Source organism: Curvibacter sp. GW821-FHT01G03 (assembly GCF_059422285.1).
This window is the reverse complement of the sequence record NZ_JBWKWP010000018.1, coordinates 1-54,802: the sequence shown is the minus strand read 5'-3', so window position 1 is coordinate 54,802 and position 54,802 is coordinate 1. Positions and strand designations below refer to the sequence as shown.

Genomic DNA, 54,802 nt, shown 5'->3' with positions numbered 1-54,802 from the left:
AACAGGACGCGCTCGTGGCCTATCTGCAATCCTTGGGTCGTGCCCTCAAGTAAGGAGTCGTGATGGACATCACCACCCTTCGCATTGCAGCCACGCTGGCCTGCTTCGTGACCTTTGTCGGCATCATGGTGTGGGCCTTCTCGCGCCGCAATGCCGCAGGTTTCCAGGAGGCTGCACAGCTTCCCTTTGATCAAGACTGAACACAGAACGAGAGAGCACCATGAGTGACTTCACAAGCAACTTCTGGTCGGTGTACGTGTCGGCAGTGACACTGGGGGGCATTCTTGCCTGCCTGTTGCTGCTGTGGATCGCGTCCCGCAAGAAAGTGGCCGCCACGGCGGACAACACCACTGGCCACATCTGGGATGAGGACCTGCGTGAAATGAACAACCCACTGCCCCTGTGGTGGGTGGGCCTGTTCATCATCACCGTGGTCTTTGGCCTGGGCTACCTCACGTTCTACCCGGGCCTGGGTGACTTTGCCGGCAAGCTCGGCTGGTCGACCGCCAATGAGTACGAGAAGGAAGTGGCCAAGGCCAACAAAGAGCTCGAGCCCCTGTACGCACGCTTCACCAGCATGTCTGTGGAAGATGTGGCCAAGGACCCGCAGGCTGTGGCGATTGGCGAGCGTCTGTTCATGAACAACTGCGCTCAGTGCCACGGCTCTGACGCCCGCGGCAGCAAGGGCTTCCCGAACCTGACCGACGGCGATTGGTTGCATGGCGGCACGCCCGAAAAGATCACCGAGACCATCACCGGTGGCCGCATCGGCAACATGCCTCCCATGGCCGCTGCCGTGGGCACGGCTGATGACGTGAAGAACGTGGCCAACTACGTTCTGAGCCTCTCGGGCAGCCCCCATGACTCGCTGCGTGCATCGCTGGGCAAGGCCAAGTTTGGTGCCTGCGCTGCCTGCCACGGCGCTGACGGCAAGGGTAACCAGGCGCTGGGTTCAGCCAACCTGACCGACGACATCTGGCTGCATGGCTACGGTGAAGCCGCGATCATCAGCATGATCAACAACGGCAAGACCAACCAGATGCCGGCCCAGGCCGAGAAGCTCACAGCGGCTCAGATCCATGTGTTGGCGTCCTATGTGTGGGGCATGTCCAACCTGGCTCCCGCCAAGGCTGCCAAGTAAGGCTTGACCCTTGCGCCCGCCCGGACGCTGATTGACGTCCGGGCGGGTTTTCCTTTTCAATCGTGATGAGGCCCTGATGGGCCTGATCGGGGACTGTAGTTTGGAACCCACCTCAGGCGATCGTCGCAAAATCATTCCCATCGTTGCTGCCCCCGACGACAGCGCCGAGTTGGTGTCTCTGTACGCTGCCCAGCAGAAGATCCATCCCCGCTCTGTCAGCGGCTTTTTCAGTCAGTGGCGTTGGGCGCTGGTGATCTTCACGCAACTGGTTTTCTATGGGCTGCCCTGGCTGGAGTGGGGGCAACGCCAAGCCGTGCTCTTTGACTTGGGTGCGCGCCGCTTTTTCATTTTTGGCCTGGTTCTTTACCCCCAGGACTTCATCTATCTGACAGGCTTGCTGGTCATCTCGGCCTTGGCACTGTTCCTGTTCACGGCCGTCGCCGGCCGACTCTGGTGTGGCTATGCCTGCCCGCAAACTGTCTACACCGAGATCTTTCTGTGGATCGAGCACCACATTGAAGGGGATCGCCAGGCCCGCATCCGCCTCGATGACGCGCCGCTGAGCCTCGAAAAGATCGTCAAGCGCAGCTTCAAGCACATCGTCTGGCTGACCTTGTCGGTCTGGACGGGTTACACCTTTGTGGGCTATTTTTCGCCGATCCGGGATCTGGGCATGGCCTTTCTGACCACTCAGATGGGGGGCTGGGAGATCTTCTGGGTGCTGTTCTATGGCTTTGCCACCTATGGCAATGCCGGCTTCATGCGCGAGCAGGTGTGCAAATACATGTGCCCCTATGCCCGCTTCCAGAGCGCCATGTTCGACAAGGACACCCTGATCGTCACCTACGACGAGGCCCGCGGTGACCCTCGTGGCTCGCGTTCACGCAAGGCCGATCCTGCGGCGCTGGGCCTGGGGTCCTGTGTGGATTGCAGTCTGTGTGTGCAGGTCTGTCCGACGGGCATCGATATCCGCAAGGGGCTGCAATACGAATGCATTGGTTGCGGTGCCTGCGTGGACGTGTGCGACACCGTGATGGACAAGATGAACTACCCGCGTGGGCTCATCCGTTACTCCACTCAGAACGCAGTCTCCAACCAATGGGGGCGGCCCGAGATCATGCAGCGGGTGTTCCGGCCGCGGACCATTCTGTATGGCGTGGTGTTGCTGGCCCTTACCGTGGGGTTGCTGGCCAGTCTGGTGCTCAGAACCCCGCTCAAGGTCGACATCGTGCGTGACCGGGCAGCGCTTTCGCGCATTGTGTCCGGTGGGAAGCTTGAGAACGTCTACCGCCTGCAGATCATGAATGCGACCGAGAAAGAGCAGACCTATGTGATCAAGGCAACGGGCCTGGATGGCCTGGAGGTGGCCTCCGAGCAACAGGTGGTCATCGAGCCGGCCCAGTCGCGTTGGGTGCCGGTGCGCCTGCAGATACCTTATGGTGCGGTTCCTCCAGGGTCTCACACGGTCTACTTCGCTGTCGGCGAAGCAGCCGGTGGTGCCCATGTGTCTGAAAAATCTGTTTTCCTGGTGCCTCGCTGAGGTCAATGCCCTATGAACTCTTCCATCCCCTCCAAGTCTTCTGCCGCTGAGCCGACACCGCGTCCCTGGTGGACCCATGGCCATGTCTGGATGATCATTTCCGGTCCTGCCATTGTGGTGGTGGCGGGCTTTGTCACTTTGTGGCTCGCCATTCGCACGCCCGACCCGGTCATTGAGGCCGATTACTACAAGCGCGGTATCGAGATCAACCGGACCTTGCCCGATGTGGATCCCAAAGCCATGATGCCGGCCCTGCAGGGCCGCAACCACGCGGTCACGCCGACTCAGGATATTCCCGAGCCCAAGCGTTAAGCCTCTTACCGATTGGGCAGATGAGGGCTAGGATGGTTCAAACAACCGGAGAGCCTCATGCTGAATCAGCGCTTGATGTGGATCGCCTGGCCGGCCTTTTTGGTGGCAGGCGTGCTTGAAATACTGGTTTTTGCCGTCGTCGACCCCAATGATCTGTCATGGTTCGGCCAACCTGTGGAGTTGTCTCGCCAGGGGGTTTACACCATCGCCTTCTTTGCGTTCTGGGTGTGTGCGATCGTATCCAGCGGCTTGACCACGTTGCTGGCTCAGTCGCCGTTCGAGGTCAATCGCTGTCCGCTGCCGGGTTCCGACCGACCCGATGGCTGTCCCAAGCAAGAGGCTTCCTGCGTCTGACGCCTTGTGGGTCTGTTGCTTGGTGCGGCCAGACACGAGCCTATTTGTGCCTGCTTTCGTGCCTGCTTTCGTGCCCGCTTCCGCGGCCTGCTTCCAACTGGGTTGGCCCTCAACTTCAGATGTGAAAACACCCGGGTGGCCGGGTGCTTTTGTTTGTTTTTCTGTTTGTATGCCCAGCGGCAAAGCCTGTCGGTGATGTATCACCGGCCAGTGGGGTAGGCCCCCGGATCTTATTGGCAGGTCTGGGAATTCACGATGCGCTTGAGGGCATCGGTATCCAGAATGCGCACATGGCGCTGCTTGACCTCGACGATGTTCTCTTCCACAAATTTGGAGAACGTGCGGCTCACGGTTTCAAGCTTCAGGCCCAGATAGCTGCCGATTTCTTCACGCGTCATGCGCAGCACCAGCTCAGACTGGGAGAAGCCCCGCGCGTGCAGGCGCTGGACCAGGTTCAGCAAGAAGGCGGCCAGGCGTTCTTCGGCACGCATGCTGCCCAACAACAGCATCACGCCGTGCTCGCGAACGATCTCGCGGCTCATGATCTTGTGCACATGGTGCTGCAGTGCCGTCACTTCGCGCGACAGCTCTTCGATGCGGTCAAACGGCATCACGCACACCTCAGCATCTTCGAGTGCCACGGCGTCGCAGGTATGGTGGTCTTGAACAATGCCATCCAGGCCAATGATTTCACCTGCCATCTGGAAGCCTGTGACCTGATCGCGCCCATCTTCGGTCGCCACGCAGGTTTTGAAGAAACCCGTGCGGATCGCATACAGCGAAGTGAATTTTTCGCCATTGCGAAACAGTGTCGTGCCGCGCTTGACCTTGCGCCGGATCGCCACCACCTCATCAATGCGTTCAAGTTCTTCGGGCTTCAGGCCCATGGGCATGCACAACTCGCGCAGATTGCAGTTGGAGCAGGCAACTTTGATGGTTTGTGGGTTCATTCGCCTAGTAGAAGAGTCAGCGCTTGAGCTTAACGGTTTTGTAAGCTCGTTGGTTACAGGTGTGTCAAACATGGCTCCTCCTGATATGCCTCAAATTGTGACTTTGGGTGCGCGTTGCTCGCTTGATCCACATCAAGGCCTCATTCCTTGGCTGATGCACATTATGGTGTCCAGAAGGAAAAATGCCAGATGAATGTCGTTTCGCCAGAGCTGTTGCGTCGGTTTGATGTGCCGGGGCCCAGGTACACCTCCTATCCTACGGCCGACCGCTTTGTTGAGGCTTACACCGAAGCAGATTACCGGCAAGCTCTGGATCAGCGTCGCGGTGGAGGGGCTGCAACGTTGGCTCTGCCTCTTTCCCTGTACATCCACATTCCCTTTTGCGAGTCGCTTTGCTACTACTGCGCCTGCAACAAGATCATCACCAAGCACCCTGAGCGGGCCGATGAGTACTTGCGCTACCTGGGGCGCGAGGTCGATCTGCATGTGCAGCAGATCGGTACGGGTCAGGCGGTCAGTCAGCTGCATCTGGGCGGGGGCAGCCCCACCTTTCTCAGCGATGAGCGCTTGAGCGAACTCATGGCCATGTTGCGGCGCAATTTTTCGCTGGCACCCGGTGGCGAGTATTCCATCGAGGTCGATCCACGCACCGTTACCCGGGATCGCCTGGCTCACCTGGCTCGCCTGGGCTTCAACCGGCTGAGCTTCGGGGTGCAGGATTTCGATCCCGCCGTTCAAAAGGCGGTGCACCGCATTCAACCCGCAGAACAGGTGTTCGATCTGGTGGCGGAAGCCCGTCGCCTTGGTTTCGAGTCGATCAACGTCGATCTGATCTATGGCCTGCCGCGGCAGACCCCCGAATCGTTTGATCGCACCCTGGCCCAGGTGACCGAATTGCGGCCTGACCGCATTGCCCTGTATGCCTATGCGCACCTGCCTGAGCGTTTCAAGCCGCAGCGCCGCATTGTTTCAGCTGAGTTGCCGGGGGGGCCGGCCAAGGTGTCGATGTTGTCACGTTCGCTGTCGGCCTTCATCGAGGCCGGTTATGTCTATGTGGGCATGGATCACTTTGCCTTGCCCAATGACGCACTGGCCGTGGCCAAGCGCCAAGGGCGTCTGCATCGCAACTTCCAGGGTTACAGCACCCAACCCGATTGCGATCTGATCGGTCTGGGGGTATCGGCCATCGGGCGAGTCGGGGCGACTTACAGCCAGAACGCCAAGACCCTGGAAGACTATTACGACTACCTCAACCAGGGGCGCCTGCCCGTCGTTCGGGGTTTGGCCTTGTCGCGCGACGATCTGGTCCGGCGCGCCGTCATCATGGCGTTGATGTGCCAAGGGCGACTGGTGTACGAGTCGATCGATCTGGCTTGGTTGATCGACTGCCGCAGCTATTTCGCGACCGAAATGGGTCTGTTGCAGGATCTGGCCAAGGATGGCCTGCTCACCATGGATGACTCTGGCATCGAGGTCACGCCGAACGGTTGGTTCTTCATCCGTGCCATCGCCATGGTCTTTGACCGCTATTTGCAGGCCGACCGCAACCGTGCCCGTTTCTCACGCATCATCTGAGCCTCGCTGTCACTCGGTCCGGTGGATCCGGGTTGGCGCTTGTCTGCAAGGAGGCGGATGGTGTTGAGCTCTCTGGCATGGACGGCCTTGTTGATGGGGTTGGCAGGTGGTCCCCATTGCGTTGCCATGTGCGGTGCCGCCTGCACGGCCCTGGGGCGTTCCTCGGGTGGGACTGAGCAGCCGATTCAATGGTTGCCTGCGGATCCGGCGGGCGCCGTTGCCCGTTCGCGCTTGAACAGTTTGCCCACCGGGCGCGAATGCCTGTTTCAGGTTGGGCGGCTGATCGGTTATGCCGGCGCCGGCGCCCTGGCCGCGGTGGCCGTGGGGGCGTTGGCGTGGCTCAGTGGCAAGACGGCTGTCTTGCGACCTGTGTGGAGCCTGTTTCATGTCGCAGTTCTTGCCTGGGGGCTTTGGCTGGTGATCCAGGCCGAGCAGCCGGCCTGGGTGCAGGGCGCCGCCCGCTCGGTCTGGCAGCGGGTACAACCCTTGACGGCGCGTGGGAGTGGCGTTTTTGCGACAGGTGTGGCCTGGGCCTTCATGCCTTGTGGCCTGCTTTATTCGGCCCTGCTGGTGGCCGGTTTGGCGGGCGGGCCGGCCGAAGGTGCTCTGGTCATGGCCTTGTTCGCCCTTGGCGGCAGTGTGTCTTTGTTGGCGGGACCTTGGCTCTGGCGCTCGCTCCAGCAGCGGGTCAACGGTTGGCGGCAGGATTGGGGCACGCGGATGGCGGGCTTGTTTCTTTGCGCTTTGGCCGGTTGGTCCCTGTGGTTGGACGTCGCCCATCGCGTGGCTGAGTGGTGCCAGTAACAGGTCTGGGACGCGTTCACTGAGTCTCATCGGAATCAGGTTTGTCGCGCGTCACTTGCTAGAGGTAAAAGTTGTCTCAAAATCCCGCCATAATGGTTTCGTAAGACTGACTCTCTGGTCAGCTATTTTCGAATCCATGGAAGACAGCAAGAGCAAGCTCATCGACATTCAGCGGTTGCGCAAAGGCATGTTTGTGCAGCTTGAGCTCGGCTGGATGGATCATCCCTTTCCGATGGGCAGTTTCAAGATCTCCTCCGACGAGCAGATCCAGACCCTGCGCTCGCTGGGGCTCAGCCAGATCCGGTACGTGCCCGCGCGAAGCGACGTGCAAGTCGATGAGTCCCCCTCTCAAGCGGTGCCGGCCGTGGGCGATGCGTCTTCGCCGGAACCCCAAGAACCTGACCAGGCACCGGCGTTGCCGCAGGGCTCGGGCGCAGACCGGGCACGCCAGGCGCGTCTGGCTGCACGCCTGGCGCAAGAGCGTTGCCTGGAGGTCTGCGAGCGTCGCTTCTTTGATGCCACCCGCCAGTACAAGAAGGTGGGTGAGCAACTGCGGCTGAGCCCTCAGGACGCCAAGCGTCAGAGCGAGGAACTGGTGGGCTCTTGTGTGTCCGAGCTGCTGGCCAATGGCGAATCGGTCATCCGCCTGCTGACCGAGGTGTCGGGCGATCGAAGCGCCACCCATCCCATCAATGTGATGGTGATCTCGCTGCTGTTGGGCAAGGCCCTGGGCCTGGAAGAGGCTGCCCTGAAGGATTTGGGCTTGGTGGCCATGTTGCACGACATCGGCAAGCTTGAGTTGCCTGACCGCGTGCGTTCATTCGATGACCAGTTCACTACCGCCGAGTACCGCATGTACCAGGAGCACGTCGAACAGGGCGTGATTCTGGCGCAGCGCATGGGGCTTGCGCCGGGTGTGATCAAGGGCATTTCGCAGCACCACGAGATGGCCGATGGCAGTGGCTTTCCGATGCGGCACAAGGTTGATCGCCTGGAGACACTGGGCAAGATCGTGGCGTTGGTCAATCGCTATGACAACCTCTGCAACCCCTCGCGTCTGGCCATCGCGCTGACCCCGCACGAAGCGCTGTCGGTGATTTTTGCGCAGATGAAAGCCCGCTTCGACACTACGGTGCTGGGTGCCTTCATCCGCATGATGGGCGTGTACCCACCGGGTTCGGTGGTCCAGTTGGTGAACGACCGGTTTGCCCTGGTGGTGTCGGTCAATTCGTCCCGCCCGTTGCGGCCCCGGGTGCTGGTGCATGATCCGATGGTGCCTCGCTCCGAGGCGCTGATCCTGGACCTGGAGCAGGTCCCTGAGCTGGGCATCAAGCGCAGCCTCAAGGCCTCGCAACTGCCCAAGGCGGCACTGGACTATCTGTCGCCACGCCAACGCATCTGCTACTTCTTTGAACGGGCCGTGGAGGCGCCTTCTCCGGCTGGAGCCGAACAGTGACCGACGCCCAGGCCGGGCCCAGCCTGGAGGGTCTGCTGGAATCGGTCTGGTTGGTGGAGACGGCGGGGCTCACTGTGTGCTGGGTCAACCGGGCGGCCTGTGCGCTCTTGGGACATGTCGCGCCTGAGGCCGTGTTGGGGCGGCCGGTGACCGATCTGGCGGTCTCGCCCGAAGACATGGTCTTCTGGGCCACGGTCCAGCCGGATGGGGATCCGGGGCTGTGGTCAGAAACCGTGCTGCGCCGCTTGGATGGTTCCGTGCTTCCCGTCGAGCGGCGCGTCACCCTCACACGACTTCCCGATGGTGCACCCGCATACCAGGTGGTGATGCTGGACCGGAGTCGGGAGCAGCACGCAACGAATGAATTCGAGCAGTTGGTGGCTGAGTTGCGCGCCACCCTGGATTCGACGGCCGATGGCATGCTGGTGTGCAGCCTGCGTGGCGAGGTGAGGGCGTTCAACCGCCGCTTCAGTCAAATCTGGTCGATCCCCGAAGCGCTGCACACCCAGCGTGATGATGGCGCGCTCCACGCCCATCTGATGGCTTCCGTGCTGGACCCTGAGCTTTACCAGCAGCGGCTTGCCGAATTGGCCGCCAGCCCCGACCTGCAGGTGAGCGACACCTTGTTGTTGAAGGATGGCCGGGTGCTTGAACGCGCCTGCGTGACGCAGATCAGCCGGGGGCGAGCGGTGGGCCGGGTCTACTCGTTTCGCGACATCACGGACCAGGTGGCTGCTCAGGCCGAGCTTCGGCGCGCCGCCAAGGTGTTTGAATGCAGCCTCGACGCCGTTTTCATCGCCACCGCCGAGGAGGTCCTGATGGCGGTCAATCCCGCGTTTTTGCGTCTGGCTCAGGCCGATGCCGACACGTTTGTCGGCACTGCGCCCTGGCTGGGGCGTGCGGCGGGGGCTTTGTTTGCCGACCCGGCTGACCCTGCGTTGATGGATCACATCCGGCAGCGGCGTGAGCAGCAGGGTTTCTGGGAGGGCGAGGTCTGGTTGTGCCGTGATGACGGCAGTCGTTGCCCGGTGCAATTGTCCTGGGTCCAACTCCATGATGAGCGGGCCGGCCTGGGTCAGAGCATCGGCTTCTTCCGAGACCTGACCGCGCAGCAGGCAGCTCAACGCCGCATTGAGCAACTCGCCTACAGCGATGCCCTCACCGGCCTGCCCAACCGCCTTCTGCTGTCGCAACGAGTGGATTTCGCGCTGAACATGGCGCGGCGCCATGCCGTCAGCTTTGCCGTGTTGTTCCTGGACCTCGATCGATTCAAGAACATCAACGACTCACTGGGCCATCAGTTCGGCGACCGGGTGCTGATCCAGGTGGCCGAACGCATCCGATTGTGTCTGCGCGACGTGGACACCCTGTGCCGCCTCGGAGGGGATGAATTTGTCCTGTACCTGCATGACGTGGAGGTGGCCGGGGCAGAGCGCGTTGCCTCGCGTGTGCTGGAGGCGCTGTCCCGTCCCTTTTTGCAGGACGACATGAACTTCAGCATCGGCTGCAGCATCGGCGTGGCCATGTACCCGGGCGACGGCGACACCCTTGACGAGCTGATCAAGCACGCCGACACCGCCATGTACGAGGTCAAGGGGGCAGGGCGGGGGCATATTCGCTTCTATCGCCCGCAGATGAATGTGGACATGCTCTCCCGCATGAAGCTGGAGACGGCGCTGCGCCAGGCCATCGAGCGGCAGGCCTTTCACTTGCACTACCAGCCTCAGCTTCATCTGACCTCGGGCCGTCTCATCGGCGCCGAAGCCTTGATCCGATGGTCGGATCCCGAGCGGGGCGCGGTCTCACCCGGACAGTTCATCCCGCTGGCAGAAGAGTCGGGACTGATCGTGCAGATCGGTGCCTGGGTGCTGGCCGAGGCCGTCGGCCAGGCCACCGCCTGGTGGCGTGCCGGCACCCCGCTTCAGGTGTCGATCAACGTGTCGGCGCTGCAGTTCAGGCAGCCGGACTTCGTGGAGCGCGTGGCGCAAGTGCTGGGTCAGCTTGGCTTGCCGCCCGCGTTGCTGGAGCTAGAACTCACAGAATCCATCCTGGTGCAGGATGCGGATGAGGTCTTGCAGCGGCTGCGCGCACTGGCGGCCCTGGGCGTGCATCTGGCGATTGATGATTTCGGGACCGGCTACTCCAGCCTGGCCTACCTGAAGAAGTTCCCCATCAGCAAACTGAAAATCGACCAGTCCTTTGTGCGCGGCCTGCCGGGGGATGACAGTGACGTGGCCATCGTCGCTGCCATGATTGGCCTGGCACGGGCCATGGGCTTGTCCGTCATTGCCGAGGGGGTTGAAACGGAAGATCAGCGCGCAGCGCTGCTGCGGCTGGGCTGCGATGAATACCAGGGCTTTTTGTTTTCACCCGGCGTGTCTGCGGCGAAATTTGCCGGTTTTCTGCAGGGGCCTGCTCGGGTCGCCTGAGGTTCCTGATGTGCCTCGGCGTTGCAGCAGAGGCCGGTTCAGCCGCTCAGGCCCTTCCACGCCATGTAGGCAGCCAGCAGGTACAGCAGGCTGGCAAACACCCGTTTGAGCTTTTTCACCGGCAATTGGTGGGCCGCCTTGGCGCCCAGTGGGGCGGTCAACACACTGCAGGCTGCGATCACGCCCAGCGCAGGCAGCCAGATGTAGCCAAACGAGGCAGGGGGCAGTTGGGTCAGTGACTGCCCGGCAATCACATAGCCCACCACATTGGCCACCGCAATCGGAAACCCAAGGGCCGCCGAGGTGGCCACGGCATTGTGGATGGGCACATTGCACCAGGTCATGAAGGGCACGCTCACAAAGCCGCCACCCGCACCCACCAGGCCCGACAGAAAACCGATCACGCCGCCGCCGGCCAGCTGGCCGGCCATGCCGGGCATCTGGCGCGCTGGGGCGGGCTTCTTGTCGAGGAACATCTGGGTGGCCGAAAAGCCCACGAACAGCGCAAAGAAAATCGCCAGGGCACTGCCCTTGAGCAAGGCAAAAACACCCATGCTGGCCACCGCACCGCCGAGCACGATGCCGGGGGCCAGCCCACGCACCAGATCCCATCGCACGGCACCGCGTTTGTGGTGTGCTCGCACGCTGGAGATGGACGTGAACATGATGGTGGCCATGGACGTGGCAATCGCCATTTTCACGGCCAGATCGGCTGCCACACCCTGGCGGCCCAGGATGGCTGTGATGAAGGGCACCATCAGCATGCCGCCACCAATGCCCAGCAGCCCCGCCAGGAAGCCCGAGAAAATGCCCAGCAGGGCCAGTTCAAGAATCAGGATCGGCTCAAGCAGCATGGTGGTGGCACCTGGATGCGACGGCAGACAAAAACAAGCCGGCGCGAGGCCGGCTTGTTCGGGAAGAAGGTGTCTGCGAGTGCCACCGGACCGGCATCCTGAACCGGGGGTTCAGGTGGGCAAGGGCAGACTGGCGTTGGGTTCATCTGACGCGAGACGATCACGCTCACCAGCCGATGTACCAAGCCCGGGCTCAGAGAGCATTGGTTCAAGGAAATATAAAGCCCGGCATGCACTGCAGACGGTTGCCATTGTAGGCCCGCCGAAGGGGGGCTGGCGGCAATCTGGCCCAGATCTGCACCTGTGAGGGGGCTTTGCTTGACAGCGCCCGGTCGATGGGGGCTGGAGCCTGGTAACAGGCCCTAGATCAGGTGGCCGTCGCCGCCCAGAGCGTTGTCGAGTTGGCGAATCAATTGGTTCAGACGCTCGGCATCGTGTGCGCTGAGCGCACCGGTCGGCAGGCTGGCCGCGGGCGAGGGGTGTGGGGTGGGGGCCTGCCGGGCCTGGGCCTGGGCTTGCAGATCGGCGTTTTCGCGATCGGCCAGCTCAAAAGCAAAGTTCAGGGCGGCCAGCACGGCAATGCGGTCGCGTGCACGCACCTTGCCCGCGTCGCGGATCTTGCACATCGCCGTGTCCAGGCGCTCCACGGCGTCCAGCAGGCGCGACTCTCGGCCATCAGGGCAGGCCAGCAGATAGCTCTGCTGCATGATCTGGACTTCGACTTGCTTCATGCGGCCTTGTCCTCGGAGGGTTCGGTGGGCAGCGGTGGCAGGCGCTCCAGCAGGGCCTCGACACGGGAGCGCGCGGCATTCAGCCGCGACTTCAGGCTGTCACGTTCGCGCCCCAGGGCCGCCACCTGCTCGGTGAGCAAGGCGTTGGTGCGTTGCAGCTCTTCGTGGCGCACCAGAAGCCGCTCAACGCGATCGGCGATCTGGTCAATGGGGTGCAGGTCGGAGGGTGCCATACAGCCGGCTATTGTAGGACGGGCGTCAGTGAATGGTTCTAAAATCCGGATTGTTGGTGCTCGCGGTGTGGTTCACACACCGCAGTTCAACGGGAAGCAGGAACGGGCAGGCGTCACGCGCCCCGCCTCCAACCTGCGCTGCCCCCGCAACGGTCAAGCAGACGAGCCTTTTTCAGGCTCCGCCTTTCTCCAACAAGCCACTGGATGTTCTGAACACGCATCTGGGAAGGCGAGGAGGGTTGTCTCTGCCAGCCCGGATACCGGCCAACAAGGTGAATGCCAAGGCCTGCCCGTTCAGGCCCTGGTGTTCGTGACGTCCAAGTGCCGGCGGGGAAGCCGGCGCGGACCTATTTTGCTGACCTGTCCCCGTCCCATGAAGAACCCTTCCGTTCAATCCTCCGTCCGTGTGTCCGTCCGTGCGCGCGCTCGCCATGGCCTGAGCCCTCTCGCCCTGGCCGCCGGCCTGTGTGTCCTGCAGGTGGCCGCGCAGGCCGCCGAGCTGCCTGTCCTGGTCGCAGGCTTGAACCCGCTCAAGGAAACCGTGGTCACTGCCACGCGCACCGAGCAGCCCCTGGCCGACCTGGTGGCTGATGTCACCTTGATCGATCGTGAAACCATCGAAAACAGTGGTGCCACCGCGCTGGCCGACGTGCTGGCCCGTGTGCCCGGCATTGAAATTTCCCGCAATGGTGGCCCCGGCACGACCACCAGCTTGTTCATGCGTGGGGCCGAGACCCGTTTCACCGCTGTGTTCATTGACGGCATCCGGGTGGATTCACAGTCCACCGGCGGCGCCGCCTGGGAGGCCATCCCCCTGGGCCTGATCGACCGCATCGAAGTGCTGCGTGGCCCGGCGGGGGCCGTCTACGGCTCGGACGCCATCGGCGGCGTGGTGCAGATCTTCACCAAGAAGGGCGAGGGCGCACTCAAGCCTTATGTCGGCATGGGCATCGGCAGCCTTCGCAGCACCCACCTGGAAGCCGCCCTCAGCGGTGCCGACGGGGCCATCGACTACGCGCTGGGGGTGCAGAACGAGACCAGCCTGGGCTTCAATGCCCGCCCCATCGCCACGGCCAACCCCGACCGTGACGGCTACCGCAGCAACTCGGGCTATGCCCGCCTCGGCGCCCAGCTCAACCGCGACCAGCGCCTGGAAGCGACCCTGCTCGGCAGCAACATGAACTCGGGCTATGACGCCAGCCTGAGCAAGGACGACCGCAACATGCACCGTCTTTACGCCGCCGGCCTGAACTGGTCGGCGCGCTGGAACGAGGGCTACAGCACCCGCGTCAGCGTCACCGAATCGTCCGACCACTACACCACCCAGCCCAGCCCCTACCAGACCAACACGCGGGTGCGCGGCTACCTGTTCCAGAACGAATGGAAGCGTGGCGCGGCCAATTGGACCGTGGCGCTCGAACGCCGGGAAGACCAGCTGCAGAACGCCCCCATCGACCGCAGCCGCTCGCAGGATGCGGTGGCCCTGGGCTATGGCCTGCGTTGGCAGGCCCACACCGTGCAGCTCAACCTGCGCCATGATCGCGACAGCGAATTCGGCAGCCACAACACGGGCAGTGCGGCCTATGGCTACGCCATCACGCCCGCCTGGCGTGCCACGGTGTCGGCCGGCACCGCCTTCCGTGCCCCCACGCTGTACCAGCGCTTCAGCGAGTACGGCCTGGCCTCGTTGCAACCCGAGACCAGCCGCAACCTCGAGGCCGGCCTGCGTTACCAGCAGGGCAGCAGCCTGTTCAGTGTGGTGGCCTACCGCAACACGGTGGACAACCTGATCAACTTCGGTGGCGCCGGTGCCTGCTCGTCGCCTTACGGCTGCTATGCCAACACCGGTCGCGCCCGCTATGAAGGCCTGACCTTCACGGGCGAGCAGCGTGTCGAGACCGTGCTGCTGCGCGGCTCGCTCGATGTGCAAGACCCGAAGGACCTGATCACCGGCAAGCAATTGGCCCGCCGCTCGCGCGAGCACGGTACCTTCAGTGCCGAGACCCGCCTGGCGCAATGGAACCTGGCTGCCGAGGCGCAATGGTCGGGTCGCCGTTTCGACAACGCCGCCAACACCGTGACACTGGGGGGCTACACCCTGTTCAACCTGCGTGCCAGCACCGACATCGCGCCGGATTGGAAGCTTCTGGCCCGCCTCAACAACCTGGCCGACAAGTCCTACCAACTGGCCAACACCTACGCCACCCCGGGCCGCAGCGTGTACTTGGGCCTGATCTGGGCCCCGCGCTGATGGCCGCGCTGGCGCCAGTGGTGCTGGTGGCCGCACCCGCTTCTGGCCAGGGCAAGACCACGGTCGCTTCGGCCCTGGCCCGCTTGCACAGCCGGGCCGGGCGGCGGGTGCGGACCTTCAAGTGCGGGCCCGATTTTCTCGACCCCTGCTGGCTGGCCTTGGCCAGCGGCGGCCCCGTGCACTCGCTGGACCTGTGGATGAACGGTGAGGCCGACTGTGCGGCCCGCCTGCAACAGGCTGCCGCCGACAGCGATCTGGTGATCGTCGAAGGCGTGATGGGCCTGTTCGATGGCCAGCCCAGCGCAGGCGATCTGGCGCGCCGCTTCGGCTTGCTGGTGTTGGCCGTGATCGACGGCTCGGCCATGGCCGGTACCTTCGGCGCCTTGGCCTATGGCCTGCAGCATTACCAGCCGGGGCTGCCCTGGCTGGGCGTGCTGGCCAACCGGGTGGGCAGCGAGCGCCACGCCTACATGCTGCGTGACGGCCTGCGCGACCCCGCCACCTGGCTGGGGGCCTTGCCCCGCAGTGCCGATTGGGCCCTGCCCGAGCGGCACCTGGGCCTGGTGCAGGCGGGTGAATTGCCCGATGCCCTGGCCCGCCTCGATGCGGCGGCCGACGCCTTGGCCAACACCCCCATCGGCCAGCGTGCGCTGGCCGACTGGCCGGCCTGGCAGCCTCCGGTCGACCTGCCCGCGGCCCCGGCGCCGGTGTCGACTTTGCTGGCCGGCCGGCGGGTGGCCGTGGCCCGTGATGCCGCCTTCTGTTTCATCTACCCGGCCAACCTGGACTGCCTGCGCGCCCTGGGCGCCGAGGTGGTGTTTTTCTCGCCCTTGACCGATGCGGCCTTGCCCGACTGTGACGCCTTGTGGCTGCCCGGTGGCTACCCCGAGCTGCACGGCCCGGCCCTGGCCGGCAACCCCACGATGCGCCTGAGCCTGCAGGCCCACGTGGCCGCTGGCCGCCGGGTCTGGGCCGAGTGCGGCGGCATGATGGCCTTGTTCGACAGCCTGGTCACCCGTGAGGGCGAGCGGTACGCCGGCTTCGGCCTGCTGCCGGGTCAGGTGCTGATGCAAAAGCGCCTGGTGGCCCTGGGGCCGCAGCAATGGACGCCCGAGCCCGGCGGCGGCACTTTGCGTGGCCACACCTTTCACCATTCGCTTTGCGAGACCGCATTGCAGCCCGTGGGCCGCAGCGTGCGTCCGGGCGTGTCGCCCCATGGCAGCGAAGGCGAGGCCGTGTATGGCCTGGGTCCGGTGCGGGCCAGCTACTTCCATGCCTGGTTCCCCTCGGCCCCCGAGGCGGTGGCTGCCTTGTTCCTGCCGGAGGCGCGACCATGAGCCACGCCTACCGTGAACTGATCCTGGGCGGCCAGAAGAGTGGCAAATCGGCGCGGGCCGAGCACCAGGCGGCCCAATGGTTGGCCCAGCCGCAGCGACAGGCGGTGTTGATCGCCACGGCCCAACCCTGGGACCCTGAGATGGCTGCACGCATCGAGCGCCACCAGAGCGACCGTGCCCAGCGTGTGCCGGGCCTGAAGACCGTCGAGTCGCCACTGGACTGGCCTGCTGAACTGCAGCGCCTGAGCCGGCACGACACCCTGGTGGTGGTCGATTGCCTGACCCTGTGGCTGACCAATCTGATCATGCCCATCGACCCGTCAGCCGCGGTGGGCGTTGATGGACTGGCCCGGCGCATCAGCGAGGCGGCCGAGGCCCTGGCCCGTGCTTCGGGTCCGGTGCTGCTGGTCAGTAACGAGATCGGCCTGGGGGTCATCCCGATGGGGCGCGAGGTCCGGGCCTTTGTCGATGCGCTGGGCCAGCTCAACCAGCGCCTGGCCCAGGTCTGCGACCGCGTCACCTTGATGGCCGCTGGCCTGCCCCTGACTCTGAAGGCCCCCGCTTGAAATCCTGCACCTTCCTCCGATTCCCGCTGGCGTGGCTGTTGCTCGCGATGCTGAGCAGCCTGTGCCAGGCCGCGGCCCCCATCGAACTGCAGGATGACCGCGGCGTCAGCGTGCAACTGGCCCAGCCGCCGCAGCGCATCATCAGCCTGCTGCCCTCGCTGACGGAGTCCATCTGCGCCATGGGTGGCTGTGCCCGCCTCGTGGGGGTGGACCGTTACTCCACCTGGCCTGCGTCGGTGCAGGCCCTGCCGCACCTGGGGGGGCTGGACGACGCCAACATCGAGGGCATCGTGGCCTTGCGGCCCGATGTGGTCTTGCTGGCCAAGTCGGCCCGTGCCACGCCCCGGCTGGAGCAGCTCGGCCTCAAGGTGGTGGCCCTGGAGCCGCGCAGTTACGCCGATGTGCAACGCGTGCTGGGCAAGATCGGCGTGGTCCTGCAGGTGCCCGATGCGCAGGGCGCGGCGCGCATCTGGCGCCAGATCGATGCCGAGGTCTCGGCCGCCGCCCAGTCGCTGCCGCCGAAGGTGCGCAACACCCGGGTGTATTACGAAGTCAACCGAGCGCCCTATGCGGCCAGCGAATCGTCCTTCATCGGCGAGACCCTGAGCCGGCTGGGCGCGCGCAATGTGGTGCCCGCCTCGCTGGGCCCCTTTCCCAAGCTCAACCCCGAGTATGTGGTGCGCGCCAACCCTGACCTGATCATGATTGGGGACCGCAACTTCGAAGGCCTGATGCAGCGCCCGGGTTGGGATCGCATCCGCGCCGTGCGCGAGGACCGCATCTGTCGCTTCAGCGCTGCCGAATCCGATGTGATGGTGCGCCCCGGCCCCCGCATGGGCGAGGCCGCACGCCTGATGGCGCGTTGCCTGCAGGAGCGCTCGCCATGAGCCCACGCGCCTGGCGGCCGGCCGCCGTGCTCTTCGTGCTGGTGCTGCTGGTGGCCGGTCTGCTGGCGCTCAGCCTGGGCGTGGGCAGCACCGGTTTCCAGCGGGTGACCCAGTTGTTCGACGACCCCCTGGCCGCCCAGATCGTGCTCGACATCCGCCTGCCCCGCTCGCTCGGGGCCCTGGCCGCCGGGGCTTTGCTTGGGCTGGCCGGCTCCGTGGCGCAGGGCTTGTTCCGCAACCCGCTGGCCGACCCCTACCTGCTGGGCAGTGCCTCAGGGGCTTCGCTGGGCGTGGCTTTTGCCCTGGTGTGGCTGGGGCAAAGGCCCTTGAACCTGCTCTTGTCATCCGACTGGCTGATGCGCCTCGGCCTCACCGGCGCCGCCTTTGTCGGTGCCGTGGGCGCCGTGTTGCTCACCCTGGCGCTGGCGCGAGGCGTGCAGCAGACCCTGCGCCTGTTGCTGGCCGGGGTCATCGTGGGCGTGGTGTTGGGCGCCATCACCTCTTTGCTGCTGCTGCGCGTGCCCGAGATCATGCAACCCATGCAAGCCTTCATGCTGGGCAACACCGGCTTTGTCGGCTGGACCTCGGCCCTGCTGATGGGCGCGGTGTGGTGCGTGTGCGCCCTGGTGGCGCTGGGGGCGGCCCGGGGCCTGGACGGACTGTCGCTCGGTGAATCGACGGCCCTCAGCCTGGGCCTGCCACTCGGCGTTTTACGCGCGGTGCTGGTGGCCGTGCTGGCGTTGGCCACCGGCACGGCCGTGGCCCAGACCGGCTTGATTGCCTTTGTCGGCCTGGCGGCGCCGCACCTGGTACGCGGGCTGGTCAAGACGGGCCATGCCTGGCAGCAGCTGCTGGCCAGCCTGACCGGCGGCTGCCTGCTGATGCTGGCCGACGTGCTGGCGCGTGGCCTCACGGCACCACAGGAGTTGCCCGTGGGTGCCTTGACGGCGGTCCTGGGCGGCAGCTACCTGCTGTGGCTCATGCACCGACGCGACAGCCTGGGGGGCGGCGCATGAGCGCCGTGGTCGCCTCCTCCACGCTGGCCCTGCAGGCCCGGGGCGTGAGCGCCCGGCTCGGTGAGCGACCGGTGCTGCACGCCATCGACCTGGGCTTGCGCCAGGGGGCCTGGACCAGCATCGTGGGCCCCAACGGGGCCGGCAAATCGACCTTGCTGCGGGCGCTGGCGGGCCTGCTGCCCTGCGCTGGCGAGATCACCCTGCTGCAGCGCCCCTTGCGCCAATGGCCCGCGCGCGAGCGGGGGCGCACCGTGGCCTGGCTGGGGCAGGGTGAACAGGCGGCCCACGACCTGCGGGTGCTTGACGTGGTGATGCTGGGGCGCCTGCCCCACCGCGGCTGGCTGGCCGCGCCCGGCGCCGCCGACCACGCGGCCGTGGAGCAGGCCTTGCGCAGCACCCAGGCCTGGGAATGGCGCGAGCGCAGTCTGGGCCAGCTGTCGGGCGGCGAGCGCCAGCGCGTGTTGCTGGCCCGCGCCCTGGCCGTGCAGGCCCCGGTGCTGTTGATGGACGAGCCCCTGGCCAACCTGGATCCACCGCACCAGTCCGACTGGCTGGACACCGTGCGCCAACTGGTGGGGCAGGGCCGGACCGTGGTCAGCGTGCTGCATGAACTCGGCATGGCTTTGCAGGCCGAAGAGCTGGTGGTGATGGCGCAAGGCCGCATCTGCCACCACGGCAGCACCGAGGCCCCGGCCACGCACCGCGCGCTGGAGCAGGTGTTTGACCAGCGCCTGAAGATCCACCCGGTCCAGGGGCAATGGGTGCCCCTGCCCGTGGCCCGGGCCGAACCCACGTCAGAACCCACATCCCACCCCCACACTTCCTGAAGACCTCCCATGCAGATCGAAACCCCCCCCACCGAAAAGCCTTATGACAAAGCCGAGGGCGAGCGCCGTGGCCTGATCATCGTCAACACCGGCGATGGCAAGGGCAAGAGCACCGCGGCCTTCGGCCTGGCCCTGCGGGCGCATGGCCGCGGCAAGGCCGTGAAGATCTACCAGTTCATGAAGGTGCCCAGCGCCCGCTTTGGCGAACACCGCATGTTCGAGCAACTGGGCATCCCGGTGGAAGGCCTGGGCGACGGCTTCAGTTGGAAGAGCAAGGACCTCGATCACTCTGCCCAGTTGGCCCGCGATGGCTGGGCCCGGGCGCGGGACGTGATCCTGGCCGGCGAGCATTTTCTGGTGGTGCTCGACGAGATCACTTACCCCCTGATCTATGGCTGGCTGCCCTTGGGCGAGGTGCTGACCACCCTGCGCGACCGCCCGCGCCAGGTGCACGTGGTGCTCACCGGGCGCCGCTGCCCCGAAGAGATCGTGACGATGGCCGACACCGTGACCGAGATGAAGCTGATCAAGCACGCCTTCCAGGCCGGCATCCCGGCCCAACGGGGCATCGAGGATTGAGCATGGCCAGCGACCTTCCGCCCCGGCAGGGCGATCCCCAATCAGCCCGTCCAGGCGCCGACACCTCGCCTGCCGCCCAGGCCTTTGCGCCTGCCGAGCGCGAGGCCGTGTACCGGGCCATCCATCAGCGCCGCGACATGCGCCACTTCAGCGGCGGGCAGGTGGCCCCTGAGCTGCTGCGCCGCTTGCTCGATGCCGCCCACCACGCCCCCAGCGTGGGCTTCATGCAACCCTGGCGCTTCATCCGCATCAGCCAGCCCGACACCCGGGCCCGCCTGCACGCCCTGGTCGAGGTCGAGCGCGTGCGGACCGCCCAGGCCCTGGGGGTGAGGCAGGAGGAATTCTTGCGCCTCAAGGTGCAGGGCGTGCTTGAATGCGCCGAACTGCTGGCCGTGGCGTTGAGCGACGGGCGTGAGCGCCACGTCTTCGGGCGTCGCACGCTGCCCCAGATGGACCTGGCCTCCGCCAGTTGCGCCATCCAGAACCTGTGGCTGGCGGCCCGTGCCGAGGGCCTGGGCATGGGCTGGGTTTCGATCTTCGATCCGCTGGAGGTTGCCCGCGTGCTGGGCTTGCCCGAAGGGGCCGAGGTGATCGCGCTGCTGTGCCTGGGGCCGGTCACGGCCTTCTACGAACAGCCCATGCTGGAGCAAGAGCGTTGGGCGCGCCGCGCCGCTTTGGGTGAACTGGTGTTCGACGAGCAATGGGGACGGCCCAGTGCCTTGTTTGCGGAGGGGCCTGGCCTTGAGTCTGATTGAACCCTGGGTCGGCCTGGCGCTGGCCGCGGCGGTGCCCCTGGCCCTGGGGGTGGATCGCCTGTGGGGCGAGCCGCCCACCGCCGTGCACCCGGTGGTCTGGATGGGGCGTTACCTGGGCTGGGTCGGGCATCGGCTGGCACCCCGTGAGGGTGTGGGCCCCGACCCCGAGGGCCGGCGGGACCTGCCGCGCCTGCTCGGCGGGGCCTTGCTGTGGTGCCTGGGCGCGGGGGCGTGTGTGGCTCTGGCCGGCGGCCTGCAAGCCTGGGCCCTGCAGCAGCCGGCCTGGTTGACGGCCGGGGTGCTGGGGCTGGCACTCAAGCCGCTGCTGGCCTGGCGTCTGCTGGGTGAAGAGGTGCAGGCCGTGGAGGATGCCCTGGCCGTGTCGCTGCCCGCCGGTCGTGCCCGACTGGCCTGGCTGGTGAGCCGGGATGTCAGCCAGCTGGGGCCGCATCAGGTGCGTGAGAGCGCGATCGAGTCCCTGGCCGAGAACCTCAACGACTCGGTGGTGGCGCCCTTGTTCTGGTTTGCCGTGGCCGGTTTGCCGGGGGCCGCGCTGTACCGCTTTGCCAACACCGCGGATGCGATGTGGGGCTATCCGGGCTGGCGCGGCGGCAGCGCTGGGCGCCACTATTGGGCCTGGGCCGGCAAATGGGCCGCCCGCGCGGACGATGTTCTGTCCTGGTGCCCGGCGCGGCTCACGGCACTGTTGCTGGCCTGGCCCGGGCGCTTGCGTTGGCATGGCGTGCGCAGTGAGGCGGCCAAGACCCCTTCGCCCAACAGCGGTTGGCCCATGGCGGCCATGGCCTTGCGCCTGGGCGTGCGCCTGGGCAAGCCGGGAGCCTATGTGCTGAATCCGCTCGCGCCGACACCTTTGCCGGTCCACACGCAGCGGGCCTTGTCCTGGGCCGGTACGGCGGTGGTGTGGGCGGTGGCCTGGGCGGGGGCGCTCAGTGGGGGCAGCCTGGCCCTGGCCTCGGCCTGGTCCCGCTGCCTGGGTGGGGTTGCATGAGTGCGCTGCCGCGCGTGCATGGCGGCCCCGATGCGCAGGGGGTGCCGCAGCACGACTTTTCCACCAACAGCAATGCGTGTGGCCCGTGCCCGACTGCCTGGCAGCAGGTGAAGGCGGCTGATGCCGCCCATTACCCCGACGCGGCGTATCAAGCACTGCGCGAGCGGCTGGCCATGCACCATGGGGTGGCCATTGATCGGGTGCTGCTGGCGGCCAGTGCCAGTGAGTTCATCTTCCGCTTCACCGCCTGGGCCTGGCGCGAAGGCCTGCGACACGTGCGCCTGCCTCGGCATGCCTATGGTGACTATGCCCAGGCGGCCCGGGCCTGGGGTCTGGCGCTGACGACGCATGAAGACATTGCCGGCCCCGTGGCAGACGCTTCTCCGCGGCCCTGTCTGGCCTGGGCCTGTGAACCCGCCAGCCCTCTGGGCGCTGACCTGCCCGGGGACGCGGTGTTCGACGGCGCTGCCCTGGCGGTGCTGGACCGCGCCTACGAGCCCCTGCGCCTCAGCGGTGCCAGCGGGCTCTCTGCAGCCTGTCTGGCCCAGGCTTGGCAGCTCTACAGCCCCAACAAGGCCCTGGGCCTGACGGGGGTGCGCGGGGCCTATGCACTGGCCCCTGTCGGAGCCGAGGCGGCGGTGCCCGCCCTGCAGGCCTTGTGTCCGTCGTGGCCGCTGGGCGCCCATGGCGTGGCCCTGCTGCAGGCCTGGTGCGAGCCGGCCGTGCAGGATTGGCTGGCCGAATGCAGGCCTCGATTGCGCGCCTGGAAAGACCAGCAGCAGGCACTGTGTCACCATCTCGGTTGGCAGGTCCGGCCCAGTCAGGCCAACTTCTTTTGTGTGCAGCCCACGCCCGCCCACGCGGCCCGCCTGCCGGCCTTGCGCCAGCAGGGCATCAAGCTGCGCGATGCCACCTCCTTCGAGCTGCCGGGGTGGTGGCGCATGGGCGTGTTGCCCCCCGCATCCCAGCAGGCGCTGGCCCAGGCCCTGTCTTGACATCGGAACCGACATGACCCTTCAGAAAACAACCCCCGGCCCGGCGCATTGCGTCATGGTGCTGGGCACCACCAGCGGTGCCGGCAAAAGCTGGCTGACCACGGCCCTGTGCCGTTGGTATGCGCGCCAGGGCTTCAAGGTGGCGCCCTTCAAGGCGCAGAACATGAGCAACAACGCCCGTGTGGTGGCGGGGCCGGGCGGCCAGTCCGGTGAGATCGGCAGCGCCCAGTACTTTCAGGCCCTGGCCGCCGGGGCTGAGCCCGAGGTGCGCATGAACCCCTTGCTGCTCAAGCCCGAGGCTGACACGCGCAGCCAGGTGGTGCTGCTGGGCCAGGTCGACACCGCCTTGACCGAGATGCCCTGGCGTGGCCGCAGCGAGAAGGTGTGGCCCGCCATCGCCCGGACCCTGGACGACCTGCGCGCCGACCACGATGTGGTGGTGATCGAAGGCGCTGGTTCGCCGGCAGAGATCAATCTGCATGCCAGTGACATCGTCAACCTGCGTGTGGCGCGCCATGCCCAGGCCGAATGCCTGTTGGTGACCGACATCGATCGCGGCGGTGCTTTTGCCCACCTCTACGGCACCTGGGCCCTGCTGCCCGAGGACGAACGCCCCTTCATCCAGGGTTTCGTGCTGAACAAGTTTCGCGGCGATGCCAGCCTGCTGGCCCCCGGGCCCGAGATGCTGGAGCAGCTCACCGGCGTGCCCACCGTGGCCGTGGTGCCGATGAAGTGGCAGCACGGTCTGCCCGAGGAGGACGGCGTGTTCGACGACCGCAGCGCCGGTGTGAGCGGCGCGGTGCACACCCGCATCGCGATGGTGGCTTACCCCCGCATCAGCAACCTCGATGAGTTTCAGCCGCTCAAGAATGTGCCCGGTGTGCGCCTGAACTGGGCGCGCAGCCCGGCCGATCTGGACGGTGCCGACTGGGTGATCCTGCCCGGCAGCAAGGCCACGGCAGCCGATCTGGCCTGGCTGCGCTCACAAGGCCTGGACCAGGCCGTGGCCCGCCATGCCGAACGCGGTGGCCGGGTGCTGGGCGTGTGCGGCGGCCTGCAGATGCTGGGCGAGGCCCTGATCGACACCCAGGGCATCGATGGCAACGCCCCCGGACTGGGCCTGCTGCCCCTGGTGACCACATTCGAAGCCGAAAAAACCGTGCGCCACACCGAGGCACGCTTTGCCGACGTGGCCGCGCCCTGGGCCGCCCTGTCACAGGTGGCCCTGCAAGGCTATGAGATTCACCACGGCCAGACGGCTCCGCACCCGGCCATGGCCGCGGCCGGTGATGTGGCGCGTGAGCTGATCCCCGGTTTGGCCTGGCAGAGTGCCAACGGGCGTGTGTTGGGCCTGTACCTGCATGGCCTGTTCGAGGATGCCGCGGTGCTGCAAGCCCTGTTCGGGGCCGATGCACCCACGCTGACGCAGGTGTTTGACCGCCTGGCGGACCAGGTCGAGCAGTGCTTCGACCCGGCCTGGCTGCAGCGCAGCTGCGAACGGGCCCGGGCAGGGCATTGAATTTTGCCGTTACACTGTGGCGCATGTCTTTTGAACGCAGCCTCAACGCCTTCTTCACCGCCTGTGCGGTGTCGGCAGGCGCGTCCGTGATCGCACGGACCGGGGCATCGTGCATGGGCATGATGATTAGCACCATTACCACCGCGGCCCCCTAGCAGCGTTGGGGTGGCCGTACCGGCTGCCCCTGGTGTGAGTCTCCGAACCAACCCAGCCCGGCAGCTGGGTTTTTCATTTCTGGTCCGGAGAAACACATGTACCACGATCCCGAATCCCATTTTCCCGAGGGTGCCCTGGCGGCGGCCTCGTTGCCGGCCCTGCGCGTGGGCCTGATCGGCCTGGGCACGGTGGGCGCAGGCACTTTGCAGGTGCTGCAGCGCAACCGCCATGAGATTGCGCTGCGGTCCGGCCGGCCGATCCGTGTCACCGTGGCCACGGCGCGCAATCTGCAGCGCGCGGCCAGCCTGGTCGGGCCGGGCGTGCGACTCGTGAGCGATGCCCAGGCCCTGATCGCCGACCCGGAGGTCGATGTGGTGGTCGAGGCCGTGGGAGGGACCGAACTGCCCCGCCAGTGGTTGTTGCAGGCACTGGCGCTGGGCAAGCCCGTGGTCACCGCCAACAAGGCCTTGCTGGCGCACCATGGCAGTGAGATCTTTGCGGCCGCCTCGGCCGCCGGCACCTGTGTGGCCTTTGAGGGCGCGGTGGCCGTCAGCATCCCGATCATCAAGGCCTTGCGCGAGGGCCTGGGGGCCAACCGCATCGAGTGGGTGGCTGGCATCATCAATGGCACCAGCAATTTCATCCTGAGCGCCATGCGCGAGCGCGGCCTGGGCTTCGAGGCGGCGCTGGCCGAGGCCCAGCGCCTGGGCTATGCCGAGGCCGATCCGGCATTTGATGTGGACGGCGTGGACGCGGCCCACAAGCTCACCTTGCTGTCGGCCATGGCCTTCGGCACACCGGTGCAGTTCGAGCGAGCACATGTGGAGGGCATCCGCCACCTGCAGGCCCAGGACGTGCGACTGGCCGAGCGCCTGGGCTACCGCGTCAAGCTGCTGGGCGTCACGCGGCGCCGGCCCGAAGGGCTGGAGCTGCGCGTGCACCCGGCCCTGTTGCCGGCCGACCAATTGCTGGCCCAGGTGAACGGAAGCATGAACGGCATCCTGGTCAAGGGCGATGCCTCGGGGGTCACGATGTATTACGGGGCGGGGGCGGGTTCCGAGCCCACGGCGTCGGCCGTGATCGCCGACCTGATCGACCTGGCGCGCCTGCACGGCGGGCCGCAACAGCACCGTGTGCCGCACCTGGCCTTCCAGCCCGCGGCCTTGCGGCCCTTGCCGGTGTTGCCCATGGCGGCACTGCGTGGCGCCCATTACCTGCGCTGGAGCGTCGCGGACGAGGTGGGGCTGAACCCCTTGATGGCCCGCTTGGCGGCCGCACTGGAAGCCCATCGCATTCCGGTTCGCCGGCTGGAGCGGGTGCCTGGCGAGGCTGGGCAGGCGCCGGCCGTGGTGGTGTTGACCGGGCTGGCCCTGGAGGGCGACGTCGTGGCGCTGCGGGAGTCGATGGCCTTGTCTTTGGCCTCGGCCGACACGGTGGGGGGCGCGGCCTGGCTGCGCATCGAATCGCTGGCCTGATGCCACCTGGACGCAGGCGGGTGGCGTCGGATCGGGTCCGGGCTGGCTACACTCAGCGGCTCTCCAACCCAATCAACGCTGACCGCTGCCCCCGATGGACTTCTTTTTATTGGCCCTGTTCGCGGGCTTCGCCTTTCACATCGTCAAGACCCATGACCAACGCCGCCGCATCGGCTTGCTGGGCAGCGTGCTGGGTCAGTACCAGATCGAAAAACTGATGGAGACGGTGACCGAGGGTTACTTGCGTGCACTGGGGGAAAAGGATTTGGCACGGCGTGACCAGATCTGGCAACTGCTGGCCAGCGCCGAAACCAGCCTGAGTGACCAGTTCAGCCGCTTTGCCCAGGAGTTTGCCCGGCTCGATGCTTCGCTCACCCGGGTCAGCCGGTTCCCCGTCGCCTTGCCCTGGGTGGACCGACTGCTGCCGGCCTTCACCTTCGATCTGCGCGAACTGTTCAAGATCCACGCGCGCGGATTGGCCCAGGCGGCCCAGGCCCAGGGCGGCTTGTCGCAGCGCGATCGGGCCTATCGGCTGTCGGCTGAGTTGTTCCTCATGCAGCACAGCTGCCACTGGTTCTGCAAGTCGAAAGCCGTGGCATCTGCCCGCTTGCTGAGGCGCCACCAGACCTCGCACGCGCAGGTGCTGGCGGCCGTGTCGCCCGAAACAAGGCGCGCCTACCTGGCCCTGGTGGCGGGTTGAAACCCTGTTGCCGGGTTTCATCGCTACACTTCGCTAGGTATTAACCATGAGAAAGCTGAGCCTTCCATGATCGATGGGTTGCCCGTCACCCCCCAAACCTGGGAGAGCATCACCTCGCTGGGGTCCGCGGGCCTGATGCTGCCGGTTTGGCTGTTGACCTGGCTGGGGGTGTGGCTGGCCCGCGAGCGATTGGCCGCCGGGGTTTGGCTGGTGACCCTGGGGGCGGCGGTGGCCCTGACGCTGATCAGCAAGACCTTGTTCATTGGCTGGGGCATCGGCATCGCCGCCTGGGATTTCACGGGGTTCAGTGGCCATACGCTGCTGGCGACATCGGTGTTTCCCATTCTGTGCAGCCTGTTGCTCGCTCCCCAGCAGCGGCAATGGCGTTGGCTGACGGCTGCGCTGGGTCTGAGCCTGGCCGCGCTGGTGGCTGTCTCACGGGTGGTGTTGGGGGCGCACAGTGTCAGCGAGGTGGTGCTGGCCTGGTTGCTGGGGGCGGCGGTTTGCGTGTGCACGCTGCTGGCGCTGGGGCGCGTCAAACCTTTTCCGTTGCTGGCGGGCCTGATTCCTCTGGCGCTGCTTTTGCTGGCGGGGCGCGCGGCACCCCACCTGCCCACGCACGAATGGGAGGTGCGCATCGCCCTCAAACTGTCGGGGGCGGAGCGGCCCTACACCCGCGAACAACTGCAGCAGCAATCCGGCGCCTCTCGCGAGCGGGCCTGGCACAGGCCTGACCAGACCGATCAGCCGACACGACTGGCCATCCGCTGACACCGCGACGGAACCTGATCACGCCGCAGTGCTGCCCGCTGTACGAACAACAAAAAACAAAAACCGCTGGGCCCAGGGCTGCAGCGGTTTTTTTCTGGCCAGGCCTCACCGCGCGGGGTGAGGTCTTCTGAGGGCTCAGTAGCTCAGTTCACCGTGCGGCAGCATGCCGGCACGGTTGGCTTGAGCGGCAGCCTGGCGCACTTCGACGCGGGTCAGGGCCGACTTGACCTGGGGCAGCACCTTCGACTTGCTGTCCACGTCGGCTGCGTGCTGTGCGGCGACCAGGGCTTCGGCGTTCACTTCGGCGCGGGTGCGCTGGGCCACGGCAGCGGGGGTCTGGTTGTACTCGGCCAGGCCTTCAGCAAAGCTGGGGGCGGCGGCGAAGGCCGAAGCAGCGATCAGGGCGGAGGCAATGAGAGTGCGGTTCATAAGGGATTTCCTTTAGGTGTAATGCCGACTTGCTGAAATCACAAAATTGGGGCAGCGAGTCGATGGGTTGAACTTTATTCTGATTAGCACATGAGTAAAACGATGCCTTTGGAAAAATACTATTTCTGTTTTCGCAATAAATTGCACGTCTAGCACTGTTATGGCGCCGTCTGCACCGAATTGGTGGCGTGCAGCACCAAAGCGGAATCGGGCCAATCCCGGCAGAATCACAGGCTTTTCAGAAGGCCTGAATGAACTCCTTGTCCCTGACCTTGCGCCTGCTGGGCCTGGCTGCATTCGGCAGCATGGCCTCGATGCGGGTGTGCGACCCAATGCTGGGGGTGCTGGGCCATGACTTTCAGGTCAGCACGGGCGAAGCCTCGCGTGTCATCGCCGCCTTTGCGGTGGCGTATGGCGTGCTGCAGTTGTTCTATGGCCCTTTGGGCGACCGCCTGGGCAAGATCCGGGTGATCAATCTGGCCACGGCGGGCTGTGCGGTGTTCAGCGCCTTGACCGCGCTGGCCCCCAGCCTGGACGTGCTGGTGCTGTCGCGTGCGGCCATGGGCGGTGCGGCGGCCGGCATCATCCCCTTGTCCATGGCCTGGATCGGTGATCAGGTGGGCTATGAGCAGCGGCAGGCCACGTTGGGGCGCTTCATGGGCGCCACGGTCACCGGCATGATGGCGGGGCAGTGGTTCGGGGGGGTGGCTTCCGAGTACCTGGGCTGGCGCGTGGCCTTCGGCCTGTTGTCGGCCCTGTTTGCTGTCGCGGCGTTCACGCTGTACCGCAAGACCGGTGCGCAGCGTGCCGCACACGCGCAGGCCTTGAGCCAGACGGCGCCTGTGCCCTGGCGCCGTTCCTTCCATGCCACCTTGGCCTTGTTGCGCCTGCCCCGGGTGCGCTGGGTGGTCACGGTGACCGCCATCGAAGGGGCGCTGGCCTTTGGCACCCTGGCCTTTGTGCCGAGTCGCCTGGTCAGCACCCTGGGCTTCAGTCCATCGACGGCAGGCGGCGTGATGATGCTGTACGGCGTTGGGGGATTGCTTTACAGCCAGTTTGTCACCCGCTGGTTGCGCCTGCTGGGCGAACGGGGGCTGGCCCTGCTGGGGGGCACCTTGATCGCTGTTTCGTTGTGGGCGCTGGCCTTCGTGCCGCTGGCGGCGGTGGCGGTATCGGCCTGCTTTTTCGCCGGGCTGGGGTTTTACATGCTGCACAACACCTTGCAGACCCAGGCTACGCAGATGGCACCGCATGCCCGAGGCAGCGCCGTCACGCTGTTCGCCTGTCTGCTGTTTCTGGGGCAAAGCCTGGGCGTGCTGGTGGTGGGCAGCACCGTGGACCATGGGGGGCTGGCCGCCGCCATGGCTGTGGCGGGCCTGGGCGTTCTGGTCCTGGCTTGGGCGGTCTCACGGCGGGTGGCGGGGCGGATGGTGGTGTCGGCGGCCTGAATGATAAAAGCCCCGCCGAGCAGGGCAAGGGGGGCAAGAGGAGTGTTGAGTTGGCTCTGGCGTCTGGGCGTTGCGCGACCAGTTTCAGCGTCAGAAGCTCAGTTCACCGCGCGGCAGTTGCCCGGCACGGTTGGCATCGATGGCGGCCTGGCGCACCTCGGTGCGGGTCAGGGCCGACTTGACTTGCGGATGCACCTTGGACTTGGCGTCCACGGCCACGGCAGCCTGGCGGGCGGTCGCGATGCCTTCCAGGCGCATTTCGGCGCTGCTGCGCTGGGAAACGCTGGCAGGTGTCTGCTGGTATTCAGCCAGGCCTTCGGCAAAGCTGGGGGCGCTGGCGAAGGCGGCGGCGGCGATCAGGGCGGCGGTGAGGATCTGGCGGTTCATGGTGGGCTTTCGGGATGAGTTTGGATGGGAGGTTCGTGCTGGAGCGGCCCGCACGGGCCACTCGCCGGGGATCAATAGGTGCTGAGGTCGGGCACCAGGCCGGCGCGGTTGGCGGCGGCAGCCGCCTGGCGCACTTCGGAGCGGCTCAGGGCTGACTTGACCGGGGCGGCGATGCGCGACAGGGTGTCCGGATCAGCCGCGCGCTGGGCGGCCACCAGGGCCTCGGCATGGACTTCGGCGCGGCTGCGTTGCGACACCACCGGGGTCGGGCCCTGGTAGGAGTCGGCTTCACCGCCGGCAAAAGCCGGGGCGGCGGCGAACGCTGCGGCGGCAGCGGCGGAGACGAGGACATAAGCCATCAAAGAGCGGGACATGGTGAGTTTCCTTTCGTATGCTGAAAAAACGTTCCGGGCAGGTCGGGCCGGGGGCCTGGCTTGTCCAGCCTCGATGAAGCGTTGTTTCTGGCTCGCGGCTCATCGATGGAGTGACTGTAGGTGATCGTCTGTTGCAATAAAACAGCTTTTCTTGCAAATGAAAGTTCCCAAAACGGAAACAATCTCAGTAGAAAGCCGTGCACACACCGTCTTTAAGCCCCCGCTTTGGCGGGTTCAGTCGCTGTTGCGACAGGGGCGATCGGGGGGGCGCTCCTTATCATTTCGCCTCCTTTGCCGCCACACACCCATGAGCTCCAACACTGCCACCTCGCCTGCTGCCGCAGGCTTTCAATCCATTCCCGACATGATCCGTGCCCACGCGCTGGCCGAGCCAGGCCGGCGGGCCTTGCTCGAAGAGCAAGGTGGTGCCACCCAGGCCCTGAGCTACGGCGAGCTGGACCGGCTGATGGACCAGGTGGCGACGGCCTTGCAGCGCGACGGCGTGCAGCCTGGCCAGGCCATTGCCGTGTGTGCCAGCAGCTCCATGGCCTATGCCACGGTGTTCCTGGGGGCCTTGCGCGCCGGGGTGGTGGTGGCCCCGCTGGCGCCCGGCAGCACCCCTGAAGCCCTGGCCAGGATGCTGGACGACGCTGGTGCCCGCCTGCTGTTCACCGACGCAGCGGCCGCCGCCACCGTGGCCGAGGCCGGTCAGGGGCGGGTGGCGCGCATTGCACTTGATGGCTCGGCCGTGGGCATGCCCCTGGCCCACTGGCTCGCTGGCAGCGAAACCGCCCCGGCGCGGGTCGAGATCGAACCGGGCTGGCCCTTCAACATCATCTATTCCTCGGGCACCACCGGCACGCCCAAAGGCATCGTCCAGTCGCATGGCATGCGTTCGGCCCACGTGAGTCGGGGTGCGGTTTACGGCTATGGACCCGAATCGCTGACCTTGCTGTCGACCCCGCTGTACTCGAACACCACCTTGGTGGTGTTCTTTCCGACGCTGGCTTTTGGTGGCAGCGTGTTCCTGATGCCCAAGTTCGACGCCGCCACCTACCTGCGCCTGGCGCAACAGCACCGCATGAGCCACACCATGCTGGTGCCGGTGCAGTACCAGCGCCTGATGGCACGGCCCGACTTCGATGCCCATGACCTGGGTTCGACCCACATGAAGTTCTGCACCAGCGCGCCCTTCCATGCCGAGCTCAAGGCCGACGTGCTGGCCCGCTGGCCCGGTGGGCTGGTCGAGTTCTACGGCATGACCGAAGGCGGTGGCACCTGCATCCTCAACGCGCACGTGTCTCCCGACAAATTGCACACTGTGGGGCAACCGGCCGAAGGGCACGATATCCGCCTGATCGACGAAGCCGGGCAAGAGGTGCCTCCGGGCGAGGCCGGTGAGGTGGTGGGCCACTCGGCCGGCATGATGACCGGCTACCACGGTCAGCCCGAGAAGACGCGCGAGGCCGAATGGTTTGCACCCGATGGCAAGCGCTTCATCCGCACCGGTGATGTGGGCCGCTTCGATGCCGATGGCTTTCTGAGCCTGTTCGACCGCAAGAAGGACATGATCATCTCCGGCGGCTTCAACATCTACCCCAGCGACCTCGAGGCCTTGCTGCGCAGCCACCCGGCCGTGGCCGAGGCTGCCGTGGTGGGCATGCCCTCGGTCGAATGGGGCGAGACCCCGGTGGCCTTTGTGGTGTCGCAGCCCGGTGTCGATCCGGACGCTGAGGCACTGCGCCAGTGGCTCAATGAAAGAGTGGGCAAGACCCAGCGGCTGGCGGCCCTGCACCTGATCGACGAACTGCCCCGCAGCGCCATCGGCAAGGTGCTCAAGCGCGAGTTGCGCGACGCGTACGCTGCGCGTTGAGCGCCGCGGGCACAGGGTCTGAGTTCAGGGCTTGATCTTCGAGATCTTGGTGCCTTCCAGGCTCAGGCTGGCCATCAGGCCTTCCTGGTCGAACACGTAGGCGTAGGCGTCATTCTTCAGGGTGGTGGTGCTCAGGTTGCGCGCCACGCCCTCATCCACCAGCACCACGGTGGGGCCGACACCGAACTCCCAGCCTTGGGACTGGTGCAGGTATTTGACGGCCTTGTCGTTCATCAGAAACACCACATAGCCATACGACTGGGCGCCGGCCTGCCAGCCGAATGAGCCGGTGACCGAGTTGTAGAAGCCCTTGGGCAGACCGTTCTCGTACAGAACGCCTTCGCCATAGGCGCCGCCAAAAATCAGGCCGGCCTTGATGATCTTGGGGAACACCAGAATGGCCTTGGCGCTCTTGGCCAGCGCTTCCGAGCCGGGGCGGGTCTTGTACAGCTGTTGCAGGCTGATCTGGGCCTGCTGGCTCAGCGCGCTGCCGTCTGCGGCCAGCGCGGCGGGGGCGCTGAATCCGGTGGCCAGCAAGGCCGCGCCGGTGAGGGCCAGGGTATGGAACATGCGACGGGTGGTGGTCATGGGTGTCTTCCTTGCTTCGTTCGACGGGGCTGGAAATCAGCGCCCTGGAGTCACCATAGTCAGTCCAATGTTCCAGAAGTGAACAAATGCGGCGGATGGCCGTTTTGGTTACAAATTCACTCCTCAATCTTGCTTTTTGGAACATTTGACGGGGCTTTGGCCGCTGGGTGGTGGGCCTCATCGCTTGGCAGCGCCCGGCGCAAGCGCTCAGATCTCGGCGGGCGGTGGCATCCGGTAGGTGGCTGGCGTGCGGCTCAGCTTGATGGGGGAGCCCAGGCCACGGTAGCCGCCGGGCAGGTTCACCGTCATGCCCCGGTGGGCCGTGTGAGGGTGGCTCAGGGCCTGGGGCACATCGAGAATCGGCGCGCTGGGCACGCCTTGCGCCATCAAGCGCTCGACCAGGCCCTCGCCAGCGTGCTGGGCCAGCAGGGGCAGCAAGGCCGCGCGCAGTTCGGCGCGGTGCACCGAGCGCTGGCCCGCGGTGGCGTATCGCGGGTCTTGCCCCAGCTCCGGCTGGCCCAGCACCTGGCACAGCTGCTGAAACTGCCTGTCGTTGCCCACGGCCAGGAACACCGGTGTGCTGGCGGTAGGAAAGGCGTCGTAGGGGTAGATGTTGGGGTGGGCGTTGCCCGTGCGCGTGGGCACACGCCCATCGCCGAACCAGTTGGCCGCGTGCGGGTGCAGCAGCGACAGGCCACAGTCGTAGAGGGCGGCCTCCACGAACTGGCCTTGGCCGCTGCGCTGGCGCTCTTGCAGGGCCAGCAGGATGCCGATCACCGCGTTCAGCCCGGTCACCATGTCGACCACGGGCAGCCCCACGCGCAGGGGCTCGGCGCCCACCTCCCCGTTCACGCTCATCAGGCCGCTCATGGCCTGGATGGCCGCGTCGTAGCCGGGCAGGCCGCCCAGGGGGCCGTCGGCGCCAAAGCCGCTGACACGGGCATGGACCAGACGCGGAAAGCGCTGGGCCAGCACTTCGTGGCCCAAGCCCCATTTCTCGAGCGTGCCGGTCTTGAAGTTTTCCAGCAGCACATCGGCATCGGCCAGCAGTGTCAGCAACTGGTCCCGCCCTTCGGGCAGACTCAGGTCCAGGCGCATGCCGCGCTTGTTGCGGTTCAGGCCCATGTAGTACGACGCCACGCCGTTTTCGAAGGGCGGGCCCCAGGCGCGGGTCTCGTCACCCTGGGGCGGCTCGATCTTGAGCACGTCGGCCCCATGGTCGGCCAGGATCTGGCCGCAGTAAGGGCCGCCCAGCACACGTGAGACGTCGATGACGCGCACGCCGGCCAGCGCGCCAGGGGCCGGATGGGCTGAAGGATTGGGGGTGTTCATGGGCAAGGCCTGTCGGGGGTGGATGGGGGGGGGGTCGGGTCGGGCTGGCGCTCGACCAGCTTGAAGGTGCCGGTGGCGGTGGCCAGCAGGCGGCCGCTGTCGTCATAGGCTTCGCCACGGGCAAAGCACAGGCTGCGGCCCCGCCGGTCGCAGCGGGCTTCGGCCACCACGTCGCCACGGCCACTGGCCAGGTAGTGCACGCTCAGGTCGATCGTGACCACGCCCCAGCGCAGCGGTTCGTGGGCGCGCACGGCGCAGGCCAGCACCGAATCAAACAGGGCACTGAGGGCTCCGCCATGCACGTCGCCGCGGCTGTTGCTGAAATCGGGCCGGTGCGGCAACCGCACCCGGGCCCGGTCGTCACCGATCTGTTCGCCGCGCAGCCCGAACAGGCGGGCCAGGGCAATCGGGTGGCCGAACAGGGTGCCGTCCTCGAAGGTGGCTGGCGCTTGGGGGGGCGTGGGGCCTGGCATGCGCGTTCAGTCCAGTTGCCCGCGTTCGCGCAGCCGGGCCACCCGGGTCTTCTCGCGGGCCAGGGTCTGGATGGCGTAGGCCCGGTACTCGATGGGGCCCAGGTAGTTGGCCCGCTGGTTGAGTTGCGCCATCACCTTCTGGCTGGGGGCGGAGTCGAGCGCTTTCTTGAAGGCGTCATGCAGCCGCTGGGCCCGCTCGGGGGGCAGGCCGCGTGGGGCGGCCAGACCATAGGGGGAGTCGATCCAAAGAGGGATGCCACTGTCGACCAGGGTGGGCGTCCTGGCCTCGGTGGCCAGGGGCTTTTCGGTCAGCATGACCAGGTAGCGCAGTTTGCCGGACTCGATGTGCGGCATGGCCACGCCCGACAGCGGGGCCGCATCCAGGTGGCCACCCAGCAGGGCTGCGGTGATGTCGGCATCGCCCTTGTAGGGCACCATGTTGAGCTCGATGCCGGCGGCGGCCGCGATCTCGTCCATCACGATGCGCGGCGTGCCAATGGCGCCGGCTGCGCCCACATTGATCTTGCCAGGTCGGCGTTTCGCGTCAGCCACGAAGTCGGCCCAGGTTTTCCAGGGCGCGCCAGCGGGCACGGCCAAGCCAAAGGTGTAGTCGGACAGCAGCAACAGGTAGCTGAAGGTGGTGGCCGGGTCGTAGGGCACCTTGTTGATGAAGGGCTCGCGGTACACCGAGGCCGGCAGGATGGCCAGCGTGTAGCCGTCGGCTGCGGCGCGCACCAGGGCCGCGGCGGCATTGGTGCCGTTGGCGCCGGGGCGGTTGTCCAGCACCACCGGCTGGCCCAGGTGCTGGCCTGCCACTTCGGCCAGCGCGCGCAGGTGCTGGTCGGTGGGGCCGCCGGCGCCGTAGGGCACCAGCAGAGTGACGGGCTTGGTCGGGAAGGCGGCGGTTTGCGCGAGGGCCGGGCCGGCCGTGGCGGCGGCCAGGGTCAGGCCCAGCCACTGGCGGCGGTTGGGGGTGCCTCTTGAGGTGTGTGAGGTGTGAGAGGTGTGAGAGGTGTGAGAGGTGTGAGAGGTGTGAAAGGGGGGTGAGGTCATGGTGTTGTCTCCCTGAAATCAATGGCCAGGCGGGGCACTCAATCGAGCTGCGCCCCTGAGGCTTTCACCACCTCACGCCACAGCGCCACCTCGCTGCGGATGAACTGGCCCAATTGCTCGGGGCTGGTCTGGGTGGCGATCTCCAGGCCCTGGGCCTCCAGGGTCTGGCGCACCTCGGCCTGGTTCAGCGCCTGCACCAGGGCTGTGTTCAGGCGCTTGATGGTGTCGGGCGGGGTGCCGGCCGGCACCACGATGCCGAAGAACACGCTGACGTCGAACGGGTTCAGGCCCTGTTCCTGCAGCGTGGGCACCTCGGGCAGGCTTTTGGAGCGGGTGGCCGAGGTGACGCCGAGGATGCGCAGCTTGCCGGCCTTGATGTGGGGCAGAGCAGTCAGCACATCGGTGAAGGCCATCGAGACCTGGCCCCCCAGCAGATCGTTCAGTGCCGGGCCGGTGCCCTTGTAGGGCACGTGCTGGATGTCGGTGCCGGCACGCATGTTGAACAGCACCCCCGCCAGGTGCGAGCTGGCGCCATTGCCCGACGAGGCATAGCTCAGCTTGCCCGGGTTGGCCTTGGCGTGGGCGATCAGTTCGCTGACGTTCCTGGCCGGCAGGCCGGGGTGCACCACCAGCACATTGGGCAGGTGGCCAATGCGGATCACGGGCGCGAAGCTCTTCACCGGGTCGTAGCCCATCTTGCTGTACAGGCTCACATTGATGGCCAGCGGGCCCGATGTACCGAACAGCAGGGTGTTGCCATTGGGCGCGGCGCGGGCCACCACCTCGGCGCCGATGTTGCCGCCTGCGCCGGGCCGGTTGTCCACCAGCACGCTTTGGCCCAGCAGGGGTTTGAGCGCGTTGGCCAGGGTGCGGGCCATGGCATCGGTGGGGCCGCCGGGCGAGAAGGGCACCACCAGGGTGACAGGCTGGTTGGTGGACGGGTTGGTGCCCTGGGCGTGGGCGGGCAGGCCGCTCAGCAGCAGGGGGGCACTGGCCAGCAGGCTCAGGCGGTGCAGGCCTTGGCGGCGATTGAGGTGTCGGGTCATGGGGCTTGTCTCCTGTTGTTTTTGAAGGGGGCTCAGGTGTCAGGCCACAGGTTGACTCGGGCCACGCCGCCGGTTGCGGGCGTAGCCTCGAACAAGGGGCTGAGGTCAAGGTCGGCCGTGGTGGCTGTCGGGCCTTGCAGCGGGTTGTGCGGCAGCAAGCGGTGCTGCAGCACCAGTTGGGCCATCAGCATGCGGCGGGCCGAGCCGCTGCGGCTGGCCTCCCAGCCCATGGCGGCGGCGGCTGTCAGGTGGTAAAGCGCCGAGGCGGCCTGACGGGTCAGGGCTTCGTGCTCGCGCTCGGTGGCGGCCAGGGCCAGGGCGCTGGCCTGGTCCACCAGGCCCAGCAGCTTGGCCTGGGCCGCGGGGTGCCATTGGCTGTCGGCCACCAGTTGCCGCACATGGGCCTGCCACACCGGCAGCGAGCCCTCGCGGCGGATGGCGCGCATCACATCCAAGGCCACGATGTTGCTGGTGCCCTCCCAGATCGAGCCCAGGTGGGCGTCGCGCACGATGCGGGGGTCGCCCCATTCTTCGATGTAGCCGCAGCCGCCGCGCACCTCCATGGCATCACCCGCGACACGGCGTGCATCGCGGCAGGCGCGGAACTTGATCAACGGGGTCAGCAGCCGGGTCAGGGCGTAGGCGCCGGGTTCGCCTGCGTCGGCGCGGCGCAGCGCGTCGGCGGTCTGGAACACCATGCTGCGGGCCTCTTCGGCGGGCAGCAGGATCTTGGCCAGCTGGCGCTGCATCAGCGGCATGTCGATCAGGTGGCGACCAAAGGCCTGGCGGTGGCGCGCGATGTGCAGGGCCTCGGCCACGGCGCGGCGCATCAGACCGGCGGCCCGCATGCCGTTGGACAGGCGCGAGTTGTTCACCATGTCGGCCATCTGTGCAAAGCCGCGGCCCAACTCGCCCACCAGCCAGGCCTTGGCGCCCTCCAGGCGGATCTCGCCACTCGCCATCGATCGGGTGCCCAACTTGTCCTTGAGGCGGATGATGCGGTAGGCATTGGCGCTGCCGTCCGGCAGCTCGCGCGGCAGCAGGAACAGAGACACGCCCTTCATGCCGGCCGGGCCGCCCTGGTGGCGTGCCAGCACCATGGCCAGGCCCGCGTCCGGGTTGGAGCAAAACCACTTGTCACCGTGCAGCCGCCAGGCTTGCGGGTCTTCGGGGTCGGGGCGCGCTTCGGTGCTGGTGGCCGCCACGTCCGAGCCCGCGCCTTGCTCGGTCATGAACATGGCGCCCTGGGTCAGGGCGTCGAGGTCTTGCGTCACCAGGCGGTCCAGGTAGCGCTGCACCAGGGCAGGGTCACCGTACTTGCGCAGGGTGCGGGTCAGCGAGTCGGTCATCGACAGTGGGCAGCAAAGGCCGAACTCGGCTTGCACGAACAGGTAGCTCAAGGCGTATTTGGCCGCCGCCGGCATGGGCTGAGGCCAGCCCAGAACGCCCGCGCGGTGAGACATGGCGGCCAGGCCGAATTCGCTGAAGGCCAGCCGCTCCATCTCGATGTAGTCGGGGTGCTTGAGGATGCGTTCGTGATCCACCCCGGTGCGGGTGCGCAGTTGCAGGGTGGGTGGGTTCTGGTCGGCGCTGTGGGCCAACTCGTCGAGCCGGCCACCAGCCAGGGCGCCCAGGCGCTCCAGATGCGGCTGCAGGTGGGCCACCAGATCCGGGGGCAGGTACAGGGGCAGCAACTGCTGCAGTTCGGTGTCTTCGAGGTAGGCGTTGGTGCCGGCGCGGTCTGGCACCGGGTGCTCGCCGGGCGCGGCGTGGGGGGCTTGAGAGGCCGTGCTCATCGGGGTCACGGCTTGGGGCAGGCGGGCGTTCATGGGGCGGGCTCCAGGGCAGGGGATGCGGCATTGTTCAAACCCCGGACTATTGTGTCTAATATTGAATTTCACTGATCCGATCTAAAATTTATATGGCCATCGAAATGCGCCACCTGCGCTACTTCCTGGTGCTGGCCGATGAACTGCACTTTGGCCGTGCGGCCCGGCGTCTGCACATCGCCCAACCCCCTTTGAGCTTCAACATCAAGCAGTTGGAGCAGAGCCTGGGGGTTCAACTGCTTGAGCGCAACAGCCACGGCGTCAAGCTGACCCCGGCCGGTGAAGTGTTCCGGCAGTCGGCCGCCCGGGTGCTGGCCGAGACCGAGACCGCCGCACAGCGGGCGCGCGACGTGGCCCAGGGGGTCACAGCCCGGGTGCGCATCGGCTTTGTCGGCTCGATGCTGTTTCGCGGTCTGCCCGAGCGGCTGCACGCCTTCCAGGCCGAGCATCCCCAGGTCCAGACCGAGCTGATCGAGCTGAACTCAGCCCAGCAACTGGAGGCCATGTCCCGTGGCAGCATCGATCTGGGCTTTGTGCACACGGCCCGCGTGCCACCTGACCTGAGCCGCTCGCTGTACATGTCCGAGCCCTTTGTGGCCTGCCTGCCTGAGGCCCACCCGGCCGGTGGCCCTCAGGGCCTGGATCTGGCCGCCCTGGCCAGCGAGCCGCTGGTGCTGTTCTCGCGCGGGGCGTCGCCTGACTACTACGAGCGCGTGCTCACCTTGTCGGGGCAACTGGGCCTGCAGCCGCGCGTGCGCCACGAGGTTCGGCATTGGCTCAGCGTGGTGGCCTTGGTCGGCAAGGGCATGGGCTGGGCCCTGGTACCCCAGGCGCTGGCCGGCAGCGGTGTGGCCGGGGTGGCCTATCACCTGCTGCCGCCCTCGGACATCCGGTCGGAGGTGCATCTGGTGTGGAACGAGCGCAGCATGCCAGCGGTGCTGCCGCTGCTTTTGGGGGCCCTGCAATCCTCTGAGAACCCGCAGGTCGCATAATCGCGCCCTTGGCCAGCGCTACCCACAGGGGGCAGGCGCTGGCATCTGAAGGGCTCTTGTGAGAAAAACATACAGTTTCCAGGCTGAAGGCCGCCACCCCGACCGGGTGCTCGAATCGGTCAAGCACGACATCCGCAAATACCTCAAGCGCGAGCGTCGCCGCGACCTGCCCGAGGGGGCCGATTTCTGGGATTTCGACTGCCGCATCGGCGCCGACAAGGACAGCGCCGAAGGGGTGTTGCTGTCGGGCCTGATCGCCCAGGTCGATGCCATCGCCAAGGGCGGTGCTGCCCAGGCCTATGTCGAGGTGCTGGCCCGCGCGGCACAGCGCCCGCCCCGCCCTGAGGGCTGGGTGTCCAAGCACGAAGCGGCCTTGGCAGAAGGTTTGGCGGCTGGGCTGGACGAGCACGGCGATGATGGCGAAGATGACGCCGACGACACCGAGCAGGAGCAGAAGCCATGATCCTCACCGACATTGCCATCGAACACGTCTACAAGGGCCGCAAGGTCACCGAGCCGGCCACTTTCACGGTGCACCCCTTTGCCGAGCCGGACGGTGAACATGCCGGCCTGTTCGAGGTGATGCTGAGCCTGCGCGGCTCGGGTGAAGACAAGGTGCGTTCGGGCTGGGTCACGCTGGATCAGCTGGCCGAGCTGTACGCCCGCGAGCTCATGGTCAAGCGCGGGCTGCGACTGCGCGTGCGCCCGCTGGCCGATGGCGTCTACCCCGACAGCTTTCCGGGCAAGAAGGTGCCACGCAGCTGCATTGCTGCGGGTTCGGATTTCGAGCGCCGCGTCAAGGCGGTGGATCGGGCGCACCCCGTGTCGGCCGGCCTGCGCGCCCAGATCGCGTTGTGGGACGCCCCCCCCGAAGAAGAGGCCTGATCTCTCACGCGGCCCATTCAGGCTGTGCGCTCAGACAATCGGCTGGGCCAGCCGCGCTTGGGGCCAGCCGAAAAACCGGGCCACCTCCTCGCGCCGCGCCAGCGTGTCGGCCTCGCCCAGTGCCATCAGGGCGTGGGTGTAGGGCGCCTCGAACAGCAGGTAGCTGGCCAGGGCCGAGCCCTGGGCCTGCGGGCCGGCCTTGCTGACCCCCGCTCCATGCAGCAAGGTGCGCACCGGCCCCGGCAGGGCGTCCAGGTGGCGGGCGGCGATGTCGTCCAGGCGCTGGCTGGGCGCGATCACCAGGCATTCCACCGGGCGCAGCGGCGTGCTCTCCAGGGCCTGCGCCGGCAGCAGCGACAGGGTGCGGTTGATGCGCGCCAGGCGCTCGATGTCCACCGCCATGGCGTCCAGGAAGATGCTCGACATGGCGTGCCCGGCGATCTGGGCCAGGCTGGGGTAGCGCCGGTCGGGCAGGCGCTGAGCTGCGGGTTCGTGCATGCGGCCGGCGCCGATGACCAGCATGCGCTGCGCCCCCAGGTGGATGGCCGGTGACAGCGGTGCGGTCTGGCGCATGGTGCCATCGCCATACCAGGCCGAGCGGCCTTCGCTGAACAGGCGCTGGGCCGGAAACACGAACGGAATCGCCGCCGAGGCCAGCAGGTGTTCGTGCGACAGCGCCGTGGGCACGGCCAGGCGCTGCGAGCGCACCCAGGGCTCAATGGGTTGGGTCGAGTTATAGAACGTGACGTGCTCGCCCGTGCTGTAGCTGGACGCGGTCACGGCCAGGGCCTGCACATGGCGGCGGGCCAGCATGGCGGGCAGGCGGTTCATGGGCACCACGCGCTGCAGCAGGCCGACCAGAGGGCTGTTGTCGAGCAGCGAGCGCGGCCGAAAGCGCCGCCAGCGCGCCAGTGCCCAGCCGATCGACAGCATGGTCAGCCATTGGGCCCCGTTGCGGGCCACGCCGAGCATGTCGGCGCGGTACACGTCTTCGGCATGAAAGTGCTCCCACACCTCGGTGATGCGGGCCACGGCACCGTTGAAGTCGTCGGCGTGGCAGGCCAGGGCGGCGCTGTTGATGGCACCGGCCGAGGTGCCGACGATGATGCCGAAGGGGTTGACCCGGCTGTCCGCCTCGCCCACGGCCTCGCGGCGCAGGGCGGCCAGGGTCTTGAGCACGCCCACCTGGTAGGCAGCACGCGCGCCACCTCCGCTGAGCACAAGGGCCGTTCGGCTGGGGTCGATCATTCGGTGTGTTTTTCGGGGGCAGGCACCCCATTGGCACCTCTCGACCTGCAGAATAGCCCAGTTATCTGGCTGTGAGGAGGGTGGCAGCCCTGCCTCGGGACTTGCCCTGTATTGCGGGTCGCGCGCGGGAGCTGGCGGCCAAGCGGCCTTAAAATCCCGCAGCCCGATTCAGTTCGGTCCCAGACATTCAACCGGAAGCCCGAGCATGAGCCTCAGCAAAGTGGTGCTGATCATTGATGACAACGAAGACATCCGACGCCTGCTGCGCATGACGCTCGAGTTCGAGGATTTCGACGTGGTCGAAGCCAGCCATGGAGCCGAGGGTCTGGAGATGGCCCACCTGCGTCGCCCCGACATGATCATCTGCGACGTGATGATGCCCGGCATGTCAGGGCACGAGGTCTGCCAGGCCGTGACCATGGACCCGGAGCTCACCGGCATCCCGGTGCTGATGCTGTCGGCCCTCGACAAAAAGGTGGATGTGGACCAGGCCCGTGATGCCGGGGCCCGCGGCTACCTGACCAAGCCCTTCTCTCCGACTGAACTGATGCACGCCGTGCGCCACCTGGTCGGTGCCTGAGCTTCAGAGCCCGCCCACCGCTTCTTGCGGGCTGTGGCCCGGCATGGCCTTGCCCAGGATGAAATCGATGCAGGTGCGCACTGCCCGCGTCTGGTGCCGGTTGGGCATGTACAGCAGGTACATGCCGGTGCCGAAGATGCTCAGTCGGTATTCGTCGAACAGGGTCTGCACCTCGCCACTGTCCACCGCGTCCTGCACCACGTAATCGGGCACCAGGCCCACCCCCAGCCCGGCCAGGATGGCGTCGCGCAGGAATGGAAAATGCTCGGAAATCAGCGTTGGCTCCAGCGTGACCTCTTCGCGTACCCCCTCCAGATAGGCCCGCAGGCGCAATTGCCGGCCGACCACCCCTGAGGTGATCAATGGGGCGGTTCGCAACTGCTCCAGCGAAAGCGGCCGGTCGTGTGCCTGCAGCCAACTGCGGGAAGCGCAGGCCAGGTAGCGCACCGGGCCCAGGTCGCGGGCCACCAACTGAGGGGGGGGCTCGGGCATGACGCGGATGGCGATGTCCACGCCGTCGCGCACCAGGTCGTCCACCCGGTTCTCAAACATCACGTCCAGCACGATGCCGGGGTACAGGCGCTTGAATTCGATCAGCCAGGGCGACATCACCATCTGCCCGTAGCCGCTGGGCACGCTCAGGCCCACGCGGCCCTGCAGACCCTGACCCAGGGTGTTGATGGTTTCGCGAGCGGCCAGCAATTCGTTGACGATGCTGCGACCATGCTCGTACAGCCGCATGCCCACTTCGGTGGGCTCCACCCGGCGCGTGGTGCGCCGAACCAGTTGCACCCCCACCGATTTTTCCAGCTGACTCAGGTGGTAGCTCACATTGGCGCGGCTCATCTTGAGCTTGCGCGCCGCCTGGCTGAGGTTGCCTGAGTCAATGATCTCGACCAGCAGGGTGAGGGAGCCAAGGTCCAGGCTGTGCATCGGATGAGTGGTTGTCAAAAATGGTTTGACAGTCTGTCAATGGTTCATGGGATTGTCAAGAATGACTGTCGCCACAACAATCGCTGGCTGTGGCGAATTCAACTGCTTGAGTTCTGCCAGCCGTCTGCTTGCCATTCATTGCCTCCGGAGACAAAAACCATGACCGAAGCCGTCAAGACCACCCGCAGCGGCGCTGTGCTGGTGGCCACTGTGGACAACCCCCCCGTCAACGCCCTGGGCGTGGCGGTGCGTGCCGGCCTCAAGGCCGCCATCGAGGCCGCCGAAGCCGATCCCGCCGTGCAGGCCGTGCTGATCGTGGGGGCGGGCCGTGCCTTCATCGCCGGCGCCGACATCCGCGAGTTCGGCAAGCCGCCGCAGGCGCCTTCGCTGCCCGAGGTGTGCCGCACCATCGAGCTGTGCAGCAAGCCGGTGGTGGCCGCCATCCACGGCCCGGCCCTGGGGGGCGGGCTCGAAATCGCCCTGTCCGCGCACTACCGCGTGGCCATGCCCGGCAGCAAGCTCGGCCTGCCCGAGGTTCAGCTGGGCCTGATCCCCGGTTCGGGGGGCACCCAGCGTGCGCCGCGCCTGGCCGGTGTCCAGGCCTCGGTCGAGCTGATGCTCAGCGGGCGCCACATCGGCGCCGATGAGGCCGTCAAGCTGGGCCTGGTCGACCGTGTGGGCACGGCGGCCGATGCCCTGGCCGAAGGCATGGCCTACGCCAGCGAACTGCTGGCCCGCCAGGCTCCCGTGCGCCGCAGCTGCGACGCACCGGCCCTGGCCGACAAGGCCACCGCCCAGGCCCAGCTCGACGCCTTGAAAGCCGACACCGCCAAAAAGAGCAAGGGCCTGTTCTCCCCCCTCAAGATCATCGAAGCCGTGCAGGGCGCCCTCGACCTGCCCTTTGACGAAGGCATGAAGCGCGAGCGCGAGCTGTTCCTGCAGTGCATTGACAGCCCGCAACGTGCGGGCTTGATCCATGCCTTTTTCGCCGAGCGCGAAGTGGTCAAAGTGCCCGAGGCCAAGGCCGCCCAGCCGCGCCCCTTCAACACCATCGGGGTGGTGGGAGGCGGCACCATGGGTGCGGGCATTGCGGTGTCGGTGCTCGATGCCGGCCTGCCGGTCACCATGGTCGAACGCGATGCCGAATCGATTGCGCGTGGCCGTGCCAATGTCGAGAAGGTGTACGACGGCCTGATCGCCAAGGGCCGCATGAGCCCTGACGCCAAGGCCGCGGTGATGGCGCGCTTCACAGGCAGCACCACCTACGACGCGCTGGCCCAGGTCGACCTGGTGATCGAGGCCGTGTTCGAGGAGATGGGTGTCAAGAAGGCCGTGTTTGCCGAGTTGGATCGTGTCTGCAAACCTGGCGCCGTGCTGGCCACCAACACCTCCTACCTCGACATCGACGAGATCGCGGGCAGCGTCAGCCGCCCGCAGGACGTGGTGGGCCTGCACTTCTTCTCGCCGGCCAACATCATGAAGCTGCTTGAGATCGTGGTGCCGGCCCGGGTCAGTGCCGATGTGGTGTCCACCGCCTTCGCGCTGGCGCAAAAACTCAAGAAGGTGCCGGTGCGCGCCGGCGTGTGCGACGGCTTCATCGGCAACCGCATCCTGGCGGTGTACCGCACGGCGGCCGATCACATGATGGAAGACGGGGCCTCGCCCTACCAGATCGACCAGGCCGTGCGCGATTTCGGCTACCCGATGGGTCCGTTCCAGGTGTCTGATCTGGCCGGTGGCGACATCGGCTGGGCCACGCGCAAACGCCGCGCCGCCACCCGCGACCCGAAGGCCCGCTACGTGCAGATTGCCGACCGCATCTGCGAGCGTGGCTGGTTCGGCCAGAAGACTGCGCGGGGCTACTACCTGTACCCCAATGGGGCCCGCGTGGGCAGCCCCGACCCCGAGGTGCTGGCCATTGTGGACGCCGAGCGCGCGCGCGCCGGCATCACGCCGCGCGCCTTCAATAACGAAGAAATCATGCGCCGCTACATGGCCGCCATGGTCAACGAAGGGGCCAACGTGGTGCATCAGGGCATCGCGCTGCGCCCGCTCGATGTGGACGTGACCTTTGTCTACGGCTACGGCTTTCCGCGCTTCCGCGGCGGCCCCATGAAGTACGCCGACATGGTGGGCCTGCCGCAGATCCTGGCGGACATCGAATCGTTCGCCAAGGAAGACCCGCTGTTCTGGAAACCCTCGCCCCTGCTGGTGGAACTGGTCGCCAAGGGCGCCAACTTCGACTCGCTCAACAAGTCCGAATAAACCTTTTCCAAAGAGACACACCATGCGCCAAGCCGTCATTGTTTCCACCGCCCGCACCCCGCTCACCAAGTCGCACCGCGGCGAGTTCAACATCACCCCCGGCCCCACGCTGGCCGCCTTCGCCGTCAAGGCCGCCGTGGAGCGCTCGGGCATCGACCCAGCCCTGATCGAAGACGCCATCCTGGGCTGCGGCTACCCCGAGGGCATCACCGGTCGCAACATCGGCCGGCAGGCCGTCATACGCGCGGGTCTGCCCTTGTCCATCGGCGGCACCACCGTCAACCGTTTCTGTGCTTCGGGCCTGCAAGCCATCGCCATGGCGGCGGGTCGCATCGTGACCGAAGGCGTGCCGGCGATGATCGCGGGTGGCGTGGAAAGCATCTCGGGCATCAAGAGCCGCGACGATGCCCAGCTCACACTCGACCCCTGGATCGTCGAGCACAAGCCCGAGCTCTACCTGTCGATGATCGAGACCGCCGACATCGTGGCCCAGCGCTACGGCATCAGCCGCGAGGCGCAGGACCGCTTCTCGGCCGAAAGCCAGCGCAAGACCGAAGAGGCCCAACTGGCCGGCCGCTACGCCGAAGAGATCGTGCCTTGCACCACCACCATGGCCGTGGTCAACAAAGAGACCAAGGAAGTCACGAAGCAAGAGGTGACCGCCACTGCTGACAACTGCAACCGCCGCGGCACCACCTACGAGGCCCTGGCCAAGCTGGCGCCGGTCAATGGCCCCGACAAGTTCGTCACCGCGGGCAACGCCTCGCAGCTGTCCGATGGCGCTTCGGCCTGCGTGCTGATGGAAGCCGCCGAGGCCGAGCGCCTGGGCCTGCAGCCCCTGGGGGCTTTCCGAGGCCTGGCCATTGCCGGCTGTGAGCCCGACGAGATGGGCATCGGCCCCGTGTTTGCCGTGCCCAAGCTGCTGGCCCGCCATGGCCTCAAGGTCGAAGACATCGACCTGTGGGAGCTCAACGAAGCCTTTGCCTCGCAATCCATCTACTGCCAGCAGAAGCTCGGCATCCCGGACGAGCGACTCAACGTCAACGGTGGCGCCATTTCCATCGGCCACCCCTTCGGCATGACCGGTGCCCGCCTGACCGGCCACGTGCTGCTGGAAGGTCGCCGCCGCAAGGCCAAGTGGGCCGTGGTCACCATGTGCATCGCCGGTGGCATGGGTGCCGCCGGCCTGTTCGAAATCTTCTGATCCCGGAGCCCCCATGGACCTGAATTTCACCCCTGAAGAAGAAGCCTTCCGTGCCGAGGTGCAGGGCTTTCTGAACGACAAGCTGCCGGCGCGCCTGCGCGACAAGGTCAAGGCCGGCCTGCGCCTGACCCGGGCTGACTCGGTGGAGTGGCACACCCTGCTCAATGAGCGTGGCTGGCTGGCCAATCACTGGCCCACGCAGTATGGCGGCCCAGGCTGGAGCGCCGTTCAGAAGTTCATCTTCGAGCACGAATGTGCCGTGGGCGGTGCGCCGCGCATCGTGCCCTTCGGCGTCAACATGCTGGGCCCGGTGCTGATCAAGTACGGCAGCGAGGCCCAGAAGCAGTACTGGCTGCCGCGCATCCTGAACGGTGACGATTGGTGGTGCCAGGGCTATTCGGAGCCCGGCTCGGGGTCGGATCTGGCCTCGGTCAAGACCACGGCGGTGCGAGCCAAGGACGAAACGGGCGATCACTACATCGTCAACGGCCAGAAGACCTGGACCACGCTCGGCCACCACGCCAACATGATCTTCTGCCTGGTGCGCACCGACCGCGACGCCAAGCAGCAGTCGGGCATCAGCTTCCTGCTGGTCGACATGAACAGCCCCGGTGTGGAGGTGCGCCCCATCATCACGCTGGACGGCGAGCACGAGGTCAATGAAGTCTTCTTCACCGACGTCAAGGTGCCGGTCGCCAACCTGGTGGGCGAGGAGAACAAGGGTTGGACCTACGCCAAGTACCTGCTGACCTACGAGCGCACCAACATCGCCGGCGTGGGCTTCAGTGTGGCGGCACTCGAGCGCCTCAAGCGCATTGCGGCCAAGGTACAGCGCCAGGGTCGTCCGCTGATCGAAGACCCGTCCTTTGCCACCCGCCTGGCCAAGGTCGAGATCGATCTCGAGAACATGAAGACCACCAACCTGCGCGTGATCGCTGCCGTGGCTGGTGGCGGTGTGCCAGGGGCCGAGAGCTCGATGTTGAAGATCCGTGGCACCGAGATCCGCCAGGAGCTGACCTCGCTCACCCGCCGGGCCATGGGCCCCTACGCCTTGCCCTTCATCGAAGAGGCCATGTACGAAGGCTATGCCGACGAGCCCGTGGGCCCGGCCGAGGCGGCCCAGGCCGCCGCCATCTACTTCAACAACCGCAAGCTGTCGATCTTCGGCGGCTCCAACGAGATCCAGAAGAACATCATCTCCAAGATGATCCTGGGCCTGTGAAGCGAGGGACACCGCGATGAACTTTGAACACACCGAAGACCGCCGCATGCTGGCGGACACCCTGAACCGCTTCATCACCGAGCAGTACCCCTTCGAGGTGCGCAATCAGGTGGCGGCCAGCGAGCAGGGCCTGAGCACCTCCGTCTGGCAGCAACTGGCCGAGATCGGCGCCCTGGGCGCCTTGTTCCCCGAATCCGTGGGCGGCTTTGGCGGCGCCGGCTTTGATGTCAGTGTGGTGTTCGAGAGCCTGGGCCGCGGCCTGGTGGTCGAACCCTTTCTGGGCACCCTGATCGTGGGCCGCGCCCTGGCTGCGGCCGGTAGCCCGGCCCAGCAGGCGGCGCTGGCCGGCCTGATCGATGGCAGCACCGTGGCGGCGCTGGCCCATGATGAGCCGGGCAACCACTATGAACTGTCGCGCGTCGCCACGCGTGCCACGGCCACGGCCACCGGTTGGCAGCTGGACGGCGCCAAGGCGGTCGTGCTGCAGGCTCAGGCGGCGCAGTTGCTGCTGATCAGCGCCCGGGTGTCGGGCGATATCGAGTCCGAAGACGGTATCTCGCTGTTCCTGGTGCCGGCCGACGCGGCTGGCGTGCAGCTGCGCGGCTATGGCCGCATTGATGGCGGGCGGGCCGCCGAGCTGACCTTGCAAGGGGTGCAAGTGGGCGCCGACGCCTTGCTGGGTGCCGCAGGGCAGGGCTTTGCCACGCTCGAGCTGGCCATCGGCTGGGGCCTGCTGGCCTTGTGCGCCGAGGCCGTGGGGGCCATGGACGTGGCCAAGCAGTACACGCTGGAGTACCTGCAGACGCGCAAGCAGTTCGGCGTGCCGATCGGCAGCTTTCAGGCGCTGCAACACCGCATGGCCGATGTGCTGCTGGAGATCGAGCAGGCCCGCTCGGCCGTGATCAACGCTGCCGCAGCCATGGAGGCCGATCACGTGACGCGCGAGCGCGCGCTGTCGGCGGCCAAGTTCAGCATCGGGCGCATTGGTGCCCGGGTGGCCGAAGAGGCTGTGCAAATGCACGGCGGCATCGGCATGACCTGGGAACTGCCTCTGGCCCACTATGCCAAGCGCCTGGTCATGATCGACCATCAATTGGGCGACGAGGACCACCACCTGCAGCGCTACATCGCGCTGGGCCGGAGCGTGGCATGAGCGCCGCCACCGGTCCCATCCTGCTGCAGCAGCGCGAGGGCGCTGTGCTGGTGCTCACGCACAACAACCCGGCGGTGCGCAACGCGCTGTCGCCCGAGTTCTATGCCGCCCTCACCGCGGCGCTCCAGCAGGCGGCCGCCGATGATTCGGTGGGCGCCGTGGTGCTGACGGGCGCTGGCGGCATGTTCTGCTCGGGCGGCGATCTGCGCCAACTGATCAAGCGCCGCGAGTTGCCCGAGGCCGAGCGCCGGCAGCGCCTGGAGGGGCTGCATGACCTGATCCGCACCCTGCGCGACTGCCCCAAGCCCGTGGTCGCCGCGGTCGAAGGCGCAGCCGCCGGCGCGGGCCTGTCCATCGCCCTGGCCTGCGATCTGCTGGTCAGCGCGCGCGACGCCATCTACTCGGTGGCCTATGTCAAGGTGGGTCTCACGCCGGATGGCGGCGCCACCGCCTTCCTGGCCGAGTTCGTGTCGCGCCAGGTGCTCACCGAGCTGTGCCTGACCGGCGAGCGCATCACGGGTGAGCGCCTGCACGCCCTGGGTGCGGTCAACCGCCTGACCGACGCGGGTGATGCGCTGGCCCAGGCCGTGCACCTGGCCCGTCAGGTGGCAGACGGCCCCCTGCAGGCCAATGCCGCGATCAAGGCACTTTGCCGCTCCGCCCCCCAGGCCACGCTGGAGCAGCAGCTCGATTTGGAGGCCCAGCACATGGTGCGGGCCCAGGGTGGCGCAGAATCGCTGGAGGGCATCGGTGCCTTTCTCGACAAGCGCAAACCCGACTTCGTGAAACTGCGCCAGCCCGGCTGACCTCAACGATTTGACGGAGACAAGACCCATGACCGCTTCCCCCTCTGGACTGCCGCTGGCCGGCGTCCGTGTGCTCGATCTTTCCCGCGTGCTGGCCGGCCCCTGGTGCGGCATGGTGCTGGGTGATTTCGGCGCCGAGGTGATCAAGGTCGAGCACCCCAAGCGGGGCGATGACACCCGCGACTGGGGCCTGCGCATTGGCGAGACCGAGACAGCCTATTTCAACAGCGTGAACCGCAACAAGCGCTCGGTCACGGTCGACCTCAAGACCCCCGAAGGCCAGCAGATCGTGCGCGATCTGGCCTTGCAATGCGATGTGGTGATCCAGAACTTCAAGTACGGCGATGTTGAGACCATGGGCCTGGGCTATGAGCAGCTCAAGGCCCTCAAGCCCGATCTCATCTACTGCTCGGTATCAGGCTATGACCGCACCGGCCCCGAGGCGGCCCGCCCCGGCTACGACCTGCTGGTGCAGGGCGAGGCCGGCCTGATGGCCCTGAACGGCGAGGCCACCCAGCCGCCGCTGAAGTTCGGCGTGGCCGTGGTTGACATGTTCACGGGCATGTACTCGGCCCAGGCCGTGCTGGCGGCCCTGTTCGAGCGCCAGCGCACGGGGCAGGGCCGGCACATCGAGATGGCCTTGTTCGACAGCGGCCTGATGATCACCGCCTACTACGGGCTGGAGGCCCTGCTGCAGCAGAAAGACCCGCCGCGCTTTGGCAATGCCCATCCCTCGATCGTGCCCTATGGTGTGTTCGACGCAGCCGACGGCCCGCTGGTGATCGCCGTCGGCAACAACGCGCAGTTTGAGCGCTTTGCCCGCGACGTGATTGACCGCCCCGACATCGCCAGCGACGAGCGCTTCAAGACCAACCTGGGCCGTGGTTCCAACCGCGACGAGTTGGTACCCCAGCTCCTGGCCGAGCTGAAGGCCCGTCCGCGCAAGCTGCTGCTGGAGCGCCTGGCTGCGGTGGGCATTCCCTGCGGCGAGGTGCTGGGCCTGCACGAGGCCCTGACCTCCGAGCGCGCGGTGCGTGGCGGCCTGGTGACCGAGCAGCCCCACCCCGTGGTGGGCAGCATGGCGGTGCTGGCGCCCCCGTACCGGCTGGATGGTGAACGCCTGCCGGTGCGTCGCCCCCCGCCCGTGCTGGGCGAGGGCACGCAGGACGTGCTGAGCGAGCTGCTGGGGCTGGATGCAGCCCGCGTGGCCGATCTCAAGGCCCGCGGCGTGCTTTGAGCCCTGCGCCGGTCCATTTCTGATTGCAACAAAGGCGGGCGGGGCCCATGGGGCCCCAGCCTGTCGACGGAGACTGTTTGATGAGCAAAATTTCTGCTGGCGCTTCGGGCGCGGGCCTGACCCTGGGCCGTCGTTGGGCACTGGGCCTGTTGAGCGGGCTGCTGGCCGCCCATACCCTGGGGGCTGTGGCCCTGGCGCAAAGCTTTCCGAGCCGCCCGATCAAGCTGATCGTGCCCTTCCCCCCCGGCGGGCCCACCGACACCGCTTCGCGCATCGTCGGTCAGCGCCTGGCCGAGCGCCTGAAGCAGCCTGTGGTGGTCGAGAACCGCGCCGGCGCGTCGGGCTCGATTGCCGCTGCGGCCGTGGCCAAGAGCCCCGCGGACGGCTACACCCTGATGATGCTGGCCACCCCCACGCTGCTGGCGCCGCACCTCTACAAGAAGGCCGGCTACGACATCGTGAAGGATTTCAGCCCCGTGGCCACCGTGTACGACCTGCCCATTGTGATGGTGGTCAACCCCACGGTGCTGCCCGATGTGAGCACCTTGGCGCAACTGATCGCCAAGGCCAAGGCCCAACCGGGTCAGATCAACTACACCAGCTCGGGCGCCGGCAGCTTCGGCCACCTGAGCATGGAACTGCTCAAGCAGCTTGGCGGTTTCGACATGCAGCACGTGCCTTACAAGGGCGGCGTGCCGGCCATCACCGACTTGCTGGGCGGCCAGGTGCCGATGATGTATGCCGACTTGGTGGCGGCCTTGCCGCACATCCGATCGGGCAAGCTGCGCGCCATCGCGGTGGGGTCGCCTCAGCGTGTGAGCATGCTGCCCGATGTGAAGACCGTGGCCGAGCAGGGCATCAGCGGCTTTGACGCGGTGTCCTGGGGTGGGCTGATGGCCCCGGGCGGCACCCCCAAAGAGGTGGTGAACCGCCTGGCCGACGAGGTCAAGGCCATCCTGGCCGAGAAGGAAACCCAGGACAAGCTGCTGCAGGCTGGCACGTTTGCCCGCTTCCAGGCTCCGGACCAGATGGCGCAGCGGGTCCAGCAGGACGACACCAAATGGGGCAAGGTGATTCGGGACAAAGGCATCGCCCTCGAATGAGCCTGGCAGCACCCCGTTGTGAACGGGGTCTCGCAGACGACTGACGGTTGACGCGTCCGGCCGTAACTTGCCGGGTGCGGTCTTGCTGCTCCCCCTGTCACCCTCTTTTCGCCCGTTCCCATGCCCCTGATCCATCCGCCTTTCTCCCAAGCCCATCCGGTCCAAAGCCGGGCCGACATCCTGCGCATCGAGCAGGCCCGTCCGCTGGCCGAGGCGCTGCCCGTGCGCAGCACCTACGAGATTTTCTGCAACTCGGCGGCGGCCTTTGGCGACAAGACCGCCCTGACCTTTCTGCGCACCGCTGACCCAGCGGACCCCAGCCAGCCCCCGATCCGCTGGAGCTACCGCCAATTGCTGGCCGGCATCCACCAGACAGCCAACGCCCTGCACAGCCTGGGCCTGCAGCCCGCCGATGCGGTGGCCGTGCTGCTGCCCGGTTGCCTGGAGTACCACCTGGCCCTGTGGGGCGGTGGTGCGGCAGGCATCGTCCAGCCCCTGAACCCGCTGCTCAGCGACGACAAGCTGGTCTCTCTGCTGCAGGCCTCCCAGGCCCGCGTGCTGATCGCCTATGGGGTCGATGGCGACTCGGGCTACTGGACCAAGGCCCAGCACCTGCTGGCCCGATTGCCTGGCCTGCAGACCGTGCTGCGGGTGCCACCGCATGACGAATCGCAGACCCCTGATCTGCCGGCCGGTGTGCAGTGCTTCCGGCGCTGCATCGAGGCGCAGCCCGAGGACCGCCTGGTGAGCGGACGCGAGATCGAGCCTGGCGACATCGCCGCCTACTTTCACACCGGGGGCACCACCGGTGCCCCCAAGCTCGCCCGTCACAGCCATGGCGCCCAGGTGTTCTCGGCCTGGGCCAGCATCCAGGTCCAGGGCATGGGGCCCTCCGACGTGACGATCAACGGCTACCCGCTGTTCCATGTCGCCGGCGTGTTGGCCGGTGCGCTCACCGCCTGCTCGGCCGGCGCTGAAACCATCATTCCCACCACCACCCTGATGCGCAACAAGGCGGTGATCCAGAACTACTGGAAGCTGGTCGAGGCCTACCGCACCACTGTGCTGTCGGCCGTGCCGACCGTGCTGGCCGCCTTGGCCAACGTGCCGCTCGCGGGGGCCGACATCTCCTCGCTGCGCTACGGTCGCACCGGGGCGGCACCCCTGCCGCCCGAGCTGGCCGCGCGATTCGTGCAGCTGTTCGGCATCCAGATCCATGAGTCGCTGGGCATGACCGAAATGGCGGGCATTTCCACCATCACCCCGCCCGGGGTGGTGGGGCCTGCCGGCTGTGTCGGCTTCGCGCTGCCCTTTGTTCAGATGCGCATCGTGCGCCTGGATGCCCAGGGCAATGCCAGCGACGAAGAGATGCCGGTCGGGCAAGCGGGCATGATCCTGTTCAAGTCGCCCAACCTGTTCTCGGGCTTTCTGGACCCGTCCGACACCGCCAAGGCCTTCACCCCCGATGGCTGGCTGGCCACCGGCGATGTCGGTTTTGTGGACGAGCTGGGGCGTCTGCACATCTCGGGGCGCTCCAAAGACCTGATCATCCGCGGCGGCCACAACATCGATCCCAAGGTGATCGAGGATGCGGTCGCAGCCCACCCAGCCGTGCAGCTCAGTGCCGCCGTGGGGGCCCCCGATGCCTATGCCGGCGAATTGCCGGTGGTGTACGTCACGCTGGTGCCCGGCCAGAGCGTCACCGAGCAGGAGCTGCTGGCCTTTGCCGCAGGCCGCGTGGACGAAGCCCCGGCCCGGCCCCGCCACATCACGGTGCTGGAGCACATGCCCATGACCAATGTGGGCAAGATCTTCAAGCCCGACCTGCGGGCGCTGGCGACCCGCAGCGTGATCGAGGACCTGGCGCGCCAATGCGCGACCGAGGCCGGCCTGGCCCAGGCGCCCGCGCTGCGCATCGAGCCCTCGGCCGATGGCTGGCGGGTGGCCTCTGCGGATGGCGCGGCCCCGGAGGCCTGGGCCCTGGCCCTGGCCGCCTCGCTGGAGCGCCTGCCCGTCAAAGTGCGCTGGCACGCCGCCTGAAGCCTTCGCCGCAAGAATTCAAAAAAGGAGACACCATGAAAGACGTGAACCACACCACCCGCCGCCACTGGCTGGCGCAGGCCGGCGCCGCCGGATGGCTGTTGGCCGGGGCCATGCCCGTGCGCGCCGCCGAACCCTGGCCGACCAAGCCGGTCAAGATCATTGTTCCCTTCAACGCCGGCGGGGCCACCGACACGGTGGCCCGCGTGATTGGTGAGAAGCTGTCGCAACGCCTGGGCCAACCTGTGCTGATCGACAACCGCGGCGGTGCCGCGGGCATCCTGGGCACCGATGCGGTGGCCAAGGCGGCGCCGGATGGCTACACCCTGGTGCTGTCGCTGAGCACCTCGCTGCTGATCAATCAGTTCCTGTACACCAAGATGCCCTACAACGCCCAGCGGGACCTGGCCCTGGTGTCCCTGATCGCCAATGCGCCCACGGTGCTGGTGGTCAATGCGGGCCTGCCGGTGGGCAACGGTGCCGAGCTGATGGCCTACATGGCCAAGAACAAGGGCAAGCTGTCCTACGGTTCCTGGGGGGTGGGGTCTCAGGCCCACCTGGCCGGGGCCTACATGAGCCAGACCCAGGACGCCGACATGTCGCATGTGGCCTACAAGGGTGAGGCCCCGATGCTGCAGGATTTGATTGGCGGGCAGATTCAATTGGCTTTTGCCAGTGCCCTGGGCGCCAAACCCCACATTGAAACGGGTAAGCTCAAGGCCATCGGCGTCACAGGAGAGCAGCGCATGACCGTGCTGCCCAACGTGCCCACACTCCCGGAACAGGGACTCAAGGACGAGGTGTACCGCACCTCGGGCTGGGTGGGCATGGCAGCACCGGCCAAAACCCCGGTGGACATCGTGCAAAAGATTTCGGCCGAGGTGCGCGCAGTCTGCGCGCTACCCGACGTGAAGGAGCGCATAGCGTCCATGGGTTTCATGGCGGTAGGCAACACCCCTGAACAATTCGGTACATTCTACAAACGCGAATTTCCCGTCTGGGAGCGTCTGGTCAAGCAGTCTGGCGCCCAGCTCGACTGAACACAGCATTCATTGAAGAGGAAGCAACATGAAGATTCTC

At 66.7% G+C, this 54,802-nt stretch carries 54 protein-coding genes and 1 riboswitch (1 of these 55 cut by a window edge); of the genes, 39 read left to right on the top strand and 15 right to left on the bottom strand.

The window, feature by feature from the left end:
* From ccoO to AC07VS_RS22995, 6 genes are all read left to right on the top strand, one after another.
* On the top strand, window positions 1-53 hold the 3' end of the coding sequence (gene ccoO, locus AC07VS_RS23020) for a cytochrome-c oxidase, cbb3-type subunit II (RefSeq protein WP_019573067.1). The gene continues 586 nt to the left of window position 1, outside the view; 53 of the gene's 639 nt are visible here — the last part of the coding sequence; the start codon falls outside the window, past its left edge; its stop codon occupies window positions 51-53.
* Window positions 54-62: 9 nt separating this feature from the next.
* Entirely contained in the window at window positions 63-200 is a 138-nt protein-coding gene (locus tag AC07VS_RS23015; protein WP_027476917.1) for a cbb3-type cytochrome oxidase subunit 3, read from the top strand.
* Window positions 201-220: 20 nt separating this feature from the next.
* Window positions 221-1,141, top strand: a complete 921-nt coding sequence (gene ccoP, locus AC07VS_RS23010; RefSeq protein ID WP_492346185.1) for a cytochrome-c oxidase, cbb3-type subunit III — start codon at window positions 221-223, stop codon at window positions 1,139-1,141.
* 76 nt (window positions 1,142-1,217) lie between these two features.
* Window positions 1,218-2,681, top strand: a complete 1,464-nt coding sequence (ccoG, locus tag AC07VS_RS23005; RefSeq protein ID WP_492346186.1) for a cytochrome c oxidase accessory protein CcoG — start codon at window positions 1,218-1,220, stop codon at window positions 2,679-2,681.
* A gap of 12 nt (window positions 2,682-2,693) precedes the next feature.
* The gene (locus tag AC07VS_RS23000; protein ID WP_492346187.1) at window positions 2,694-2,993 is read left to right on the top strand and encodes a FixH family protein; all 300 of its coding nucleotides are present in this window, start codon (window positions 2,694-2,696) and stop codon (window positions 2,991-2,993) included.
* Window positions 2,994-3,050: 57 nt separating this feature from the next.
* Window positions 3,051-3,347: a hypothetical protein gene (locus AC07VS_RS22995; RefSeq protein WP_492346188.1), complete on the top strand. Its 297-nt coding sequence runs from the start codon at window positions 3,051-3,053 to the stop codon at window positions 3,345-3,347.
* A gap of 230 nt (window positions 3,348-3,577) precedes the next feature.
* Here the strand turns inward: AC07VS_RS22995 and fnr are convergent, their stop codons facing one another.
* Complete coding sequence (gene fnr / locus AC07VS_RS22990) at window positions 3,578-4,369, bottom strand: fumarate/nitrate reduction transcriptional regulator Fnr (RefSeq protein ID WP_492346189.1); 792 nt, start codon at window positions 4,367-4,369, stop codon at window positions 3,578-3,580.
* A gap of 117 nt (window positions 4,370-4,486) precedes the next feature.
* On the opposite strand from fnr, the gene hemN reads away from it, so the two are divergent.
* From hemN to AC07VS_RS22970, 4 genes are all read left to right on the top strand, one after another.
* The gene (hemN, locus tag AC07VS_RS22985) at window positions 4,487-5,872 is read left to right on the top strand and encodes an oxygen-independent coproporphyrinogen III oxidase (RefSeq protein WP_492346190.1); all 1,386 of its coding nucleotides are present in this window, start codon (window positions 4,487-4,489) and stop codon (window positions 5,870-5,872) included.
* 57 nt (window positions 5,873-5,929) lie between these two features.
* On the top strand, window positions 5,930-6,676 hold the full coding sequence (locus tag AC07VS_RS22980) for a sulfite exporter TauE/SafE family protein (protein ID WP_494658632.1): 747 nt from the start codon (window positions 5,930-5,932) through the stop codon (window positions 6,674-6,676).
* Window positions 6,677-6,812: 136 nt separating this feature from the next.
* Window positions 6,813-8,132 carry a cyclic di-GMP phosphodiesterase gene (locus AC07VS_RS22975; protein WP_494658631.1) on the top strand — a complete coding sequence of 440 codons (1,320 nt, stop codon included), beginning with the start codon at window positions 6,813-6,815 and terminating at the stop codon, window positions 8,130-8,132.
* Window positions 8,129-10,561 (top strand): sensor domain-containing protein, encoded by a 2,433-nt coding sequence (locus tag AC07VS_RS22970; protein ID WP_494752121.1) that lies wholly within the window; start codon window positions 8,129-8,131, stop codon window positions 10,559-10,561. Before AC07VS_RS22975 ends, AC07VS_RS22970 begins: the two co-directional genes overlap by 4 nt.
* A 38-nt stretch (window positions 10,562-10,599) precedes the next feature.
* On the opposite strand, the gene AC07VS_RS22965 is transcribed toward AC07VS_RS22970, so the two are convergent.
* From AC07VS_RS22965 to AC07VS_RS22955, 3 genes are all read right to left on the bottom strand, one after another.
* The gene (locus tag AC07VS_RS22965; RefSeq protein ID WP_492346194.1) at window positions 10,600-11,415 is read right to left on the bottom strand and encodes a sulfite exporter TauE/SafE family protein; all 816 of its coding nucleotides are present in this window, start codon (window positions 11,413-11,415) and stop codon (window positions 10,600-10,602) included.
* Window positions 11,416-11,777: 362 nt separating this feature from the next.
* Entirely contained in the window at window positions 11,778-12,146 is a 369-nt protein-coding gene (locus AC07VS_RS22960) for a cell division protein ZapA (protein WP_494752120.1), read from the bottom strand.
* A complete protein-coding gene (locus AC07VS_RS22955) occupies window positions 12,143-12,379 on the bottom strand; it encodes a cell division protein ZapB (protein WP_019573080.1) in 237 nt (78 codons plus the stop codon). The genes AC07VS_RS22960 and AC07VS_RS22955 overlap by 4 nt, the downstream gene beginning before the upstream one ends.
* Before the next feature lie 37 nt (window positions 12,380-12,416).
* Window positions 12,417-12,662: riboswitch (cobalamin riboswitch) on the top strand.
* A 90-nt stretch (window positions 12,663-12,752) separates the two neighbouring features.
* Here AC07VS_RS22955 and AC07VS_RS22950 point away from each other — a divergent pair.
* The 14 genes from AC07VS_RS22950 to AC07VS_RS22885 all read left to right on the top strand — a co-directional run bounded on the left by AC07VS_RS22950 (window position 12,753) and on the right by AC07VS_RS22885 (window position 27,222).
* Window positions 12,753-14,630, top strand: coding sequence for a TonB-dependent receptor domain-containing protein (locus tag AC07VS_RS22950; RefSeq protein WP_494752119.1), 1,878 nt, complete (start codon window positions 12,753-12,755; stop codon window positions 14,628-14,630).
* A complete protein-coding gene (locus AC07VS_RS22945; protein WP_494752118.1) occupies window positions 14,630-15,967 on the top strand; it encodes a cobyrinic acid a,c-diamide synthase CobB in 1,338 nt (445 codons plus the stop codon). Before AC07VS_RS22950 ends, AC07VS_RS22945 begins: the two co-directional genes overlap by 1 nt.
* A complete protein-coding gene (locus tag AC07VS_RS22940) occupies window positions 15,964-16,533 on the top strand; it encodes a bifunctional adenosylcobinamide kinase/adenosylcobinamide-phosphate guanylyltransferase (RefSeq protein WP_494752117.1) in 570 nt (189 codons plus the stop codon). Before AC07VS_RS22945 ends, AC07VS_RS22940 begins: the two co-directional genes overlap by 4 nt.
* A 47-nt stretch (window positions 16,534-16,580) precedes the next feature.
* Window positions 16,581-17,420 (top strand): ABC transporter substrate-binding protein, encoded by an 840-nt coding sequence (locus AC07VS_RS22935; RefSeq protein ID WP_492346653.1) that lies wholly within the window; start codon window positions 16,581-16,583, stop codon window positions 17,418-17,420.
* Window positions 17,417-18,436, top strand: a complete 1,020-nt coding sequence (locus tag AC07VS_RS22930; protein WP_494752116.1) for a FecCD family ABC transporter permease — start codon at window positions 17,417-17,419, stop codon at window positions 18,434-18,436. The genes AC07VS_RS22935 and AC07VS_RS22930 overlap by 4 nt, the downstream gene beginning before the upstream one ends.
* The gene (locus AC07VS_RS22925; protein WP_494752115.1) at window positions 18,433-19,263 is read left to right on the top strand and encodes an ABC transporter ATP-binding protein; all 831 of its coding nucleotides are present in this window, start codon (window positions 18,433-18,435) and stop codon (window positions 19,261-19,263) included. The genes AC07VS_RS22930 and AC07VS_RS22925 overlap by 4 nt, the downstream gene beginning before the upstream one ends.
* Before the next feature lie 9 nt (window positions 19,264-19,272).
* On the top strand, window positions 19,273-19,842 hold the full coding sequence (gene cobO / locus AC07VS_RS22920) for a cob(I)yrinic acid a,c-diamide adenosyltransferase (protein ID WP_492346201.1): 570 nt from the start codon (window positions 19,273-19,275) through the stop codon (window positions 19,840-19,842).
* 2 nt (window positions 19,843-19,844) lie between these two features.
* The gene (bluB, locus tag AC07VS_RS22915) at window positions 19,845-20,597 is read left to right on the top strand and encodes a 5,6-dimethylbenzimidazole synthase (protein ID WP_494658625.1); all 753 of its coding nucleotides are present in this window, start codon (window positions 19,845-19,847) and stop codon (window positions 20,595-20,597) included.
* Entirely contained in the window at window positions 20,593-21,606 is a 1,014-nt protein-coding gene (gene cbiB, locus AC07VS_RS22910) for an adenosylcobinamide-phosphate synthase CbiB (RefSeq protein WP_492346654.1), read from the top strand. The genes bluB and cbiB overlap by 5 nt, the downstream gene beginning before the upstream one ends.
* Window positions 21,603-22,601, top strand: coding sequence for an aminotransferase class I/II-fold pyridoxal phosphate-dependent enzyme (locus AC07VS_RS22905; protein ID WP_494752114.1), 999 nt, complete (start codon window positions 21,603-21,605; stop codon window positions 22,599-22,601). Before cbiB ends, AC07VS_RS22905 begins: the two co-directional genes overlap by 4 nt.
* A 55-nt stretch (window positions 22,602-22,656) precedes the next feature.
* Entirely contained in the window at window positions 22,657-24,120 is a 1,464-nt protein-coding gene (locus tag AC07VS_RS22900) for a cobyric acid synthase (protein ID WP_494752147.1), read from the top strand.
* 305 nt (window positions 24,121-24,425) lie between these two features.
* Window positions 24,426-25,751 carry a homoserine dehydrogenase gene (locus AC07VS_RS22895; RefSeq protein WP_494752146.1) on the top strand — a complete coding sequence of 442 codons (1,326 nt, stop codon included), beginning with the start codon at window positions 24,426-24,428 and terminating at the stop codon, window positions 25,749-25,751.
* 94 nt (window positions 25,752-25,845) lie between these two features.
* Complete coding sequence (locus tag AC07VS_RS22890; protein WP_492346205.1) at window positions 25,846-26,451, top strand: hypothetical protein; 606 nt, start codon at window positions 25,846-25,848, stop codon at window positions 26,449-26,451.
* Window positions 26,452-26,517: 66 nt separating this feature from the next.
* Complete coding sequence (locus AC07VS_RS22885; protein WP_494658622.1) at window positions 26,518-27,222, top strand: phosphatase PAP2 family protein; 705 nt, start codon at window positions 26,518-26,520, stop codon at window positions 27,220-27,222.
* Between the two features lie 135 nt (window positions 27,223-27,357).
* Here the strand turns inward: AC07VS_RS22885 and AC07VS_RS22880 are convergent, their stop codons facing one another.
* Entirely contained in the window at window positions 27,358-27,651 is a 294-nt protein-coding gene (locus AC07VS_RS22880; RefSeq protein ID WP_492346207.1) for a hypothetical protein, read from the bottom strand.
* A gap of 251 nt (window positions 27,652-27,902) precedes the next feature.
* Here AC07VS_RS22880 and AC07VS_RS22875 point away from each other — a divergent pair, with 251 nt between their 5' ends.
* Window positions 27,903-29,099: an MFS transporter gene (locus AC07VS_RS22875; protein WP_492346208.1), complete on the top strand. Its 1,197-nt coding sequence runs from the start codon at window positions 27,903-27,905 to the stop codon at window positions 29,097-29,099.
* A gap of 90 nt (window positions 29,100-29,189) precedes the next feature.
* Here AC07VS_RS22875 and AC07VS_RS22870 read toward each other — a convergent pair whose 3' ends face one another.
* On the bottom strand, window positions 29,190-29,486 hold the full coding sequence (locus AC07VS_RS22870) for a hypothetical protein (RefSeq protein WP_492346209.1): 297 nt from the start codon (window positions 29,484-29,486) through the stop codon (window positions 29,190-29,192).
* A gap of 71 nt (window positions 29,487-29,557) precedes the next feature.
* Entirely contained in the window at window positions 29,558-29,860 is a 303-nt protein-coding gene (locus AC07VS_RS22865) for a hypothetical protein (RefSeq protein WP_492346210.1), read from the bottom strand.
* A gap of 307 nt (window positions 29,861-30,167) precedes the next feature.
* Between AC07VS_RS22865 and AC07VS_RS22860 the strand changes: the two genes are divergently transcribed.
* Window positions 30,168-31,733, top strand: a complete 1,566-nt coding sequence (locus tag AC07VS_RS22860) for a class I adenylate-forming enzyme family protein (RefSeq protein WP_494752113.1) — start codon at window positions 30,168-30,170, stop codon at window positions 31,731-31,733.
* A gap of 24 nt (window positions 31,734-31,757) precedes the next feature.
* On the opposite strand, the gene AC07VS_RS22855 is transcribed toward AC07VS_RS22860, so the two are convergent.
* The 6 genes from AC07VS_RS22855 to AC07VS_RS22830 all read right to left on the bottom strand — a co-directional run bounded on the left by AC07VS_RS22855 (window position 31,758) and on the right by AC07VS_RS22830 (window position 38,021).
* Window positions 31,758-32,321: a lipid-binding SYLF domain-containing protein gene (locus AC07VS_RS22855; RefSeq protein WP_494658620.1), complete on the bottom strand. Its 564-nt coding sequence runs from the start codon at window positions 32,319-32,321 to the stop codon at window positions 31,758-31,760.
* A 207-nt stretch (window positions 32,322-32,528) separates the two neighbouring features.
* Window positions 32,529-33,653, bottom strand: coding sequence for a CaiB/BaiF CoA transferase family protein (locus AC07VS_RS22850; protein ID WP_494658619.1), 1,125 nt, complete (start codon window positions 33,651-33,653; stop codon window positions 32,529-32,531).
* Complete coding sequence (locus AC07VS_RS22845; RefSeq protein WP_494752112.1) at window positions 33,650-34,126, bottom strand: PaaI family thioesterase; 477 nt, start codon at window positions 34,124-34,126, stop codon at window positions 33,650-33,652. The genes AC07VS_RS22850 and AC07VS_RS22845 overlap by 4 nt, the downstream gene beginning before the upstream one ends.
* Window positions 34,127-34,132: 6 nt before the next feature.
* A complete protein-coding gene (locus AC07VS_RS22840; protein WP_494752111.1) occupies window positions 34,133-35,179 on the bottom strand; it encodes a tripartite tricarboxylate transporter substrate binding protein in 1,047 nt (348 codons plus the stop codon).
* Window positions 35,180-35,217: 38 nt separating this feature from the next.
* Complete coding sequence (locus tag AC07VS_RS22835; RefSeq protein WP_494752110.1) at window positions 35,218-36,225, bottom strand: Bug family tripartite tricarboxylate transporter substrate binding protein; 1,008 nt, start codon at window positions 36,223-36,225, stop codon at window positions 35,218-35,220.
* A 32-nt stretch (window positions 36,226-36,257) separates the two neighbouring features.
* Complete coding sequence (locus tag AC07VS_RS22830; protein WP_494752145.1) at window positions 36,258-38,021, bottom strand: acyl-CoA dehydrogenase family protein; 1,764 nt, start codon at window positions 38,019-38,021, stop codon at window positions 36,258-36,260.
* Between the two features lie 125 nt (window positions 38,022-38,146).
* Here AC07VS_RS22830 and AC07VS_RS22825 point away from each other — a divergent pair, with 125 nt between their 5' ends.
* Genes AC07VS_RS22825 through AC07VS_RS22815 form a run of 3 tightly spaced genes read left to right on the top strand, consistent with a single transcriptional unit; the run spans window position 38,147 to window position 39,931 of the window.
* Window positions 38,147-39,046, top strand: coding sequence for a LysR family transcriptional regulator (locus tag AC07VS_RS22825; protein ID WP_492346217.1), 900 nt, complete (start codon window positions 38,147-38,149; stop codon window positions 39,044-39,046).
* A 58-nt stretch (window positions 39,047-39,104) separates the two neighbouring features.
* A complete protein-coding gene (locus AC07VS_RS22820; protein ID WP_494752109.1) occupies window positions 39,105-39,509 on the top strand; it encodes a DUF6172 family protein in 405 nt (134 codons plus the stop codon).
* A complete protein-coding gene (locus tag AC07VS_RS22815; RefSeq protein WP_492346219.1) occupies window positions 39,506-39,931 on the top strand; it encodes a hypothetical protein in 426 nt (141 codons plus the stop codon). The genes AC07VS_RS22820 and AC07VS_RS22815 overlap by 4 nt, the downstream gene beginning before the upstream one ends.
* A gap of 30 nt (window positions 39,932-39,961) precedes the next feature.
* Here the strand turns inward: AC07VS_RS22815 and AC07VS_RS22810 are convergent, their stop codons facing one another.
* Window positions 39,962-41,179, bottom strand: a complete 1,218-nt coding sequence (locus AC07VS_RS22810; protein ID WP_494658614.1) for a patatin-like phospholipase family protein — start codon at window positions 41,177-41,179, stop codon at window positions 39,962-39,964.
* 205 nt (window positions 41,180-41,384) lie between these two features.
* On the opposite strand from AC07VS_RS22810, the gene AC07VS_RS22805 reads away from it, so the two are divergent.
* Complete coding sequence (locus AC07VS_RS22805; RefSeq protein ID WP_492346221.1) at window positions 41,385-41,759, top strand: response regulator; 375 nt, start codon at window positions 41,385-41,387, stop codon at window positions 41,757-41,759.
* Window positions 41,760-41,762: 3 nt separating this feature from the next.
* On the opposite strand, the gene AC07VS_RS22800 is transcribed toward AC07VS_RS22805, so the two are convergent.
* Window positions 41,763-42,683, bottom strand: a complete 921-nt coding sequence (locus AC07VS_RS22800) for a LysR family transcriptional regulator (RefSeq protein WP_492346657.1) — start codon at window positions 42,681-42,683, stop codon at window positions 41,763-41,765.
* Between the two features lie 168 nt (window positions 42,684-42,851).
* Between AC07VS_RS22800 and AC07VS_RS22795 the strand changes: the two genes are divergently transcribed.
* The 9 genes from AC07VS_RS22795 (at window position 42,852) to AC07VS_RS22755 (ending at window position 54,762) form a co-directional block, all read left to right on the top strand.
* Complete coding sequence (locus AC07VS_RS22795; RefSeq protein ID WP_494752108.1) at window positions 42,852-44,957, top strand: 3-hydroxyacyl-CoA dehydrogenase NAD-binding domain-containing protein; 2,106 nt, start codon at window positions 42,852-42,854, stop codon at window positions 44,955-44,957.
* Between the two features lie 22 nt (window positions 44,958-44,979).
* On the top strand, window positions 44,980-46,161 hold the full coding sequence (locus AC07VS_RS22790; protein ID WP_492346223.1) for an acetyl-CoA C-acyltransferase: 1,182 nt from the start codon (window positions 44,980-44,982) through the stop codon (window positions 46,159-46,161).
* A gap of 13 nt (window positions 46,162-46,174) precedes the next feature.
* Entirely contained in the window at window positions 46,175-47,383 is a 1,209-nt protein-coding gene (locus AC07VS_RS22785) for an acyl-CoA dehydrogenase family protein (protein ID WP_492346224.1), read from the top strand.
* 16 nt (window positions 47,384-47,399) lie between these two features.
* A complete protein-coding gene (locus AC07VS_RS22780; protein WP_494752107.1) occupies window positions 47,400-48,536 on the top strand; it encodes an acyl-CoA dehydrogenase family protein in 1,137 nt (378 codons plus the stop codon).
* A complete protein-coding gene (locus AC07VS_RS22775) occupies window positions 48,533-49,342 on the top strand; it encodes an oxepin-CoA hydrolase, alternative type (protein ID WP_492346226.1) in 810 nt (269 codons plus the stop codon). Before AC07VS_RS22780 ends, AC07VS_RS22775 begins: the two co-directional genes overlap by 4 nt.
* A 28-nt stretch (window positions 49,343-49,370) precedes the next feature.
* Window positions 49,371-50,579: a CaiB/BaiF CoA transferase family protein gene (locus tag AC07VS_RS22770; protein WP_492346227.1), complete on the top strand. Its 1,209-nt coding sequence runs from the start codon at window positions 49,371-49,373 to the stop codon at window positions 50,577-50,579.
* A gap of 80 nt (window positions 50,580-50,659) precedes the next feature.
* Window positions 50,660-51,682, top strand: coding sequence for a Bug family tripartite tricarboxylate transporter substrate binding protein (locus AC07VS_RS22765; protein WP_492346228.1), 1,023 nt, complete (start codon window positions 50,660-50,662; stop codon window positions 51,680-51,682).
* Between the two features lie 120 nt (window positions 51,683-51,802).
* Complete coding sequence (locus AC07VS_RS22760; protein WP_494658610.1) at window positions 51,803-53,722, top strand: acyl-CoA synthetase; 1,920 nt, start codon at window positions 51,803-51,805, stop codon at window positions 53,720-53,722.
* A 35-nt stretch (window positions 53,723-53,757) separates the two neighbouring features.
* A complete protein-coding gene (locus tag AC07VS_RS22755) occupies window positions 53,758-54,762 on the top strand; it encodes a Bug family tripartite tricarboxylate transporter substrate binding protein (protein ID WP_494658609.1) in 1,005 nt (334 codons plus the stop codon).
* Window positions 54,763-54,802: the final 40 nt, after the last annotated feature.

What these genes read in the sequence shown, in the direction of transcription:
- AC07VS_RS22830 (WP_494752145.1), bottom strand. Translation starts at nt 38,021, where the DNA reads ATGAGCACGGCCTCTCAAGCCCCCCACGCCGCGCCCGGCGAGCACCCG.
- AC07VS_RS22890 (WP_492346205.1), top strand. Translation starts at nt 25,846, where the DNA reads ATGGACTTCTTTTTATTGGCCCTGTTCGCGGGCTTCGCCTTTCACATC.
- AC07VS_RS22930 (WP_494752116.1), top strand. Translation starts at nt 17,417, where the DNA reads ATGAGCCCACGCGCCTGGCGGCCGGCCGCCGTGCTCTTCGTGCTGGTG.
- AC07VS_RS22865 (WP_492346210.1), bottom strand. Translation starts at nt 29,860, where the DNA reads ATGTCCCGCTCTTTGATGGCTTATGTCCTCGTCTCCGCCGCTGCCGCC.
- AC07VS_RS22940 (WP_494752117.1), top strand. Translation starts at nt 15,964, where the DNA reads ATGAGCCACGCCTACCGTGAACTGATCCTGGGCGGCCAGAAGAGTGGC.
- AC07VS_RS22965 (WP_492346194.1), bottom strand. Translation starts at nt 11,415, where the DNA reads ATGCTGCTTGAGCCGATCCTGATTCTTGAACTGGCCCTGCTGGGCATT.
- hemN (WP_492346190.1), top strand. Translation starts at nt 4,487, where the DNA reads ATGAATGTCGTTTCGCCAGAGCTGTTGCGTCGGTTTGATGTGCCGGGG.
- AC07VS_RS22925 (WP_494752115.1), top strand. Translation starts at nt 18,433, where the DNA reads ATGAGCGCCGTGGTCGCCTCCTCCACGCTGGCCCTGCAGGCCCGGGGC.
- AC07VS_RS22870 (WP_492346209.1), bottom strand. Translation starts at nt 29,486, where the DNA reads ATGAACCGCCAGATCCTCACCGCCGCCCTGATCGCCGCCGCCGCCTTC.
- AC07VS_RS22880 (WP_492346207.1), bottom strand. Translation starts at nt 27,651, where the DNA reads ATGAACCGCACTCTCATTGCCTCCGCCCTGATCGCTGCTTCGGCCTTC.
- AC07VS_RS22805 (WP_492346221.1), top strand. Translation starts at nt 41,385, where the DNA reads ATGAGCCTCAGCAAAGTGGTGCTGATCATTGATGACAACGAAGACATC.
- AC07VS_RS22860 (WP_494752113.1), top strand. Translation starts at nt 30,168, where the DNA reads ATGAGCTCCAACACTGCCACCTCGCCTGCTGCCGCAGGCTTTCAATCC.
- AC07VS_RS22795 (WP_494752108.1), top strand. Translation starts at nt 42,852, where the DNA reads ATGACCGAAGCCGTCAAGACCACCCGCAGCGGCGCTGTGCTGGTGGCC.
- bluB (WP_494658625.1), top strand. Translation starts at nt 19,845, where the DNA reads ATGGCCAGCGACCTTCCGCCCCGGCAGGGCGATCCCCAATCAGCCCGT.
- AC07VS_RS22850 (WP_494658619.1), bottom strand. Translation starts at nt 33,653, where the DNA reads ATGAACACCCCCAATCCTTCAGCCCATCCGGCCCCTGGCGCGCTGGCC.
- AC07VS_RS22855 (WP_494658620.1), bottom strand. Translation starts at nt 32,321, where the DNA reads ATGACCACCACCCGTCGCATGTTCCATACCCTGGCCCTCACCGGCGCG.
- AC07VS_RS22905 (WP_494752114.1), top strand. Translation starts at nt 21,603, where the DNA reads ATGAGTGCGCTGCCGCGCGTGCATGGCGGCCCCGATGCGCAGGGGGTG.
- AC07VS_RS23015 (WP_027476917.1), top strand. Translation starts at nt 63, where the DNA reads ATGGACATCACCACCCTTCGCATTGCAGCCACGCTGGCCTGCTTCGTG.
- AC07VS_RS22780 (WP_494752107.1), top strand. Translation starts at nt 47,400, where the DNA reads ATGAACTTTGAACACACCGAAGACCGCCGCATGCTGGCGGACACCCTG.
- cobO (WP_492346201.1), top strand. Translation starts at nt 19,273, where the DNA reads ATGCAGATCGAAACCCCCCCCACCGAAAAGCCTTATGACAAAGCCGAG.
- AC07VS_RS22765 (WP_492346228.1), top strand. Translation starts at nt 50,660, where the DNA reads ATGAGCAAAATTTCTGCTGGCGCTTCGGGCGCGGGCCTGACCCTGGGC.
- AC07VS_RS22760 (WP_494658610.1), top strand. Translation starts at nt 51,803, where the DNA reads ATGCCCCTGATCCATCCGCCTTTCTCCCAAGCCCATCCGGTCCAAAGC.
- AC07VS_RS22945 (WP_494752118.1), top strand. Translation starts at nt 14,630, where the DNA reads ATGGCCGCGCTGGCGCCAGTGGTGCTGGTGGCCGCACCCGCTTCTGGC.
- AC07VS_RS23000 (WP_492346187.1), top strand. Translation starts at nt 2,694, where the DNA reads ATGAACTCTTCCATCCCCTCCAAGTCTTCTGCCGCTGAGCCGACACCG.
- AC07VS_RS22770 (WP_492346227.1), top strand. Translation starts at nt 49,371, where the DNA reads ATGACCGCTTCCCCCTCTGGACTGCCGCTGGCCGGCGTCCGTGTGCTC.
- AC07VS_RS22825 (WP_492346217.1), top strand. Translation starts at nt 38,147, where the DNA reads ATGGCCATCGAAATGCGCCACCTGCGCTACTTCCTGGTGCTGGCCGAT.
- fnr (WP_492346189.1), bottom strand. Translation starts at nt 4,369, where the DNA reads ATGTTTGACACACCTGTAACCAACGAGCTTACAAAACCGTTAAGCTCA.
- AC07VS_RS22975 (WP_494658631.1), top strand. Translation starts at nt 6,813, where the DNA reads ATGGAAGACAGCAAGAGCAAGCTCATCGACATTCAGCGGTTGCGCAAA.
- AC07VS_RS22755 (WP_494658609.1), top strand. Translation starts at nt 53,758, where the DNA reads ATGAAAGACGTGAACCACACCACCCGCCGCCACTGGCTGGCGCAGGCC.
- AC07VS_RS22955 (WP_019573080.1), bottom strand. Translation starts at nt 12,379, where the DNA reads ATGGCACCCTCCGACCTGCACCCCATTGACCAGATCGCCGATCGCGTT.
- ccoG (WP_492346186.1), top strand. Translation starts at nt 1,218, where the DNA reads ATGGGCCTGATCGGGGACTGTAGTTTGGAACCCACCTCAGGCGATCGT.
- AC07VS_RS22960 (WP_494752120.1), bottom strand. Translation starts at nt 12,146, where the DNA reads ATGAAGCAAGTCGAAGTCCAGATCATGCAGCAGAGCTATCTGCTGGCC.
- AC07VS_RS22995 (WP_492346188.1), top strand. Translation starts at nt 3,051, where the DNA reads ATGCTGAATCAGCGCTTGATGTGGATCGCCTGGCCGGCCTTTTTGGTG.
- AC07VS_RS22885 (WP_494658622.1), top strand. Translation starts at nt 26,518, where the DNA reads ATGATCGATGGGTTGCCCGTCACCCCCCAAACCTGGGAGAGCATCACC.
- ccoP (WP_492346185.1), top strand. Translation starts at nt 221, where the DNA reads ATGAGTGACTTCACAAGCAACTTCTGGTCGGTGTACGTGTCGGCAGTG.
- AC07VS_RS22875 (WP_492346208.1), top strand. Translation starts at nt 27,903, where the DNA reads ATGAACTCCTTGTCCCTGACCTTGCGCCTGCTGGGCCTGGCTGCATTC.
- AC07VS_RS22840 (WP_494752111.1), bottom strand. Translation starts at nt 35,179, where the DNA reads ATGACCTCACCCCCCTTTCACACCTCTCACACCTCTCACACCTCTCAC.
- AC07VS_RS22845 (WP_494752112.1), bottom strand. Translation starts at nt 34,126, where the DNA reads ATGCCAGGCCCCACGCCCCCCCAAGCGCCAGCCACCTTCGAGGACGGC.
- AC07VS_RS22950 (WP_494752119.1), top strand. Translation starts at nt 12,753, where the DNA reads ATGAAGAACCCTTCCGTTCAATCCTCCGTCCGTGTGTCCGTCCGTGCG.
- AC07VS_RS22900 (WP_494752147.1), top strand. Translation starts at nt 22,657, where the DNA reads ATGGTGCTGGGCACCACCAGCGGTGCCGGCAAAAGCTGGCTGACCACG.
- AC07VS_RS22815 (WP_492346219.1), top strand. Translation starts at nt 39,506, where the DNA reads ATGATCCTCACCGACATTGCCATCGAACACGTCTACAAGGGCCGCAAG.
- AC07VS_RS22935 (WP_492346653.1), top strand. Translation starts at nt 16,581, where the DNA reads ATGCTGAGCAGCCTGTGCCAGGCCGCGGCCCCCATCGAACTGCAGGAT.
- AC07VS_RS22785 (WP_492346224.1), top strand. Translation starts at nt 46,175, where the DNA reads ATGGACCTGAATTTCACCCCTGAAGAAGAAGCCTTCCGTGCCGAGGTG.
- AC07VS_RS22835 (WP_494752110.1), bottom strand. Translation starts at nt 36,225, where the DNA reads ATGACCCGACACCTCAATCGCCGCCAAGGCCTGCACCGCCTGAGCCTG.
- AC07VS_RS22810 (WP_494658614.1), bottom strand. Translation starts at nt 41,179, where the DNA reads ATGATCGACCCCAGCCGAACGGCCCTTGTGCTCAGCGGAGGTGGCGCG.
- AC07VS_RS22980 (WP_494658632.1), top strand. Translation starts at nt 5,930, where the DNA reads ATGGTGTTGAGCTCTCTGGCATGGACGGCCTTGTTGATGGGGTTGGCA.
- AC07VS_RS22790 (WP_492346223.1), top strand. Translation starts at nt 44,980, where the DNA reads ATGCGCCAAGCCGTCATTGTTTCCACCGCCCGCACCCCGCTCACCAAG.
- AC07VS_RS22775 (WP_492346226.1), top strand. Translation starts at nt 48,533, where the DNA reads ATGAGCGCCGCCACCGGTCCCATCCTGCTGCAGCAGCGCGAGGGCGCT.